The organism is Dactylosporangium sp. NPDC006015 (assembly GCF_040614215.1).
Taxonomy (GTDB): Bacteria; Actinomycetota; Actinomycetes; order Mycobacteriales; family Micromonosporaceae; genus Dactylosporangium; species Dactylosporangium maewongense.
In genome coordinates this window covers 59,971-116,331 of sequence record NZ_JBEXUD010000029.1, presented here as the reverse complement: position 1 = coordinate 116,331, position 56,361 = coordinate 59,971, and the positions used below count along the sequence as shown (strand labels likewise).

Below are 56,361 nucleotides of genomic sequence, written 5' to 3'. Positions count from 1 at the left end.
ATCGTCCCGCCGTAGCAGCCGGGCAGGAAGTCCCGGGACGCGGCGAGCACGGCGTCGATCTTCGCCGACAGCTGGGCCTTGCCGCCGTAGAGGTTGGCCATGCCGTTCGGGTCCTGCGGTGCCGCGGTCGCGTAGTGCCACGGCGCGCCCTCGGTGAACTCACAGCCCCACTCGTTGGGCTTGAAGTTCGCGTCGGTGGTGCGCCACGCGCCGTTGCTCTGCTTGCCGCGGAAGAACCCGACGGACTGCGAGAACAGGTTGGTGTAGTCGAGGGCCTGGTTGCGGAAGTAGGCGGCGTCCTCGGTGTAGCCGAGCGCCTGACCCATCTGCGCGATGCCGAAGTTGTTGGTCGCGTCCTCCAGGGTCCACGCCGCCGACTCACCGAGGACGTCGGTCGCCACGTACCCCTTGAACACCGACGTCTGGATCGCCTTGCGGCCCTTGTTGCCGGCGCCGGAGTAGGTGCTCGCGTTCTTCACCATCGACGCGTACGCCGCCTGGTAGTCGAAGTTGCGGACGCCCTTCATGTAGGCGTCGGCGAACGCCAGGTCCTGGTTGGTGCCGACCATGATGTCGATCGAGCCGGGCCCGGTCCACCGCGGCGTCCAGCCGAAGTTCTTGTACGCGTTGACGATGCCGTCGAGCATCTCGCCCGTCCGCGTCGGCGTGAGCAGCGTGTACAACGGCCAGACCGCGCGGGACGTGTCCCAGAAGCCGTTGTTCACGTACATCTGGCCGTCGTGGATCGTGTTGTCGTAGGGGCTGTGGTACTTGCGGACCCCGCCGACGATCTCCGAGCGGTTGTTCGGGTACATGAACGAGCGGTACATGTTCGAGTAGAACGTGACCTGGTTGTCGCTGGTCGCGCCCTCGATCCGGACCTTGCCGAGCGTGTTGTCCCAGACCGTCGCGGCCTCTTCGCGGACCGTGTCGAAGCTCTTGCTACCGACCTCCTGGTTGAGGTTGGCGGTGGCCTGCGCGACGCTCATGAACGAGGTGCCGATCTTCAGGGTCACCTGCTCGTTGGCGGCGGTGGCGAAGCGGACCCAGCTGGTCGCGCCCTGGCCGGTGATGGTGCCCGAGGCGGCGATCGCCTTGTCCGTGGTCGCCGAGATGTACAGCGTCTGGCCGCGGTGGTTGATCGAGCCCTGGATCGTCCGGTTGGCGTTGTTGGCGGTGAGCGAGCCGCTGGCGCTGTCGACGGTGTCGAACAGGATCACCGACTCCGCCGCCGACGGGAACGTGAAGCGCATGACGCCGGCGTGGTCGGTCGGCGCGATCTCCGCGGTGATCCCGTACGTGTCGAGCCGCGTCTTGTAGTAGTGCGCCTTCGCGACCTCGTTGGCGTGGGTGAAGGTCGACTTGCGCGAGTCCGGCGTCGACTTCACCGCGCCGGTCATCGGCATGACCTGCAGCTGCGCGTAGTCACCGATCCACGGGCTCGGCTCGTGGCTGATCGCGAAGCCCTGCACGGTCGTGGCCTTGTACTCGTACAGCCAGCTGTCGTTGTTGCCGTTGGTCACCGGGGTCCAGAAGTTGAAGCCGTTCGGGACCGTCGTGCCGGGGAACGTGTTGCCGCGCGAGTAGCTGAAGCTGGAGTTGGAGCCGCGCCGGGTGTCGACGTAGTCCGACAGCCGGGCCGCGGTGCCGCCGTCGGCGCTGATCTGGATGTCGTCGAACCAGCCGCGGAACAGCCCCGTGTTGAGCGGCTGGTCGTAGGCGACCATGATCCGGTCGATCGTCTTGCCGGCCCGGACCGCGCCGATGTTCGACGTGACGTAGTTCCAGGTGTCGAAGGACAGGACCGAGCCGTTGCCCTGGAACGTCGGGTGGACCCGCACACCGTGCTGGTCCACCGCGCCGGAGTCGCGCAGGTTGGTGCCGTCGGTGAACACCAGGTCGACCGCGACGTCGAGGTGCCCGCCGGACTGGGGGTACACCCAGTAGGACAGCGTGCTGGCGGCACCGACCGGGATGTCGACGTCGAAGACCCGGTTGTACGAGAAGGACGTCGTCGCGCTCAGGTCGTTGCCGGAGTACAGCAGCGCGGTCGTCCCGGTGTGGGCCGTTCCGGTGCCCGGGATGCTCTCCATGCCGGTCAGCGCGCAGCAGTAGCCGCCGACGCCGTTGCTGTTCTCGACGCTGTTGGTCCAGGTCGGCTGCGGTTCGCCGGCCTCGAAGCTGGTCGACCAGTCGCCGGCGGCGGCGGCCGCGGGCTCGGTGAACGCGGTGGCGCTGATCAGGCTCGCGGCGAGGGCGGCCGCCGCGAACCAGGCACGTCTGCGGGTGGTGCGGGTGCGGGGGAGTGTCATGCGGCAACCTGCCGTTTCGGTGAGGGTTGTCTCGCCGCTTCCGACATCGTTGTCAGCGCGCGTGCCAGCACCAGCCGTCGACGCTGGGATGGCGTGCGCACACCTGGCGGGGCGGCGCTTCTCAAGGGGGCGGGACGTTCACTACGGAGATTCGCGCCGATATCGAGTTTTGTCAACTCTTGACAAATCGCGATGGCGGGGGGCGGCGAATCGCCACCCCCCGCCATATCCACGGTCGTTACTGCTTCAGGAACACCTGCGCGGCGCTGCCGTTGCAGTCCCAGAGCTGGAGCCGGGCGCCGTTGCCGGTGGAGCCGTTCGGCGAGTCCAGGCAGCGGCCCGACTGCGGGTTGCGCAGCGAGCCGTTGGGCTGCGGCACCCACTGCTGGGCCCCGCCGCCGTTGCAGTCCCACAGCTGGATCAGGGTGCCGTTGGCGGTGCCGTTACCGGTCGCGTCCATGCACCGGTTGAGCGTGCGCAGCGCGGTGCCGTCCCACGCCCAGTGCTGGTCCACGGCGTAGGGCTGGCAGCCCCACAGCTGCACGGCGGCGCCGTTGCCACCCGTGTCGTCGGCGGCCACGTCGACGCACTGGCCGCCCGGGCCGTTGACGAACGCGGCGCCGGGGGAGCCGCCGCCCATGCGGAACACCTGTGCGCCGCTGCCGTTGCAGTCCCACAGTTGCAGCCGCGCGCCGTTGGCCGTGGAGCCGCTGGGGGAGTCCAGGCAGCGGCCGGACTGCGGGTTGCGCAGGGAGCCGTTGGTCTGGGGCACCCACTGCTGCGCGCCGCCGCCGTTGCAGTCCCACAGCTGGATCAGGGTGCCGTTGGCGGTGCCGTTGCCCGTGGCGTCCAGGCAGCGGCCCAGCGTCTGCAGCGCCGAGCCGCTCCAGGACCAGTGCTGGTCGACGGCGCTGAGCTGGCAGTCCCACAGCTGCGCCGCGGAGCCGTTGCCGCCGGTGTCGTCGGCCGCGATGTCGACGCACTTGCCGCCGGGGCCGGTGACCGGCGCCCCGGGCGGCGGGCCGGCGGTGTTGAGCCGCTTCGAGGCCGCGATCATCTGCTGGTTCGCGGCGCGGATGCGGGCCCCGTCGTACTTGAGCACCTGCCGGTCGTAGGTCCAGAAGCCGTTGAACTCGCCCTCGACGTCGAACGGCTGGGTGTAGACCATCCCGGCCAGCCCGCGCGAGTAGACCAGGTTGAGCGCCTGGGCCTGGACGGCGATGTACCGGTCTGTGGCCGACGTCCCGTTCGGGTGCGTCTCGTAGGCGAAGTACCCGCCGTTCGGGCTGTACTCGTGCCCCGGGGAGCGCACGCCGAGGCCGCCGTACTCGCCGAGGACCGCCGTGCGGGTGCTGGTCGGCGTCGGGGAGTTGGGCCCGACGTACCAGTGCCAGTCCTGGATGTCGCCGTTGCCGGGGTCGCCCTTCGAGTTGCAGCAGTTGTAGCCGCTGTGCGCGTTGACGAGCCGGGTCGGGTCCTGGTTCTTGACGTTGTTCACCACGCGGGTCGTGTCGGCGAGGTTCCACTCGCCCCAGCCCTCGTTGAACGGCACGTACACGATCACCGCCGGCGACGACCGGTGCTCGTCGACGATCTGCCCGACCTCGGTCTCCCACTGCGCGTGCTGCGCCGCGGTGCCGGGCGCCTCGCCCATGCTCGGCATGTCCTGCCACACCAGCAGCCCGAGCCGGTCCGCGTGGTAGAACCAGCGCTGCGGCTCCACCTTGATGTGCTTGCGGACCATGTTGAAGCCGAGGTCCTTGATCTTCTGCAGGTCGCCGGCGAGCGCCGCGTCGGTCGGGGCCGTGTAGAGCCCGTCGGGCCAGAAGCCCTGGTCGAGCACGCCGGTCTGGAGCACGAACTGCCCGTTCAGCGTGGGCACGAGCTTGCCGTTGACCACGGCCTTGCCGACCTCACGCATGCCGAAGTAGTGCATGGTCTGGTCCACGGTCGCGCCGGCGCCGTTGCGCAGCGAGATCCGGAGGTTGTACAGGAAGGGGTCGTCCGGCGACCACCGCCGCGCGTTCGGCACCGGGACGGTGAAGTCGGTGAAGCCGCCGGTCGCGGTGCCGACCACGGTCGTGCCGTCCATCGCCTCGGCGAACACCGAGTGCCCGCTGACGTCGCCCCTGGTGAAGACCCGGATCCGCAACGTGTTGTTGGAGATGTTGGGGTACAGGTCGGCGCTGAAGATCGATGCTGTCGGCGTCGGCTCCATCCACACCGTCTGCCAGATGCCCGACGACGGCGTGTACATGATGCCGCCCGGGTTGCGCACCTGCTTGCCGCGGGCGATGTTGAGCCCGGGCGTGTCCGACGGGTCGTAGACCCGCACGATCAGCTCGTTGGTGCCCCCGTTGAGCTGCGGCGTGATGTCGAACTCGAAGCGGTCGTAGCCGCCGGTGTGCCCGCCGACCTGCACGCCGTTGACCCACACCGTGGTCTGCCAGTCGACCGCGCCGAAGTGCAGCTGGACGCGCCGCCCGGCCCACCCGGCCGGCACCGTGAACGTGCGGCGGTAGAACAGGTACAGCCGGTTGTCGTTCGCGGGCCGCTTGATCCCGGAGAGCGCCGACTCCACGGGGAACGGGACGTTGACCCGCTCCGGCAGCGTCTGGCCGAAGACGGGGTTGTCGTTGGTGGTCGACTGGCGCAGCTGCCACTCACCGTTGAGGTTGAGCCAGTCCGGACGGGTCATCTGCGGCCGCGGGTACTCCGGCAGCGGCTGGCCGGCGAGCGCCTGGCTCGTCCACGGGGTGGTGAGGGGCGACGGCTGGGCCGGCGCGGCCCCCGCGGGCGGCGCGGCGGACACCGCCGTCCCGAGGCCGAGCACCGCGGCGAGGACTGTGGTGAGCAGCCTCCGCCGGTGACGTGATGCGGACATGAGCGTTCTCCTTGGCGGACGGAGTCCGACACCGCTGGCGGCAGGTATCGGTGGATGCTGATTTCGCATGTTAACGATGTCACACAGAAATCAACAGAACCGCTCAGGAAATAGACTCGATGCAACCCTTTGATCGGAGCCCGAACTAAGGTCCGCGAGGTCGCGGGTCTCGCGTAGCGTGGCGGGGGTGGACGACCTCGCGTTCGACGGTGTGCCGCTGCGCTTCCGTGCCTCCGGGCCCCGCACCGCGCCGGCGCCGGTGCCCGTGGCCGGTGGGCTGCGGGTCTCGGGCGGGCCCGGTGCCGACCTGTTCCTGGACCCGGCCGGCGGGTCGAGCCGGCCCGACGCCGAGCGGTTCACCGCCCGGGTCGACGGCGACTTCCAGCTCAGCGCGCACGTCGAGCCGGTCCTGCGGGACACGTTCGACTCCGCGGTGCTGCTCGCCTGGATCGACGACGAGAACTGGTGCAAGATCTGCGCCGAGCTCGACCCCGAGGGCATCCCGCGCGTCGTCACCGTCGTGACCCGCGCCGGTGCCTCCGACGACGCCAACGGCTGGCCGTATGAAGGGTTCGGCGTCCACCTGCGGATCAGCCGGATGGGTTCGGTCTTCGCGCTGCACGCCTCCGGCGACGGCATCACCTGGCAGCTGGCCCGCGTGTTCGCGATGCCACTCGCGCCCGGCGCGCCGGTCGAGGCCGGGCTGCTGGTGCAGTCGCCCCGCGGGCCCGGCACGACGGCCGACTTCTCCGCCGTCAGGTTCGCCCGGACCCGCCTCGCCGACCTGCGCGACGGGTCCTGACCTCCGCGGGCGGACCCGCCTACTTGACGGTCACGTCCAGCTCGGCCACGTCGGTCGGCTTCCGGGCGTCACCCGCGATGTCGACCACGCGCAGCTTGTACGTGCCGGGCACGTACTTGAACTGGAAGCCGAGGTTACGGGCGGGCGCCAGGTTCTCCGAGCCGGACGACATCGCCTCGTTCGGCGCGCTCTTCGGGGCGACCTCGGTGCCGTCGGGCAGGCCGAGCCGGAAGTGCTCCGCGCCCACGTACAGGCTGCTCTTGCCGTTGTAGCGGATGTCGAGCTTGCAGGTGAAGACCCGGTTGTCCTTCAGCGCCTGGCCGTTGTAGTCCAGGAAGCCGCCGCGCACGTCGCAGGTGGTGAACGTGACCTGCAGGTCGTGGATCGTGACCGACTTGTTCTGCAGCACGTTGACCGGCTCGTAGGCGACGACCTCGCCGCCGCCGAGCGGGATCTTGGCCTGGGCCTCCTTGCCGTCGCCGATGAGCAGCGTGCCGGTGCCGATGCTGGCCTTCAGCGGGTCGTACACGGCGAAGGACACGTGGAAGTTGCTCTTCTGGCCGCCGGAGACCTGCGACGTCTCCTTGAACCTGCCCGAGTACTCCTGGCCGTCGATCTGGAACGCCATCCGCACGCCGTAGGACTGCACGGTGTCGTCGCCGAGGTTCTCCATCTGGACCTCGGCGACCAGCGGGTCGTCGTCGGCGTCGGCCTCGTAGGTCATCTTGCCGAAGGTGAGCTTGACCTGGCCGTACCAGACGGCCTTGTTGATGTCGACGGTCTGCTGCTTCGCGCCCGGCTTGGCGTCCTTGGTGCTGGCCGGGCCGGCCTCGGTGGCGCCGCCGCCGGTGCCGCGGTTGCCGTTGCCGGTGCTGACGGTGGGGTTGTCGACGGGCTTGTCGTTGCTCACGGCCCGGTACGTGACGACGCCGCCGATGCCGAGCAGCAGCACGAGCGCGACCGCGATGCCGATGACGAGCCCTGGCCGGGCGCCGCTCGCCGGGCGCGGCGGGGGCGGGCCGAAGGGCGTCGCCCCGGGCGGGCCGCCGGGCGTCGCCGGGCTGCCACCGTGACCGAACTGGGCGGTCGCCGGGGCCTGGCTGCCGAACGCGGCTCCGGCCATGGCACCACCACCGGGCGCGACGAAGCCCTGCGGGCCGCCGGGCGCGACGAAGCCCTGCTGACCACCGGGAGACGCGAAGCCCGGGTGGCCGCCGGGGGCGTTCAGGGGCGGGGCGCTCGCGGGCGGGCCGCTGGACGGCGGGCCGCTCTGCGGGAAGGCGTTCGGCGGGGCTGAGACCGGGGCGCCGGACGCCGGCGGGAGGCCACCGATCCAGGTGGGCGGCGACGAGGGCGACGCGGCCGGCGACATCGGGCCCGTCACGGGCGTGGACACCGGCGCGGCGGGTCCGCCGCCCGCGGGCCCGGAGACGGGCACGGCACCCATCGGCGCACCCATGCCCGGCAGGCGCGGCCCGGTCTGTGGGCCCGAGACTGGCCCCGCGACCGGCCCGGGGCGGCTCGGCATCGCGGCGATCGCGCTGCCCAGGGCCACCACCAGCTCCGGCTGCTCGATGATCGTGGGGGCGACGCCGAGCCGCTGGTGCAGCAGCGTGCTGACCATCGGGATGCGGCTCGACCCGCCGACCAGGAACAGCCCGGCGATCTGGTCGGTGCGCACGCCGGCGCGCTGGAGCGTGTTGGCGGTCAGGTCGACGGTGCGCTGCAGGTAGGGCCGCGACACCTGCTCGAACTCGGCCCGCGTGACGTGCAGGTCGACCTCGAACAGCGGCACGTGCACGCCCGCCGACGAGGTGCGCGACAGCTGCTCCTTGGCGGTGCGCACATCCTCGCGGAGCAGGAAGCTGCGCCGCCGGGAGATGTCGTCGGTGGGGTCGGTGAGCTGCCGCCACTGCTCGGCGTTGCCCATCGCGAGGCTCTGCCCGACGTCGGCGAGCAGGGCCGCGTCGAGGTCGACGCCGCCGACGTCGGGCAGGCCGTCGCTGGCGAGGACGTCCCAGCCGCCGTCGGGCCGCCGGCGCAGGACGGAGGTGTCGAACGTGCCGCCGCCGAAGTCGTACACCACCAGGACGCCGCCGGGAGCGATCTGCCGCCCCATGACGGTGGTGAAGTAGGCGGCGGCCGCGATCGGCTCGGGCACGAGGATCGGGGCGGGCATGCCGGCGCGCGCGGCGGCGTCGGCCAGGACGGACCGGCGGTGGGTCGCCCAGTTGGCCGGATAGGTGAGCACGGTGCGCACAGGCATGATGCCGAGCACCCGCGACGCCTCGTCGGCGGTGCGCCGCAGGACGGCCGCGAGCAGGTCCGACACCGGATAGTCGCGGGGGCCGAGCAGCACCGTGCCGTCGTCGATGCGGCGCTTCGGGTTGGGCTCGAAGCGGCTCGGGTCCAGGCGGGCGCTGCGCTCGGCGTCCTTGCCGGTGAGCAGGTGCCCGTCGACCTCCGCGAACACCGACGACGGCAGCAGGAAGCTCGCGTCGAAGAGCAGGGGCTGGCTGCGACCGTCGGCAGAGGTCAGCGCCGCAACCGTGTGGGTGGTCCCCAGGTCGACGCCCAACTGCGAGTCGGATTGCCTCGTCACGCCGACACGGTATCTCCTTCCATCAACGCCTGGTCCTGGTGGCTTCCTCCGTCCGGACGAGCGGGGTGTCGACGAGGTGCTCGGCCAGGAACCACGCCTGCAGCTCGCCGGTGCGGATCACCTCGGAGACCAGCATGTCGTTGGTGCCGTCGTCGCCCATCGCGCCCGTCTTCGCCGCCGCGTCGTGCGCCTCGGTCAGGATCATCTCGTGCGCCTCGAGCAGGCGCGACAGCATCGCCGGCACCTCCTCGGCCCCGTCCGGCGGCCGCGGCACCCGGGTGAGCTCCGCGACGTGCCGCGGGTCGCCGACCGCGATGCCGCCCAGGGTCTGCACCCGCTCGGCGACCGCGTCGACGAGCTCCAGCTGCTCACCGGCGTGCTTGTCGAGCAGCAGGTGCAGCTGGTAGAAGGTCGGGCCGCGCATCAGCCAGTGGTGCTTCTTGTAGAGCGCGAACAGGATCTGGGTGTCGGCGAGGACCTGGTTGAGCCGCTCGCAGGAGTACATCCGGGTCTCCGCGGACAGCGCGACCGGGAACTGCCGTACGGTGCCGAACCGCTGGATCTCGGTGCTCTGCTGGTGCAGCCAGGGCTGGCTGCCTTTCTTCTTCGAAGCTGCCTGCGTGCTGGTTTTCGCCGTGGCTGGCGTGGTGGTTTTCGCTGGTGGCATGGTGGCGCTCTGCCCACCGCCGCCGGGGGCAACCTCACCCGAGGGCGGAACCGGAGGGTGGCCCGGTGCGTCAGAGCCGGTATGACACAGCTGCGCGTGCTCGCCGCCACCCTGGCGCTCCCCCTGTTCATGGCCGCCGCCGGCTGCGGCGCCGAACCGGCCGGCGACACCTCGGCGGGATCGTACGGCGCCGACGACCTCGTCCTGCGCGTCGACGTCTCCGGCGGCATGGTCCCGGTCGCGATGACCGTCACGGAGGTGCCGACGCTGAGCGTGTATGGCGACGGCCGGGTCGTCACCAACGGGCCCGTGATCGAGATCTATCCGGGCCCCGCCCTGCCGAATGTGCAGCTGCAGCGGATCAGCACCGCCGACGTGGCGAAGCTGGTCGACCGGGCGGTCGACGCGGGCGTGGGCAAGCAGGCCGACTTCGGCATGCCCAACGTCGCCGACGCGCCCACCACGCACATCATGGTCCGCACCGCCGCCGGCGAGCAGGTCAGCGACGTCCCGGCGCTCGGCATCGGCGAGGACGAGCTGTCCGGCTCGCAGCGCGCCGCCCGGGACCGGCTCAAGCGCCTCGTGGAGGCGCTCACCGACCTGCCGTCGACGCTGGGCAAGGGTGCGGTGTCGGAGTCGGCGGCGTATCCGGCGGCGGGCGTCGCGGCCGTCGCCGTCCAGTGGACCGAGGCGGGCGGCGACGAGGGCCTGCAGCCGCAGGCGCCGGTGGCGTGGCCGGGTCCGGCGCTGCCCGGCGAGCCGGTTGCGGACCGGCCGGGGGTGCACTGCGTGAGCGCCACCGACGGGCAGAGCGCCCAGATCCTGGCCGCCGCCGGGAAGGCCAACTCCCGGACCCCGTGGTCGTCGGCCGGCTCGAACTGGCAGGTGACGTTCCGCCCGCTGCTGCCGGGCGAGTCCAGCTGCGCCGACCTGACCCACCGCTGAGCCGGGCGCTAGGCCACCCGGGCGCGGACCTGGTCGGCGTCGGGGTGGCCGAGGTCCTCGAGGATGGTGAGGGCGGCGAGCCAGCAGGCGCGGGCCTCCGCGTCGGCGCCCGCAGCCCGGTGCAGGTCGCCCAGGTGGGTCTGGGTCTCCGACTCGCCGTAGCGGTCGCCGATCTCCCGCCACAGCTGCAGGGCCTGCCGGTAGCACTCGACGGCCGGCTCGTGCTCGCCGAGCTGGTGGTGGATGAAGCCGACGCTGTCCCAGCTGTAGGCCTCGCCGGTCCGGTCCCCGATCCGCTGCTGCAGCTCGAGGGCCTGATGGCAGTGGTCGAGGGCCTCCCGGTGCTCGCCTGACGCGGCGTACAACCAGCCGAGGTTCGCCAGCGCCGAGCCCTGCCCCGCCTGGTCGCCGGTGGCGCGCAGGAGGTCGAGGGAGCGCAGCAGGTGCCCGATCGCGTCGCGGGGGCGGGCCTGCCGGTCGGCGATGAAGCCGAGGTTGCCGTGGGCGCGGGCCCGGCCGGCGTCGTCGCCGACGTGCCCGTACCGGTCGAGGGCCAGCTCCAGGTGGGTGGTGGCGGCGTCGTAGTCGCCCATCCGGATGCAGGCCCGCCCGAGCTGGTGGGCGCTGACCGCCTCGCCCGCGGCGTCGCCGGCCCGCCGCGCGGACGCCAGGGCGACCCGCTGCGCGGCGAGCAGGTCCGGCCAGTGGCCGCGCCGGTCGAGGTGGTCCACGAGCGTCCACGCGAGCCGCCACGCGTGGCCGTCGTGGCCGGTGGCGGCGGCCTCCCGGACGGCGGCGAGGAGCGTGTGGTGCTCGACGGCGAACCAGGCGAGCGCCTGCGCCTCCGTGCCGGGTGTGGCGGCGGCGGGCAGGCCCGGCAGCGGCGTGCGGTGCGGGTCGAGCAGCAGCGCCGCGGTGTGCGCGGTGTGCAGGGAGTGCTCCAGGAGCCGCACCGTGGCGGCGTCCCGGTCGGCCGGGTCGTCGAGGGTGCCGGACAGCTCGGCGGCGTACGCGCGGAGCAGGTCGTGCGCGACGAACCGGCCGGGCGCGTGCTCGGTGAGCAGGCTCGCGTGGGTGAGTTCGGCGAGGGCCCGCCACGCGCCGGCCGGCTCCCCGTGGACCTCGCCGAGCAGCGCGGCCGCGGCGTCCCGGCCCACGTCGGGGCCGGGGGCGAGGGAGAGCCGCCGGAAGAGCGTGGCGGCGGGGGCGCTCAGCCGCTGGTAGGACCAGTCGAACACCGGCCGCACGCCGGCGTCGTGCAGCACCCGCTCGGTCCGCAGCTCGTGCGCGAGGACGCCGAGCGGCAGGTCCGGGTGCGCGGCGGCGCGGGCGGCCACGATCACCAGCGCGAGGGGCAGCCGGGCGCAGGTGGCGGCGATCGCGTCGACGGCGGCGGGCTCGGCCTCGACGCGGGCGGCGCCGATCCGGGTGGCGAACAGCCGCCGGGTCTCCCCGGCGGTGAGCAGGTCGAGGGTGACGGGCACGGCGCTGTCGGTGGCGACCAGCCCGGCGAGCTGGTTGCGGCTGGTGACCAGGGCGAGGCTGCCGGAGCCGCCGGGCAGCAGCGGCCGGACCTGCTCCGCGTGGGCGGCGTTGTCGAGCACGACGAGGACCCGGCGGCCGGTCAGGAGGCTGCGGAAGAGCCCGATCCTCGCGTCCAGCTCCGCCGGGACCTGGTCGGGCGCGATGCCGAGGGCGGTGAGGAACGCCCGGAGCGCCTCGTCCGCGGTCACCTCCGCGCCCGCGCCGAACCCCCGCAGGTTCACGTACAGCTGGCCGTCCGGGAACCGCTCGATGACCCGGTGCGCCCAGTGCACCGCGAGCGCGGTCTTGCCGACCCCCGCGGTGCCGATGACGACGACGGTGCCGCCCCCTGGGCCGGCACCAGGAGCCCCGTTGACGGCCGCGTCGAGCCGCGCGATCGCCGCGGCCCGGCCGGTGAAGGCGTCCGGCGCGGCCGGCAGCTGGTGCGGCACGGACGGGTCGGCGGCCTGCGCCGCCGGGCCCGGCTCGTCGGCGCGGGTGTGCTCCTCGACGCGGTCACGGGCGTCGGTGCGGGCGTGTTCCTCGACGCGGTCGCGGGCGTCGGCCCGGGCGTGCTCCTCGACACGGTCGCGGGCGTCGGCGAGCGCGCCGAGCTCCTCCGGTGCCACGTCGAGCAGCTGGACGAGCTCGTCGAAGCGGTCCGCCGGCGGGACGATCTTGCCGGTCAGGTAGCCGCCGATGCTGCCGTGGGACCAGCCGGTGCGGCCCGCGAGCTCGCGGTAGGTCAGCGGTGGCTCGCCCCGCCGCCGGGCCTGCCGCCGGCGCAGGTGCCGTAAGAGCTCGGCGAGCTCGTCGACGCTCTCGACCCTCGACGCGGTCGCCACGACCGCCGCGCTGTCGCTGTCCATGATGGAGCGGCAGGATACCAACCCGGCACCAGTCCTCCGGCCGGCGTCGATAGGGTCGCTGCATGCGTGTCGAGGAGCTGCTGGCGTTGGACCGGGCGCACGTCTGGCACCCGTACGGGCCGATGCCCGGGCGGAGCGCCCCGCTCGTCGCGGCCTCGGCGGAGGGGGTGCGGATCCGCCTGGCGGAGCCGTTCGAGGGCCACGACGAGCTGGTCGACGGGATGGCGTCGTGGTGGTCGGCGATCCACGGGTACCGGCACCCGGTCCTCGACGCGGCCGCGCTGGGGCAGCTCGGCCGGATGAGCCACGTGATGTTCGGCGGGTTCACGCACGAGCCGGCGGTCTCGCTCGCGGCGCGCCTCGTCGAGCTGACACCGGAGCCGCTGCGGCACGTGTTCTTCAGCGACTCGGGGTCGGTGTCGGTCGAGGTCGCGGTGAAGATGTGCCTGCAGTACCAGCGTTCGCTGGGCCGCCCCGCGAAGCGCCGGCTGCTGACCTGGCGCGGCGGCTACCACGGCGACACCTTCCACCCGATGTCGGTCTGCGACCCCGACGGCGGGATGCACAGCCTGTGGACGGGGGTGCTGCCGGCGCAGGTGTTCGCGCCGGAGCCGCCGGCGGCGTTCGACCCGGCCTACGCGGCGGCGCTGACCGCGCTCATCCACGAGCACGCGCACGAGCTCGCGGCGGTGATCGTCGAGCCGGTCGTGCAGGGCGCCGGTGGGATGCGCTTCCACGCGCCGGAGTACCTGCGGGTGCTGCGGGACGCGACCCGCGACGCGGACGTCCTGCTGATCTTCGACGAGATCGCGACCGGGTTCGGCCGCACCGGCGCGCTGTTCGCCGCCGACCATGCCGGGGTCTCGCCCGACGTGATGTGCCTGGGCAAGGCGCTCACCGGTGGGTACCTGTCGCTCGCCGCGACCCTGTGCACCGCCGAGGTCGCCGACGGCATCTCGCAGGGGAGCGTGCCGGTCCTGGCGCACGGCCCCACGTTCATGGCCAACCCGCTGGCCTGCGCGGTCGCCGGGGCGTCGGTGGACCTGCTCCTCGGCGGCGACTGGCAGGGCGACGTGAAGCGGATCTCCACGGTGCTCTCCTCCGGTCTGGAGGAGGCCCGCGAGGTGCCGGGTGTCGCCGATGTACGGGTCCTCGGCGGGATCGGCGTCGTCCAGCTCGACCACGAGGTGGACATGGTGGCGGCGACGCGGGCGGCCGCAGCGCACGGGGTGTGGCTGCGGCCGTTCCGCGATCTGATCTACACGATGCCGCCGTACGTGACGACCGCTGCCGATCTGTCGCTCATCGCGGCGGGCGTCGTGGCGGCGGCTGCCGCCGGTTAGCGGCCCTGCAGCGACTTCACGTTGTCGCCGAAGGACCAGCCCTTCGAGCCGTCCCAGTTGATCGACCAGGTCATCAGGCCCTTGAGCTGGGTGTTGTACGCCTGCGACACCAGCGACGGGCTCATGTAGCCGCCACCCGCACCGGTCTGGGCGGGCAGGCCGGGGACCTGCTTGTCGTAGGGCACCCGGATCGTGACGCCCTGGATGGTGAGGCCGCTGTTGAGGCAGTTCGTCTGCACCTGGAAGCCCTGCACGGTGCCGGCCGAGTAGGAGTCACCGGCGCAGCCGTACATGCTGCCGTTGTAGTACTGCATGTTCAGCCACCACAGCCGGCCGTTGTCGACGTACTTCTTGATGATCGGCAGGTACGAGCCCCAGATCGAGCCGTAGGTGACGCTGCCGCCGGTCACGTACGCCGTCTCCGGCGCCATCGTCAGGCCGAAGTTCGACGGCATCTGCGCGAGCACGCCGTCGATGATCCGGATCAGGTTCGCCTGCGACGTCGACAGCGTGTTGATGTTGCCGCTGCCGGTGAGCCCGGTCTCGATGTCGATGTCGATGCCGTCGAAGTTGTAGGTCTTGAGGATCGGCACGATCGTCGCGACGAACCGGTCGGCGACGGTGCTGGAGCTCAGGTCGATGCCGGCCGCCGCACCACCGATCGACATGAGGATCGTCGCGCCGGCGGCCTTCGCCGCGCACATTTCGGCGGGCGTGGACACCTTGACGCCGGCGTCCATGCCGTCCTCCCACAGCACGGTGCCGTCGGACCGGATCACGGGGAACGCGGCGTTGATGACGTTGTACCCGTGCTGCTTGATCCGCGCGTCGGTGATCGGGACCCAGCCCATGCCCGGGTGCACGCCGTTCGAGGCGCCGTCCCAGTTCTCCCAGTAGCCCTGCAGGACCTTCCCGGCGGGCCGCGACTTCACCGCGCAGGTGCTGCCGCCCGGCGACGTCGACGTGGACGGGCTGCTGCTCGGGCTCTTGCTCGCGCTCGGGCTGGTGCTGGGGCTCCGGCTGGCGCTCGGGCTGGTGCTCGGGCTCCTGCTCGCGCTCGGGCTGGTGCTGGGCGTGCCGCCGGTGCACGCGCCGAGGTCCTTCCACAGCGACGGGGTCGACGCCGGGTTCCAGCCCGCACCCACGTACGCGGTGTGCGTGACCAGCGCCTGGTACAGCTTCCCGCCGTAGGTGACCTGCGTGCCGGCCGTGTAGGTGTTGCCCTCCGCCCACGCGGGCGCCGAGCACGCGACGGCGGCGGCGGCGTTGCTGGCGGCCTCCGCCTGGGTGACGGTGGCCATGACCATGCCCGCCACTAGCGTCACCGCCGCGCCGGCAATCAGGGCAAATGTTCGACGTTGCGCTCTCATAGCGAGCCCTCCACATCGATGGGATCGATGGGCAGGGACTGTATCAGTTAAGTTTCTTTCACAAAAGAAGTACCTCTATGTGCGCAGGTCGTAGCGTTGCGCGCTTTAAGGTTCTGTTACGTTACGGGCCGGCTAGCGGGCGCCGCCGTTGACGTAGAGGGTCTGGCCGGAGACGTAGGAGGCCTCGTCGCTGGCGAGGAACGCGATCGCGGCGGCGACCTCCTCCGGCTGGCCGACCCGGCGCAGCGGGGTGCGGGCGGCGACCTCCTTCTGGTGGTCCTCCGGGGTGCTGCCGACGCGGGACGCGGTGGCGGCGGTCATCGGCGTGGCGATGTAGCCGGGCGCGACGGCGTTGACGGTGATGTTGTACGGGCCGAGCTCGATCGCCAGGGTCGCGGTGAGGCCCTGGACGCCGGCCTTGGCCGCGGCGTAGTTGGCCTGGCCGCGGTTGCCGAGCGCGGAGCGGCTGCTGAGGTTGACGATGCGGCCGGAGCGGGCCGGCACCATGTGCCGCTGCGCGGCGTGGCAGCACAGGAACATGCTGGTCAGGTTGGTGGTGAGGACCGCCTCCCACTCCTCGAACGGCATCTTGAAGAGCAGGTTGTCGCGGGTGATGCCGGCGTTGTTGACGAGGATGTCGAGCGAGCCGAGGTCCTCGACGACGCGGTCGAACGTGCGGTCGACCGCGCCCTGGTCGGTGACGTCGCAGGAGTACGCGGTGCCGACGCCGTCGGGGACGCGGGACGCGTCCAGGTCGAGCAGCGCGACGCGGGCGCCCTGGGCGGCGAGCAGGCGGGCCGTCGCCAGGCCGATGCCCTGCGCGGCCCCGGTCACCAGAGCAACTTTTCCGTTGAATCGCGACATGTCAGTTCTCCACGAGGACGGCGGAACCCTGCCCGACGCCGACGCACATGGTGGCGAGGCCGCGGGTGGCGCCGGTGCGGCGCATGCGGTGCAGCAGGGTGGTCAGGATGCGGGCGCCGGAGCAGCCCAGCGGGTGGCCGAGGGCGATCGCGCCGCCGGACGGGTTGACCAGGTCGGGATCGAGCCCCAGCTGGTCGGTGACGGCGAGCGCCTGCGCGGCGAAGGCCTCGTTGAGCTCGGCGGACTGCACGTCGCCGAGCTTCCAGCCGCTGCGGGCGAGGACCCGGGCGGTGGCGGGGACGGGGCCGATGCCCATCACGTCGGGGTGCACGCCGGCGGAGGCGCCGGCGACGTAGCGGCCGAGCGGCTCCAGGCCGAGCTCGCCCAGCGCCTCCTCGCTGACCAGGAGCAGGCCGGCGGCGCCGTCGTTGAGCGGGGAGGAGTTGCCGGCGGTGACCGTGCCGCCCGCCTTGAAGACCGGCTTCAGGTTGCCGAGCTTGGCGAGGCTGGTGTCGGCCCGGATGCCCTCGTCGGCGGCGACTCCCTCGACGGGGATGATCTCGTCGGCGAAGTGGCCGGCGTCCCGGGCGGCGGCGGCGAGCTGGTGGCTGCGCAGCGCGAACGCGTCCTGCCGGTCGCGGGACACGTCGTAGCGGGCGGCGACCTCCTCGGCCGTCTCGCCCATGCTCAGGACGCCGTGCAGGTCCTTCATGAGCGGGTTGGTGAGGCGCCAGCCGAGGCGGGTGTCGGCGAGGGTCATCGCGTGCGGCAGCGCGTCGTCGGGCCGGGGGAGCACGAACGGCGCCCTGCTCATCGACTCGGACCCGCCGGCGACGACCACGTCGGCCTCCCCGGCGGCGATGGTGCGGGCGGCGACGGTCACCGCCTCCATGCCGGACGCGCACAGCCGGTTGACGGTCGCGCCGGGCACCGACTCGGGCAGCCCGGCGAGCAGCACGGCCATGCGGGCGACGTTGCGGTTGTCCTCGCCGGCCTGGTTGGCGGCGCCCCAGTAGACCTCGTCGACGCGGGCGGGGTCGATGCCCTCGACCAGCGTCCGGATCACGGTGGCGGCGAGGTCGTCGGGGCGGACATGGCTGAGGCCGCCGCGCAGCTTCCCGATGGGGGTCCGCCGCGCGGCGGCGAAGTAGACGGCACGCATGCCCATTAAACTAACACTGTTAGTCTGCGTCAGGTAGGTTCGGCACCCTGTACAGCGCGCCACAGCCAGACCCCCGACGCACGCCGGGACAGCAGGCCCGTCACCCGGTAGGGGAACGGGGTGACCGACCCGTTCGGGTGGTGCTCGCTGCCGTCGGCCTCGGCGAGGACGAACGCGCCGCTGGGCACCGAGTGCACCGTCGCCGCGGTGGCCTGCCAGCTGTATGACTCCGGCCGGGCGAAGAGCGTCTCGAGGAGCTTCTCGACCGAGATGCGACCGGTCGCGGACTCGCCGGCCTCGCTGCCCACGTACGTGATGTCGTCGTCGGGGACGAAGCACGCCAGTACCGCGGCGACATCCTGCGAGAGGAACGCCATCCCCAGCCGGTCCACCATCTCGATCGGGTCGCTCATGACGGGCTCACCACCAGTTGTCTGGGCGAGCGCATGCCCGGCAGGAAGAGGAACGCGAAGGTGACGATCGCGCCGAGGACGCCCGCGCCCACGAGGGTGTTCTGCACGCCGATCGCCGAGGCCACGGGGGCGGCCATCGCGTAGGACAGCGGCACGAGGGCGATCGAGATGAACCAGTCGACGCTGGACACCCGGCCGAGCAGCTCCTCCGGCACGAGCTTCTGCTTCGCCGTCGCCCAGGCGATGGTGCCGGCCGCTTCCAGGCCGTTGACCAGGGCGCACGCGATGGCGAGGTGCCAGGAGGCGGTCGCCATGCCGTAGCCCGCGACGGCGAGGGTGGCGAGCGTCCAGGTGATGTAGATGAAGGGCATGTAGCTGCGCGGTACACCACGCTGGCCGACGATCAGGGCCGCCGCGATCGCCCCGATGCCGCCGCTGGCGAGCACCAGGCCGAGGTCGCCGGCGGTGCCGTGCAGCTCGTTCTTCACCACGAACGGCAGCAGGACCTCGGTCGGGCCGATGAAGAGCAGGTAGGCGAAGGTCGCGGCGAGGAAGGTGCCCCATAGCCACACGTTGCCGCGGACGTAGTTCATACCCTCCTTGAACTCCTCCCAGACCGAGCCCGCGGCTTCGTCACCCTGTTCGTTGCGCACCGGCCGCATCAGCCACAGGCAGGTCGCGGAGATCGCGAACGTGACCGCGTCCAACGCGAACGCCAACCCGCTACCCCCGATCGCGATCAGGATGCCGCCGATCGAGGGGCCGGCCATCTGCAGCGCCGCCGGCCGGACGAACTGGTCGAGGGCGTTCGCCTGGACCAGGTCGTCCTCCGGCACCAGCTGCGGCACGATCGAGTCGAAGGCCGGGCCGAAGAAGCCCGAGGCGGCCCCGTAGACCGCCACGAGCCCCACGATGTGCCACACCTGGACCACGCCGGTCAGGCTGAGCACGGTCAGGACGGTGAGCACCGCGCCCCGCACCAGGTCGGTGCACAGCATGATCTTCCGCCGGTCGAACCGGTCGCTGATCACCCCGCCGAACAGCAGCGTGGCGACCTGGGGCAGCGAGAGGGCGAACCCGACGACGGACATCGCCGCGGGCGCGCCGGACAGCGCGTACACCTGCCAGGCCAGGGCGACGAGCAGGATGCCGTCGCCGATCAGCGAGGTGCTCATCCCCGTCCACAGCAGGCGGAACTCCCGCTGCCGGAGGGGGACGAGCAGACCCGGGAGCTGTCGCGGGGCGCGGTGCTTCGCCATCAGGCCGCGTCGCGCAGCTGCTGGCGGTCGGCGAGCTCGGAGAGCACCACGTTGAGCTGGTCCAGCTCCTCGTACGTGTTCGCCGCCGTCACCTGCACGCGGAAGCCGACCTGGTCGCGGGGGACCAGCGGGTAGGCGGCCAGGGTGACGTAGATGCCCCGGTCCCAGAGGAACTGCCCGATCTCCTGGATGTCCTGGCCTTCCGCCAGGGGCAGCTCGATGATGGGCGTGGTGCCGGTGTTCGGCGTGTACAGGCCGAGGGCCCGGACGTGGTCGAGCACGTGCATCGTCTTGCGGTAGAGGTCGGCGCGGATCTCGTCGCCGCGCTTGTCGTTGACGTCGAGGCCGGCCATGACGGTGGCGAGCGACGCCGTCGGCGACGGGCCCGAGTACAGGTACGGCGGGGCGGCGACCTTGAGGTGGTTCTTCAGCCACGTCGGCAGCGCCAGGAACGCCATCAGCGACGAGTACGACTTGGAGAAGCCGCCGACCAGCACGATGTTGTCGTAGGTCTCGCCGGCGTACTTGACGATCGCGTTGCCGCGGGAGCCGTAGGGTGAGGTCTCGTCCGGGGTGCGCTCGCCGATGACGCCGAAGCCGTGTGCCTCGTCGACGTAGAGCAGCGCGTCGTTCTCGCGGCAGACCTGCGCGAAGCGGGCCAGGTCGGGGGCGAGACCGGTCATCGAGTTGACGCCGTCCATCGCGACCAGGCGGGTGACGCCGGCCGGCGCCGCCTTCAGCAGCTCCTCGAGGTGCTCCGGGTCGTTGGCGCGGAAGCGGGTGACGGTCGCGCCGAGGCCCTTGGCGTACATGCAGCCGTCGTAGATCGTCTTGTGCGACTGCGAGTCCAGGAAGATCATGCCCTGGCCGGCGAGGATCGGGATCACCGACATGTGGATGTGGGTGATCGTCGGCAGCAGCAGCGTGTCGGGGGCGCCGAGCAGCTCGGTGAGGCGCTCCTCGATCTCGATGTACGGCTTCGGGTTGCCCAGCAGCCGCGACCAGCTGGGGTGGGTGCCCCAGGTGCGGATGTACGGGTCGACCGCGTCCATGATCTCCGGCTCCAGGTCGAAGCCGAGGTAGTTGCAGGAGGCGAAGTCCGACAGCCAGTGCTGGCCGACCCGGATGCGGCGGCCGCTGATCTCCTCGATCGTGGCGTCGTACATCGGGCTGCTCGTGCGCAGGCGCTCGAGGTCGGCCCACCGCCCGTCACGGCGGATGTAGCTGGCCTTGGTGCTGTGCATCGGGCTGACGGTCATTCGTCCTGCCTTTCGGTTGAAGGGGTGTCGCAATCCATTGCAACGGGCAATTGGTGCGTCATCCGGTCCGGCGCGGTTGCTGTCCGGTTGGGTGACCTGTTGCACTGCGGCGGGGTCGCCGCGCTGGTGAAACGGTGTTTCAGGCCATCGCGGCGAAAGGTGCCGCTTTGGGGATCATGGCGAAGGCGTCCCGCTCGGAGAGCGGCTTCGCGAAGAGGTAGCCCTGGCCGTACGGGCACCCCATGTCGCGCAGGGCGAGCGCCTGCGCGGACTCCTCGACGCCCTCGGCCACGACCGCGAGGTCGAGCGTCTGGGCGAGGGTGACGATGGCGGTGACGACCGCCCGCTGCTGTTTGGACTCCAGCATGTCGTCGATGAACGACTTGTCGATCTTGAGCACGTCGATCGGCATGTGTTGCAGGTACGACAGCGACGAATAGCCGGTGCCGAAGTCGTCGATCGCGAGCCGGACGCCCATTGCCCGCAGCGCGTCGAAGTCGGCCTTGACCTGTTCGTCGTTGCGTAGCAGCAGGCTCTCGGTGATCTCCAGCAGCAGCGTGCCGGGCTCCACGCCCGAGGCCCGCAGCAGCTGCCGGACCTCCTCGACGAAGCCGGGGGTGCGGAACTGCCGGACGGAGACGTTGACGCTGATGTACCGCAATGCGCCCGGCGCCGAGGAGCGCTGCCACCGGCCGACGGTGTTGAGCGCCTGCTGGAGCACCATCCGCCCCATCGGCACGATCAGGCCGCTCTCCTCGGCCACCTCGATGAAGTGGCCGGGCGCGATCATGCCCCGGGTCGGGTGGTTCCACCGGACGAGTGCCTCGAAGCCCAGCGGCGAGCCGGTCTCCAGGTCCACGATCGGCTGGTACTGGAGCACGAACTGCTGCTCCTTGACCGCCTGGTCGAGCGCGGCGCGCAGCTCCAGCCGCTCGAGCACCGCGGTGTGCAGGTCCGACTGGTAGCGCCGCCACTGGCCCTTGCCGGCGCCCTTCGCCACGTACAGGGCGAGGTCGGCCTGGCGCATGAGCTCCTCGGCGGAGCTCGCGTCGACGGTGGTGGACAGCCCGACGCTGGAGATGCCGTTGACGTCCTGGCCGGCGATCTCGAACGGCTCGGCGAGCGCGAGCACGATCCGCTCGGCCGCGAGCTCCAGGTCGGCCATCGAGTCGGTCTCGATCAGCGCGGCGAACTCGTCGCCGCCGAGCCGGGCGACCGTGTCGGTGTCGCGCAGCGCCCCGGTGATCCGCTCGCCGACCGCGATCAGCAGCGCGTCGCCGACGGCGTGCCCCAGGGTGTCGTTGACGATCTTGAAGTCGTCCAGGTCGATGAACAGGACGCCGACCAGGCTCTCGTCGCGCTTGGACCGGGCCACGGACTGCTCCACCCGGTCCTGGAAGAGCACCCGGTTGGCCAGGCCCGTGAGCGAGTCGTGGAACGCCTGGCGGATCAGCTGCTCCTCCAGCTGCCGGCGCTCGGTCACGTCCCGCACCGTGAGCACCAGGCCGCCGACGGTCTGGTCGTCGCGCAGGTCGCGGCAGTCGACCTCGACCATGAGGCCGGCGCCGTCGACGCGCTCCGCGCGCAGGTCCATCTGGTTGTGCGCGTGCATCCCGCCACGGACCTGGGCGAGCAGCTCGGCGAGGCGGGCCCGCTCGTCGGCGGCGACGAACTCCCACAGCTCGTAGCCGGCGAGCCGCTCGTCGCCGAACACGGTGCCGGCGGACGGGCTGCAGTACTGGATCAGGTCGTGCTCGTCGACGATGAGGATCACGTCGGACGTGTTGTGGATCAGGGTCCGGAAGTACGCCTCGCTGCTGCGCCGGTTGACCTCGGCGGTCAGCGTCATGCGCTCCAGGGCCATCGCCGCCTGCGAGGCGAGCACCTCGAACGTGCTCTGCAGCGACTGCAGCGCCTCCGTCGGCGCGCCCACGTACAGCATGCCTTCGATGCCCATCGGGTGGCGCAGCGCCGAGCTGTAGCCGCGCAGCAGCTCCCGGACGTCCGGGTCCAGGCCCGACACGCGGACCAGCCCCGGCTCGTCGACCCGCTCGGCGCGTACCAGCGCGACCGCGTGGGCCACCCCTTCCGGCAGCAGCCGGTCCACGGTGTGCCGCACGGCGGCGAGGGTCTCCGCGGTGTCGGCGGCCGACACCAGCGTGGTCGTCGCCTCGCGGAGCTCCCGCTCGCGGGCCATCGACTGGCGGTGGTTGCCCATGACACCGGCGAGGCGGGTGAGCACCAGCACGAACATGAGGCCGGACATGACGGCGATGACGGCCGCGTCGCGGACCGTGCCGAGGCTCGCCTCGACCAGCAGCACCCCGGGCGCGATCAGCGACGCGGCGCCGAGCAGCGCGATCCGGCGCACGCCGACCTCGCCCGGCCGGGACCGGGCCGGCTCGGTGAGCTCCACCATCGACGGGTGCAGCGCGGCCGCGGCCCACGCCGAGTAGCAGAGCACCCAGCCGAGGTCCGTGGGGCCGCCGACGTGCCAGTCGCCGTTGAGCTGGATCAGGCCGTACACGACGTCGGCGACGAGCAGTCCGGCGGTGCCGGTGCCGAGGATGACGATCGACGGGCTGCGCCGCCCGCCGCCGGTGATCAGGCGGGCGAACACCGCGAGGGTGAGCACGTCGCCGAGGGGGTACGCGATGGAGACCAGCTTCTGCACCAGCGTCAGCTCGGTGCTGCGCACGTACGGGTCGATCAGGAAGATCCACGCCAGCAGGGCGATGCCGATGGTGAGCGTGGCCGCGTCGAGCAGGCTGTCGCGGTCGTTGCGGCCGGTCCTGGACCGGATGAAGCCGAGCAGGCCGCCCGCGACGAGGGGGTACATCGCCAGGTACAGCACGTCGTTGACCGAAGGGAACGGGTTGGTCATCCCGAACACGTCGGTGAGCAGGTTGTAGACGAAGTCGCCGGAGCCGAACGTGAAGAGCGCGGCGGCGAGCAGGTACCACGGCCAGCGGCGCCGGGGGCGGTGCACGGCCACGCCGACGACGACGCCGATGGTGCTGGACAGGCCGATCGCGCCCCACCAGAGCATGTGCTGGCCGGGCCACAGGTAGAACGCCACGGTGAGCAGCGCCATCCAGGCCGCGAACCAGGTGCTGAGCGTGCGTGTCAGCAAGTCCGCCTCCATTCCGCTCGCCGTCGTCAGGAAATTCCCCGCGATTGACCAGATCGGTCGCGCGGGGAAGGTCTGAACAATTACCGGGGTGCGGGTCGGGTCCTCTGAGTTGCCACCCGGGTCGCCCGAACGCCTGACGTCCGGTGCCCTCCGGCCCGCCCCGCCGTGTGCTTGGGGCGCCTGCCGGTCGTCCGGGCCAGCCGGCCGAGGGCGATCAGCGCCGCGAACGCGCCGAGCACCGGCAGCGTCCGCCCCTCGCGCAGCCACAGTGCCGGCAGGCCCACCTTCGGCACCCCGGAGCCGGGCGAGGCCGCGTACGCCGGCCGCCGGCACCGCCGCCGGGTCCTCCGTCGAGTTGGCGTCGCCCTTCGTGGTGAGGGTGCCGTCGGCGTTGCGCCGCACGACCCGGTGCACCAGCAGCGTGCCGGGCCGGGCCGGGTCCTCGACCACGACGACCTGCCCCGGCCGGACCCGCTCGGGGGCCACCGGCGCCGACACCACCAGGTCGCCGGGCGCGATCCCGGGCCGCATCGAGCCGGTCAGCACGACCTGGCTGTCCCACCCAAACGCCACCGGCACGAGCGTGGCGAGCAGCATCGCGCCGACGCAGGCCAGCGTTGCGGCGGCGACGCCCCGCACGACGATTCTGAGCAGCTCGAACACAACGTCGTGATGACCCGGCTGGTGCTGCTGCTCGCGCTGCTGGCGCTGGTCGTCCCGGCCGGCGCCGGCGCCGCGTTCACCGCGAGCACGGCCAACACCGGCAACTCCGCCACCGCCGCGGCGACCTTCCCGACCTACCCGGCGGCGGTGACGGGTGACACGCCGTGGGCGTACTGGCGCGGCGAGGATACGACGACCGTGGCCGCCGACGCGTCCGGCTCGGCGCACCCCGGCACCTACCAGGCGCCGGTCCAGGGTGCCTCGACCTGGTGGCCGGCGGACGAGGGCGCGGGCACCCGTGGTCGAGGACCTCTCCGGCGCCGCGAACCGGGCCGGCCTCGGCGCCGCCGCCGGCTGGGCGACCGGCCGGGACGGGGTCCACTCGGCGATGTCGTTCACCGGCAATGTGGCCACCAGCTATGCCGCCGGTAGCCTGCCGGCCGTGCGCACCGACCAGAGCTTCACGGTGATCACCGCCGGGCTGCCCGGCGCGCTGCAGGGCGCCCAGCAGGGGCAGTCGGCGAGCACCGCGACCGGCTACCGCGGCGTCACGAACCTGTCCTCGAACACGACCGTCAGCAACCCGGGCCCGTTCACGGTCGAGGCATGGATCCGCACCTGGACGGGCGGCGCGGTGATCGGCTTCGGCACCGCCGCGACCGGCTACAGCGGGACCCGGGACCGGCTGCTCTACGTCGACAGCGGCGGCCGGCTGACGTTCGGCGTCTACCCCGGCTCATACGTGACGCTGCGCTCGCCCGCGGGCACGACCTACGCCGACGGCGCCTGGCACCACGTGGCGGCCAGCGTCGGGGCCGCCGGGCTGCGGCTCTACGCCGACGGGAACCTGGTCGCCGCGAACGCCGCGCAGACCGCCGCGGAGAGCTCGACCGGCTACTGGCGGGTCGGCGGGATCAGCCTCGCCGGCTGGCCGAACCGTCCGGCGAACGGCTACTTCACCGGGGTCATCGACGAGCCGGCGGTGTTTGCGGCACAACTGAGCGACCAGCAGGTCGCCTGGCAGGTTCACGCGAACCACTGAGCACGAGGGTCTTCGCCTCGCGGGTGATCGGGTGGTGGTGCTGCGGCTCGGCGTAGAAGCTGAGCCCGATCACGCTGCCGAGGGTGAGCACGAAGCCGGCCGCCACCAGCCACTCCTTGCCCGGCCACACGCCGTCGCCGAGGAAGAACAGGCCGACCAGGGCGGCGGGCACCGCGCCGGCGGCGTCCATGGCGGCGACCGCGGCGGTGGTCGATCCGCGCTGCATCGCCAGGCCGAGCAGCAGCTGGCCGACGAGCGAGTGGGCGATCAGCAGGTAGGACAGCGGGTCGGTGAAGAACTGGCCCAGGTTGTCGGCGGAGGCGAGCGGGCGGGACGCGACGGCCGCGGCGCCGAACGCCACCCCGGACAGGGCGCCGAGCGCCACCGAGCCGGGCGCGCCGTGCAGCCGGCCGGCGAAGAAGCCGATGACCGCGATCACCCCGAGCGCGGCGACGAGCCCGGCCACGCCCGCCGTGCCGAGCTGCCGCGACGGGGCGGGCTTCGCGGCCAGTACCAGGGCGGCGAGACCGAACGCGAGCAGCACCAGCAGGGCGAGCTCGGTCCTCGGCAGCCGCCACTTGAGGATGAGGACGCCGAGCAGCGCGGTCACCCCGAGCCCGGCCGCCATCGCCGACTGCACCAGGAACAGCGGCAGGTCCCGGCGGGCGAAGAACGCGAGCGCGAAACCACCGAACTGGCACGCGACGCCGACGAGGTAGGACTTGTGCCGGCCCAGGCGCAGCAGCAGCATCGGGTGGAACCCGTGATGCAGGTCAGTGCGTGCGGCGGCTACGGATTGCAGCAGGTTGGCCACTCCGTAGGCAGCGATCATCGCGCCGAGGAAGAGCCAACTCCAAGATGCCACCCGGAGAGGATAGACCCGGTTCGGGGGAGTGGCATGCGGACTATTCGGTTTAGCCTGACAAACCAGACAATCTGGGGTTTCCCAAACGGGTGAGAACGTCCTCGTGAAGGTGACCGTTCGTAGCGATCGCGCTCCCGCCGCCCGGGCCCGGCTCGCCCTGCAGGTCGGTGAACGTGCCGCCGGCCTCGGTCACGATCGGCACCAGCGCCGCGAGGTCCCACAGCGACAGCTCCGGCTCGACCATGATGTCCACGGCGCCCTCGGCCAGCAGCATGTAGCCGTAGAAGTCGCCGTACGCCCGCTGGCGCCACGTCCGGCGGGTCAGGTCGAGGATGGCGTTGAGCCGCCCGGCCTCCTCCCAGCCGCCCAGCGACGAGTAGCAGAAGCTCGCGTCGGCGAGCCGGTCGACACCGCTCACCCGGATCGGCGTCGCCGCGGCCGTGTGGCGTCCGGCATACGCTCCGTGACCGAGCGCGCCCCACCAGCGCCGCCCGAGCGCCGGCGCGGACACCAGCCCGACCACCGGCTGGGCGCCCTCCATCAACGCGATCAGGGTCGCCCAGATCGGTACCCCGCGGACATAGTTCTTCGTGCCGTCGATCGGGTCGATCACCCACTGGCGCGTCCCCGGACCGGCGGCGGCCTCGGTCGCCCCGTACTCCTCGCCGAGGACCCCGTCGCGCGGCCGGGCCCGCTGCAGCGTCGCCCGCAGCGCCTTCTCGACCGCCGTGTCGGCCTCCGTCACGGGCGTCAGATCGGGCTTCGTCGACACGTGCAGATCCTGGGCCCGGAACCGGGGAACGGCGATCGCGTCCGCGGTGTCGGCAAGCAGGTGAGCGAGGGCCAGGTCGTCCGCGTAGCGCGCCATGCGCGGAAACTTAGCCGACGATCGCCACCTTCTGGCAGTACTGTCGCCGTTTGTGACCACCTCGCCGGCCGCCCTGTGTGGCCTCCTTGCCGAAGAGGACCGGCTCCGGGTCTATGCCGCCGTGGTGCTCGGAGCGCCGGGGCTCGCCGCGATCGGGGCGGCGACCGGCCTGCCGGCCCGCGCCGTCGCGGCCGCCGTCGGACGGCTGCAGCAGGGCGGGCTGCTGACCGGCGGCGATGGTGCCCTGCGCGCCGACGTCGAGGTCTTCAAGGAGTCCGTCCGCGCCCACGCCGCGACCCCGGCCGCGGCCGCGGCCATGGACCCCGACCGCCAGCGCGACCAGATCCTGCGCACGTTCGTCGTCGACGGCCGGCTGACCCAGATGCCCGCCGCTCACGGCAAGCGCCTGGTGGTGCTGGAGCACATCGCGTCGTCGTTCGAGCCGGGCGTGCGCTATCCGGAGCGGGAGGTCAACGCGGTGCTGCGGGCCTGGTTCGACGACCACGCGGCGCTGCGGCGCTACCTCGTCGACAACCAGCTGCTCTCCCGCGCCGACGGCGTCTACTGGCGTACGGGCGGGCCGGTGGCCGTCTAGGCCTCGTCCTTGCCTGGGCCTCGTCCTTGGCTAGGCCTCGTAGGCCTCGTCCGTCGGCTCGGTGGGTTCCGCGGTGCCTTCCTTGGATGCGAGGAGGCGGCGGAACGAGGCGAGCCGCCTCGGGTCGGCGCCGCCCTCGGCGACCAGCATGTCCAGGCCGCACTCGCCGCCGGCGCCGGTGTGGTCGCAGTTGGGCGCGCACCGGGTCGACGCCTCGACCAGGTCGGGGAACCCGTGCAGCAGACTGTCCGCCGACACGTGCGCCAGGCCGAACGACCGTACGCCCGGCGTGTCGATGATCCAGCCGCCGCTCCTCTTGCTTTCCGGCAGGCGCAGCTTGCTTTCTGGCAGGCGCAGCGCCACGGCGCTGGTGGACGTGTGCCGGCCCTTGCCGACGGCGCTGACCACGCCGACCGCCCGGTCGGTGCCCGGCACGAGCCGGTTGACCAGCGTCGACTTGCCGACGCCCGAGTGGCCGATCATCACCGACACCTTGCCGCTCAGCGCCGCGACGAGGTCGTCGATGGGCTCGCCCGGCCGGCACAGCACATACGGCAGGTCCAGCTCGGAGTAGTAGTCCAGCACCGCCTCCGGGCCCGCCAGGTCACCCTTGGTGAGGCACAGCAGCGGCTCGATCTCGGCGTCGTACGCGGCGACCAGGCACCGGTCGATGAAGCCCGTCCGCGGCGGCGGGTCGTGCAGCGAGTTGACGATCACGAGCTGCTCGGCGTTGGCGACCACGACGCGCTCGAAGCGCCCCTCGGTCGAGCCCTCCTCGTCGTCGGCGGTGCGCATCAGCACCGACCTGCGGTCGTCGATGCGCACGATCCTCGCGAGGGTGTCGGGCCGCCCGGTCACGTCCCCCACGATCTGGACGTTGTCGCCGACGACCACGCCACGGCGGCCCAGCTCGCGGGCGCGCATGGCGGTCACGACCGCGTCGGTCCCGGCGATGTGGCAGGTGTACCGCCCGCGGTCGACCGCCACGACGAACCCCTCGACCGCGTCGCTGTGCTTCGGCCGGGTGCGCGTGCGGGGTCGCGAGGACCGGCTCGGGCGGACCCGGACGTCATCCTCGTCGTACTCGCGCTTGCGCGTCAGTCTTGTCCTCCAACCGAGCCCGGACCGTGCACCATCGTTGACCATAGCCGGGGGAAGTCCGGCAGTGTCTTCGCGGTGCATGTCACGTCGTCCAGCCGCACCCCGCCGACGGCGAGCCCGACGACGGCGGCGGCCTGCGCGAGGCGGTGGTCGTCCCGCGTGGGGAACGTGCCGCCGCGCAGCGGGCGGGGCCGGATCCGCAGGCCGTCGTGGTCCTGGGCGATGTCCGCGCCGAGCCCCGTCAGGCCCTCGACGAGCGCGGCGAGCCGGTCGGTCTCGTGGGCGCCCAGGTGCGCCAGGCCGTGCAGGTGCGACGGGGAGTCCGCGACGGCGGCGAGCGCGGCGAGCACCGGGGCCAGCTCCGCGACGTCGGCCAGGTCGGCGGTGAGGCCGCGGACCGTGCCGGTGCCGCGCACGACCAGCCCCTGCCGGGTGACCGCGGGTGAGCCGCCCATCTGGCGCAGCAGGTCCAGCAGCCGGTGGCCGGCCTGGATGCCGGAGCGCGGCCAGCCGGCGACGGTCACGGTGCCGCCGGTGACCAGCGCCGCGGCGAGGAACGGCGCGGCGCCCAGCAGGTCCGGCTCGATGTCCCAGGCGCGGCCGTTGAGCCGGCCGGGCTCGACCACCCACATGTCCGGCCGGCTGTCGTCGATGCCGGCCCCGGCGGCGCGCAGCATCTGCACCGTCATGCGCAGGTGGGGCGCGCGGGGCAGCGGCGGGCCGGCGTGGCGCACGGTGAGACCGCGGTCGAACTCGGGCGCGGCCAGCAGCAGCCCCGACAGCATCTGGCTGGAGGCCGACGCGTCGATCGTCGCCGCGCCGCCGGTGACCCGGCCGATGCCGTGCACCGTCAGCGGCAGCCCGGCGCCGTAGTCGACCCGCGCGCCGAGCGTGCGCAGCGCGCCGATCAGGGGCGCCACCGGCCGCGTGCGGCTGCGCTCGTCGCCGTCGAAGGTGACGGCACCGTCGGCGAGCCCGGCGACCGGTGGGAGGAAACGCAGGACCGTGCCTGCGGTGCCGACGTCGATCCGGGCGGGGCCGCACAACGGGCGGGGGCGCAGCACCCACAGGTTCTCGTCGGAGGTGGACACGTGGCAGCCCATGGCGCGCAGGCCCGCCGCCATCAGCTCGGTGTCGCGGGCCCGCAGGGGACCACGCAGGGTGGTGGCGCCCAGGGACAGCGCGCCGAGGACCAGCGCCCGGGCCGTCATCGACTTCGAACCGGGGAGCCGGACCGTGGCGGTGACCGGCGCCGAGGCGGTCGGCGCGATCCACGGCAGGGACACGGGGGCGGTCAGGTGAGGCACGCGTACAGTGTGCGGCCCGTGCCGCTGGGTAGCGACTGCTGACAATGCCTCATTCGTCACGGGTACCGTAATGGGCATGTGTGGTCGGTATGCGACATCCCGCAGCAACGTTGACCTGAGCGCGCTGTTCGAGGCCACCGACGAGACGGACGGGCTCGAGCCGGACTACAACGTCGCCCCGACGGACCAGGTCCCGGTGGTGCGCGTCTCCCAGTCCGCCGGCGGCCGCGTCCTGAGCAGCGCCCGCTGGGGTCTGGTGCCCCCGTGGGCCGCCGACCTCAAGGTGGGCGCCCGGATGATCAACGCCCGGTCCGAGACGGTCGCGGAGTCGAAGGCGTTCGCGCAGTCGTTCGCGAAGCGGCGCTGCCTCGTGCCCGCCGACGGCTGGTTCGAATGGAAACGCGGGGACGGCAAGGACAAGCAGGCGTATTTCATGACGCTCGGTGACGACGAGCCGTGCGTGTTCGCCGGCATCTGGACGGTGTGGGGGAAAGGTGACGACCGGGTGCTCACCTGCAGCATCATCACCGCGCCCGCCGTGGACGATCTGGCGCTCATTCACGACCGCATGCCGCTGATGCTGCCGCCGTCGCGGTGGGACGAGTGGCTGGCGGCACCCGTCGATGAGCGGCTGCTGGCCCCGACGCCGTCCGAGCACGTCGCGCGGCTGGAGCTCCGCCCGGTCGGCGCGCGCGTGGGTGACGTACGTAACGACGGCCGTGATTTGCTCGACCGCGTGCCGGCGCCGGCCCTGCGATCGAGTGACGTCGAGCCGATCGATCTGACCCTCTTTTAGGCTGTACGTCCATTTCCTCCCCGGCAGGTTTTGCCTATCCGCGTGAAAACTCTTGTATTTGCAGGTGTTTGTGCGATAGAACACAGCGCCGGTAGGTCAATGTCGGATGGGGGCATCCCGACGTTTTCCTGCCTTGTGTTCGTTTGACCCACGGGGGAGGTGGGTGTATGACCCGGGCGAGGATGCCACGCCCGCATGAGGTCGCTGCCGCCAAGCGTGATCCGCGTCTGTTGCGCGCGGTGCGCGAGCAACAGGGCGATGATGCCTGGCGGACCCGCGGCGCATGCCAGACAGTTGATCCGGAGACGTTCTTTCCGGCCCCGAGCGAGCCCGCCGACGCTGCCGTCGCGTTGTGCCGCACCTGCGACGTCCAAGGCGCATGCCTGGCCTGGGCGCTGGAGGTCGGCGACTGCCACGGTGTGTGGGGAGCGACCACACCGCGTGAGCGGCGTGCGATGCTCGTCGCATGGCGCAGCGACGCTCCACAACCCGCGTTGACGGGCCAGCCACAGGCAGCCGAGCACCGGATGGGCCCGATGGCATGCCTGCCGTTGGTGCCGATCCAGCGCGTGGGCCGGACCGCGACCGACCGGCGCGATCCGGTCGGCGCCGCCAGCGGCTGACCGACGGGCCGGCCGGCGCCCTTCCAGGCTCCCCGGCCGGCCCTTCTGCTCGTACACCGGCGGGCACTTCTGCTGCACGGGCGGGCCGTTCTGGTGCGCGGGTGAGCTCCTCTGCTGCGCCGGCGGGCTCTTCCGGTGTGCCGGTTGGTCGGCGGAGCAGGTCGCGGGCCAAGCGGTCGCTCGTCGGGCAGGAGGTCGAGACCCCGCACGGGGTCGCGCGCTTCTCGCTCGACGTCCCGGCGGGGTACACGGGGACGCTGCTCGTCCTGGGCCACGGCGCCGGCGGTGACGTCGACGCCGTCGACCTCGTGGCGGTCCGTGCCGCCGTGCTCGACGCCGGGGCGGCCGTCGCCATGGTGACGCAGCCCTACCGGGTCGCCGGCGCCCGCCGCCCACCGGCACCCGCCAGGCAGCTCGACGCCGCCTGGCTCGCCGTCGTCGCTGAGCTGCGCCGCAGGGTGGCGATCGACACCCTCGTCGTCGGCGGCCGGTCCAGCGGCGCCAGGGTCGCCTGCCGCACCGCGGCCGAGGCCGGCGCCGACCGCATCCTGGCGCTCGCCTTCCCGCTGCACCCGCCCGGCAAGCCGGACGTCACCCGCGCGGACGAGCTGCGCACGGGCGTGCCGACCCTCGTGCTCAACGGCGACCGGGACTCCTTCGGCGTGCCTTCGCCGGGCCCGGCGGTCCACGTCGAGGTGCTGCCCGGCGAGACCCACGCGCTGTCGAAGGCACCCGACCGGCTCGCCGCCATCGCCGTGGCGTTCGTCACCACCGCCGACCCGGCTCGTTGAACAGTGTGTGACCGGTGCAAACCGGACACGCTCTCCACACCGCGGACCGATGTCGTTCCGCAAACTCCCAGGCCCTTCCTGTTCCCGGTGGCCGGCCGGTCCCAATCCAAAAGGCCGGCCGCCGGGGCAGGCGGGTAGGAATTGCGGGGGTGGCGCGGTTGTTACACGGAGCGTGCGACGCTGCCGAGGCGTTGCCTGTGGAGGGAAGTCAACTCGTGGCAACACTTGAGCGCGAGGATCAACGCATCCGCGAGCTGCTGTTCAGCCCGTCGTGGCCGGCGGCGACGGACGCGGAGCCCGATCCGTCCTGGCAACCGATCGCCCGCGAGCGGTTGACGGGCGCCACAAACTCTGAAGTCACTCAGCAACTCGGCGTATCCTCGGCAGGACGGTCGAGGGTTGGAGTCGCACGAGTGGTCAGCAGCGAGAGCGCGGTGCAGCAGCGCATCCGGTTCGAGCACGACGCGTTGCCCTTCATCGATCAGCTGTATGCGGCGGCCCTGCGCATGACGCGCAACCCGGCCGACGCGGAGGACCTCGTCCAGGAGACGTTCCTCAAGGCGTATGCGGCGTTTCACCAGTTCGAGACGGGCACCAACCTCAAGGCCTGGCTCTACCGCATCCTGACCAACACCTACATCAACTCCTACCGTCGCCGTCAGCGCCAGCCCGTCCAGGCGCCCACGGAGGAGATCACCGACTGGCAGCTCGCCGAAGCCGAGTCGCACACGTCCAGCGGGCTGCGCTCCGCCGAGACCGAGGCCCTCGACCGGCTGCCCGACTCCGACGTCAAGGAGGCGCTGCAGTCGCTGCCGGAGGAGTTCCGGCTCGCCGTCTACCTCGCCGACGTCGAGGGCTTCTCCTACAAGGAGATCGCCGACATCATGAACACGCCCATCGGCACCGTGATGTCCCGTCTGCACCGCGGCCGGCGCAACCTCCGCCGTTCGCTCGAGACTTATGCTGCCGACCGGGGTTTCACCCGCACCCCGTCCGCTGAGCCGAGCGAGGTCTGAGTCCGATGAGCTGTGGAGACCCGCACGAGACAGACTGCGGCGCCGTCCTCGCCGAGGTGTATCTCTACCTCGACCTCGAGTGCACCGACGACCGCCGTTCGCTCATCCGCGACCACCTCGACGAGTGCTCGCCCTGCCTGCGCGAGTTCGGCATCGAGCAGGAGGTGAAGGCGCTCGTGGCCCGCTGCTGCGGCTCCGAGCTGGCCCCCGCCGACCTCAAGGACCGCCTCCGCTCCAAGCTTTCCGAACTGGTCGTCAACGCCGAAGCCCGCGAGCTCCGCACCGACTGACCCTCGTCCTCCACAACCCCGTGCGGTTCTGGCAGCCCCGGCCCCCGGAACCGCACGGCTCCCGCCCGCGCCCTTGGTAACCCGCGGGTCAATCGCGGTCGTGGCCCTCGTGATCGAAGTCGCGTAGCGGCTGTCCGGGCAGCCAGGGTCGTAACTATTCAGGTACTCCGAACGGATGAGGTCCCCCAGGTCGGAGCGTTGCGCCGGGAGCAATGCATCCGTCCACAGTGGATGACGAAACGTGACTTATCCGGGCATAACTATCGGCTCGCGGTCGGTCCGCTGATCGGCCGCACTCGCGGAGTCGCAGGTCAGCGCGATTCGGGGGGCACCTGAATAGTTACCCAGGGTCGTCCTTCGATCATGGTGGCTGTGGTGCTCGGCCGAGGGGTTCGGCATCCGGGTTGGGCTGTCCTGGTTGCTGTTCGCATGCGGGTCCGCTGATCCGTCCGGCCGCAGGTCAGGCCAGCGCGGAGGGCGGGTTCTTTCTGTCCAACTGGAGGCCGAACGCCAGGTGGCATGGCTGCGGCCGTGCCGTGCTGCCCCACTCGGATCGCTGAACTCGCACAGGCGGGTCTTGGTAGCCCGCGGGGCGATCGTGGCCGTGGTCGTCGTGATCGATGTCGCGTGGTGGCTGTCCGGGCGGCCAGGGTCGTCCTTCGATCATGGTGGCTGGGTGCTTGGCCGAGGGGTTGGGGCAATTCGGGTCGGCGTCCTGGCTGCTCTCCGCGTGCGGGTTCGCCGATCCTTCTGGCTGACAGGTCAGGCCAGCGCGGAGGTGGGGTTCTTCCCGCCCGGTTGGGGGGCCGGGCGCCAGGTGCCGTCGTTGAGGTCCGTGCCGTCGTTGCGGTGATGTTTCCCGGCCGCCGTCCTCGCATGGTCCAGCACTGTCGAGGGCGTCATTCGGTGCTTCCATACCGTCGTTGGCTCTCACAACCCACCCACATCACACCGACCGCCGACGCTGCGCTCGCCGCCGTGGTTCACGACCAGTGCTGCCCCCACTCTGATTGCCGAACTCGCACAGGCGGGTCTTGGTAGCCCGCGGGGCGATCGTGGTCGTGGTCGTCGTGATCGATGTCGCATGGTGGCTGTCCGGGCGGCCTGGGTCGTCCTTCGACCATGCTGGCTTGGTGCGTGGCCGGGGGGTTTGGCATTCGGGTTGGCTGTCCTGGTTGCTGTCCGCGTGTGGGACTTGGCCTCCGCCGTCGCGGTCTTCTCCGCGGGGCGGTCGGGGTCGTGGTTGGCGTGATCGAAGGCGTGTGGTGGCTGTGCGGGCGGCCAGGGGTGTCCTTGGATCACGGCGGGTGCGGGTGGTCGTCGAGTCTGGGGGTCAGCGGAGGCGGAAGACGGGGCCTCGGGGGGTGAAGAGGAGGCGGGTGGTTTCTGGGATGAGGAAGGCGTGTTCGCGGCGTACGCGGATGGGGTCGCAGTAGCCGTCGGTGATGATCAGGATCGGGGCGTCGGCGGGGAAGTCCGGGGCGCGTTCCAGGAGGTTGATGGCGGGCTGCAGGATGGTGCCGCCGCGGCCCTTCACCTTGACCCGGCCGGCGATGTCGGCGACGGGGAGGTAGCCGGCGTCGTACGCGGCCGCGTCGCAGAACACGACGCGGGCGGCCGGCACGTCGCGGGCGGTGGCGTAGGAGGCGATCGCGCCGAGGGCCTTGCCGAGCAGGGTGCGGTCCATCGAGCCGGAGGTGTCGAGCACGACGCCGAACGTGGCGTGGAAGGACTCCTCCTCGGGCCAGAGCCAGCCGGGCCGGGGGATGTGCGGCGTGGAGCTCTGGCGGCGGGAGGCGCGGGCGTAGGAGCGGCGCGGGGTGGGGGAGCGGACGTGCTCGGCGAACCAGTTGGCGAGCTGCGCGTCCCACGGCAGCGGCGGGTGGTCCAGGGCGCGGATCTCCTCGACCAGGCCGGACGGCAGGAGGCCGCGGCCGTTGGACTCGTGGAAGGCCAGGCCGGTCGCGAGGGCGCGGCGGTAGTACTCGTCGAGCTCGGTGCCGCGGTGGGTACGGCGGGCGTCGCTGAGGATGTCGCCCATGCCGCGGCCCCGCAGCGTGCCGAGGCGGCGCAGGCGGCGCAGGTCGGTGGCGATGAGGTCGTACACCTCCTCGGCGCCGGCGTCCTTGAAGCGCGGGTCGTACAGGACGCCTTCGGGTAGGTCGCCGACGGCCATCTCGACGAGCCAGCCGTTGATGACGTAGTCGGTGGCGACGTTCCACAGGTACGGGTCGCGATGCGCGATCCGGTCGCCGTGGCGCAGGGCGGCGTGCAGCATCTCGTGCGCGATGACGAAGCGGCGCTCCTCCGTGGTGAGCGGCGCGAGGGGGTTGACGTAGATCTCGGCGGCGGACGGGTCGACGGCGGCGACGCTGATCGACAGGTCGCGGGCCACGGCGACGTCGCTGACGATCGTGAAGCCCGCGGCCAGGCCGGCCAGCAGCGGGTACGACGAAACGAACCAGCGCCGGGCGACCTCCCACGCCTCGTCGATCTTGCGACCGGGGACCGGCCGCAGCGCCCCGGCCTCGTCGACGGCCTCGGCCGCGGCCTGGCCGAGGCCCAGGGCGAAGCGGTCCGGCCACGAGAGCGTGACAGCCGGAAGAGACGCAGCGGAAAACGTCGGGAGCGATGCGGGCGGCACGAGGTCGGGGCCGGCGCCGCCCGCGGAACAGCCGGACAGGCCGGAAGGAATGCCGGAGATCCGCCAGCGCTCGGCGAGCTGCTCCTCGAAAGCGGTCGGCAGCGGCGGCAGCAGCACCGGAGGGCGGCCGAGCCGCAGCTCCGCCTGGAACCGGGCCACGACAACGCAGCGCGCGACGGCAAGCTCGGTGTCGGGCGGTGAAGCGGCATCCGCCGGCCCGAGGCAGAGGTGGCCGAAGCCGAGGTGCAGCGCGCAGTGCGCGAACACCCAGACCCACTCGTCGGGCTCCAGCGGCGAGTGCTTGTTGGCGATCACCGTGCCGTCGGCGTAGACCCGGGCGTGGCCGCGGTCGCGGATCAGCTGCGTGTCCTCCGCCCACTGCATCCGCAGCGCCCGCGGGTCGTTGCCGGTCGGGTCGCTGGCGAGGGCGCGGAACATGGGGTTGCCGGACACGGCGGACCAGGCGTGCTGGGCCGCCTCCAGCCGCCGGTCGACCTTCCTGGCGCCACGAGCGGCGGCACCACGAGCGGCGGCGCCGCGGGTGGCGCTCATGCCCGGGCGGCGACGAGGCGCGGCAGGTCGCGGGTCACCTCGACCAGGAACCACGCGGGCAGCGCGGGCATCCCGGACTCGTCGGCGGCGATGACGAGCTGCGCGCACTCCAGCGAGATCTCGGCCAGCTCGACCAGCAGGCCCTTGGCCCGCACCGAGAAGCGGCGCACGGACGGCGACGCGTGCTCGCGGCTGGCCGGCAGGTCCTTCACGAGCCGGGCCCGGAAGGCCTCGGCGAAGAAGTACAGCAGGTCGCGGTCGGTCGGGTCGCGGGGCCAGGACGCGTCGCCGCGGACGATGGCGTCCAGGCCGTAGCGGTGGCGGACGGTCTTGACGTACGCGCAGAACGCCGACGCGTGCGAGGGCGTCAGCGTGCCGGCGGTGAGCACCCGGAGAAGGTCCTCGTCGATGTCCTGGCCGAAGGAGAGCAGCGCGTCGGAGAGCATGTGCCAGGAGCGCGGGGTCGAGAACGGCTCCTCGGTCTTCGGCGGCTTGGACCAGAGGTGGTCGGGCCGCTGGGTGAGGTAGTCGGTCACCCACTCGTGCAGGCCGGCGCCGGCCGCCCACAGCAGCCAGTCGTCGGCGCTCGCCCGCAGGTGTACGTGGATGAGCCGGTTGAGCAGAGCGGACGCCATCGGCCGGGCGAGCGCGTTGTCGGAGGCCCGGTTGCCGGCGCCGATCACGATCGATCCGGCGGGCAGCTCGTACGAGCCGATCCGCCGGTCGAGGATGAGGGAGTAGAACGCCTTCTGCACCTCGGGCGAGGCGGAGTTGAGCTCGTCGAGGAAGAGGCAGTAGGGCTCGTCGCGGGCGATCGACTCCGGTGGCGCGAAGCGGCTGCGGCCGTCGCGCAGCTCGGGCACCCCGATGAGGTCCTCGGGCGCCAGCTGCGTGCCGATGAGGGTGACGCAGTCCAGCCCGAGGGCCGCCGCGAACTCCTTCACCAGCGAGCTCTTGCCGATGCCGGGCTGACCCCACACGAAGACGGGCCGCACCACCGCGACATGCAGCAGCACGCCGGGCAGTCCCGCCGGGGTCACCGTGATGGTCGATTCCACGGGGCCATGATGCGTTCGCCGTACAGTCGAGCGCGACCGGGTTTCGCGCGGATATGCTGCGGTTCGCAATCCGACGTCAAAGGAGACCGGGATGTCCGACGAGATCCGTGCCGAGATGGTGGCCAACGTCTGGAAGATCACCACTGAGGTCGGTGCCGAGGTCAGCGAGGGCGACACCCTCGTGATCCTGGAGTCGATGAAGATGGAGATCCCCGTCGTCGCCGAGTCGGAGGGCACGGTCAGCCAGATCGCCGTCAACGAGGGCGACGTGGTGCAGGAGGGCGATCTCATCGCCGTGATCGGGTGACGCGGCAGCCGCCGCTGGTCCGGCGGGCGGACCCGGAGGACCACGCCGGCGTCGCGCGGCTGACGGTGGCGGCGTATCGCGCCGACGGCCAGCTCGACGACGAGCACGGCTATGCCGACGTGCTGGCCGACGTGACGACCCGGGCGGCGCACTGCGAGATTCTGGTCGCCGCCGATGGTGATGTACTGCTGGGCGCGGTCGCGTTCGTGCTGCCCGGCACCCGGTATGCGGAGCTGTCGCGCCCGGGCGAGGCCGAGTTCAGGATGCTGGCCGTCGATCCGGCGGCGCAGCGGCGGGGGGTGGCGCGGGCGCTGGTCCGTGCCTGCATCGACCGCGCGACCGTCCTCGGCTGCGGGTCGATGGTGATCTGTACGCGGGACCGCAACAGCGCCGCGCTGGCGCTCTACGACACCTTCGGCTTCGTCCGCGAGCCGGCGCTGGACTGGACGCCGGTCGAGGGCGTCACACTGCTCGGCCTGCGCCTGAAGCTGCCGACCACCGCGACCTGAGCCCCGCGGCGCGGGCCGGCCGCCGCGCAATCACCGCGACCCGGGGCCGGCGGCGCGGGTCGGCGGCTGCCGACCACCGCGACCCGGACGTCACTCGCCGGCGGCCGCCAGGCGCATCAGGTCCTCGGCGACCACCAGGGTCGCCTCGCGGCGGTCCTGGGGGCTGAGGTCGTCGTGCCCGCGGAGCACGAAGTGGCCCGCGTGGATCGTGAAGATGGCCATGGCCCGGCGCAGCTGCTGGACCGTGGACTCCGCCGGGTCCATCAGGAAGCCGAAGACGCGCTCCATCTGACCCTTCATGAGCTTGCCCGCGGGCAGCGTGTTGATGAGCGTCTGGTTGCGCTCGAAGAAGCGGATCACGTGCTCGTGCTTGGCGACGTCGTGCAGCACGAAGTACCGCTGAAGGAACTCGATCCGCGTCGCCTCCGTGCGCGGCTGCGCCTCCGCCCACTCCATCAGCGCGTCGACGGCCGCGATGCGGTGCTCGATGAGGCTGTTGACGATGTCGTCCTTGGTCGGGAAGTGGTAGTAGAGCGCGGCCTTGGTGACGCCGAGCTTCTCCGCGATCTCCCGCAGCGAGGTCTTGTCGTAGCCGTCCTCGATGAACATCTCCAGGGCGACCCGCTGGATGTGCGCGCGCACGTCCTCGGTCTCGGCGTCGTCGGTCCGGATCCGGTTCCGCCCCCGCACGACCCGCGCTGCTGCCTGCTGGTTCTGCTCCATCGGGACCATCCTACGTGAACTGACTTGACGAGCGGCTAGTACGAACTTACCGTACGGCTAGTAAGTCAACTAGCCGGCCGACAAGTAAGGTGTGCCACGATGTCTGACAAGCGCCTCAGGGTCGTTCTGCCAGGACTGCTCATGGCGATGCTCCTGGCGATGCTCGACAACGTGATCGTCGGCACCGCGATGCCCCGCATCGTCGGTGACCTGGGCGGCGTCGACCACCTGTCGTGGGTCGTCACCGCGTATGTCCTCGGTTCGACGGTGTCCACGCCGATCTGGGGCAAGCTCGGCGACCTGTACGGGCGGAAGACGGTCTTCCTGACCTCGATCGTGCTGTTCCTGCTCGGCTCGGTGCTGTGCGGCTTCGCCCAGGACATGCCGCAGCTGATCGGCTTCCGCGCGTTCCAGGGCCTCGGCGCCGGTGGTCTCATGGTCGGCGCGATGGCCGTCCTCGGCGAGCTCGTGTCGCCGCGCGAGCGCGGCAAGTACCAGGGCCAGTTCGCCGCGGTCATGGCGGTCGCGATGGTCGGCGGCCCGCTCGTCGGCGGCTTCATCACCGACCACGCCGACTGGCGCTGGGCGTTCTTCGTCAACCTGCCGCTCGGCGGCGCGGCGCTGGCGCTGCTCGCGTTGAAGCTCGACATGCCGAAGAAGCGCACCGAGCACCGGATCGACTGGCTCGGCGCGGCCCTGCTCTCGGCCGGCGTCACCGCGCTGGTCCTGATCACCACGTGGGGCGGCAACCAGTACGCGTGGGGCTCCGCGCAGATCGCCGGCCTGGCCGCCCTGGCCGTGGTGTCGCTGGCCGCGTTCATGGTCGTCGAGCGGCGCCACCCGGAGCCGATCCTGCCGCTGGCCATCTTCCGCAACCGCAACTTCAGCCTGGTCGCGGGCATCGGCTTCCTGGTCGGGTTCGCCATGTTCGGCGCGATCACGTTCCTGCCGCTGTACCAGCAGATCGTGCAGGGCGCCTCGGCGACCAACTCCGGTCTGCTCCTGCTGCCGATGATGGGCGGCCTGCTGGTGACCTCGCTGGTGGCCGGCCAGATGATCACCAGGACCGGCAAGTACCGGATCTTCCCGGTGATCGGCGGGTTCGTCATGATCGTGGCGATGGTCCTGCTGTCGCGGCTGGACTCGGACACCTCGAAGACCGAGTCGGCGATCTACATGGCCGTCCTCGGCCTGGGTATGGGCTTCCTGATGCAGACCTCGATGCTCATCGCGCAGAACAGCGTGGAGCTCAAGGATCTGGGCGTGGCGAGCAGCACCTCGACGTTCGCCCGCTCGATCGGCGGCGCGTTCGGCGTGGCGGCGTTCGGCGCGATCTTCAACCACCGGCTGCACAACCTGCTCGCGGAGAAGGTCGGCGACCAGGCGGCGGACCAGCTCGCCGGCGGCGGTGGCGGCGGCGCCTCGATCGGCCCGGCGACGCTCGGCCAGCTGCCCGCCGGGGTGCGCACCGCGGTGATCGACGCGATCGCCGGCGCGACGTCCAGCGTGTTCCTCTGGGCGATCGCGGCGACGGTGCTGGTGCCGCTGCTCGCGATCTTCATCCGCGAGGTCGCGCTGCGCGGCGGCCCCGAGGCGCCCACCGAGCAGGCGGAGAGCACGCTGGTTGCGCAGGAGGGCTAGTTTCGCGCACGCTGTGCGCGAAGTTGCTCCGAAAACTGGCGTCTGGTGCGCGAAGCTGCCAAACTTTGAGCAGTAACGCGCATCAGACGCCAGCACATAGAGGAGTAGCCGTGACCGAGCAGCCCGGTGCCGGGATGCAGGCGGACATCGCCGAGCAGCCGGCCGTGTTCGCGAGGCTCGTCGACGAGCAGGCGGGCGCCATCGCCGCCGTCGCCGAGCGGATCGCGCAGTGGCAGCCCCGCAACGTGATCTTCACGGCGCGCGGCACGTCGGACCACGCCGCGCTGTACGCGGCGTACCTCACCGAGATCCGCCTCGGCATCCCCGTCGGCCTTGCCTCGCCGTCGGCGATGACGCTCTACGGCGCCCGCCCCGACCTGCGCGACACGCTCGTCGTCGGCGTCAGCCAGAGCGGCGGCTCGCCCGACCTGCGCGAGGTGCTGCGGGTCGCCGGCGAGCAGGGCGCGCACACCCTCGCCGTCACCAACAACGCCGAGTCGCCCCTGGCCCAGGTCGCCGAGCTGCACGTCGACGTCGTCGCCGGGCACGAGATCGCGGTCGCCGCGACCAAGACCTACACCGCGGAGCTGCTCGCGCTGCTCATGCTGGTCGAGAGCATCAAGGGCGGCGGCACGCTGCCCGCCGAGGAGTTCGCCGCGCTGCGGGAGCTGCCCGGCCACGCGGAGCGCGTCCTCGCCGACGACACCGCCGCCGACCTCGCCGCCCGCTACCGGTTCGCGGACCGGATCGTGACCACGGGCCGCGGCTACGCGTACCCGACGGCGCGCGAGACCGCGCTCAAGCTGATGGAGACGTCCTACGTGGCCGGTCTCGCGTTCTCCGGCGCCGACCTGCTGCACGGCCCCCTCGCGATGGCCGACCCCGACGTGCCGGTCCTCGCCGTCGTCGGCGGCGGCCCCGCCGGCGCGTCGATGCGCGACGTCGTCGGCCGGCTCGGCGAGCGCCGCGCCGACGTGGTCGTCTTCGGCCCGTCGAAGGTCGACGGCGCAGCCGGCTGGGTGCCGACCCCCGAGGTCGACGAGCGCTACGCACCGCTGCTGGACATCCTGCCGCTGCAGCGCCTCGCCCTGTCTCTCGCCCTGCACCGGGGCGAGAACCCTGACGCGCCGCGCGGCCTCAAGAAGGTGACGGCGACGCTGTAACGGCGACATCGACGACGGCGGGGCGGCCTTCGCGCAGCGCCCGCGTCTCGAACGCCACCGGGGGCCGGTCACCGACCAGGATCTGGTAGGTCGGCCGGCTCCCGGACAGGTTCAGCAGCTCGAACGAGAAATTGCAGCGGTACGCCCCGCCCGTCGCCGCCAGTACACCGGCCGCCAACGTCGTCACGGCGACCACCTTGCCCTCCTGATCAGCCACCTTCACCGTCGCCCCGGAGGCGACGTCCGGCACCGGGGCGAGGCACGGGGTGCCCGGGACGCCGGTCGCCGCGCCCGCCACGCTCACGTAGCCGTGCAGCTGGAACCCGTCAGGCTTGCTGGTCTCGTCGGCGCGGCCCACCCACCCGCAGCCGCCGAGGGTGAGCACGAGGACAAGGGCAGGCAACAGGCGACGCACGGGCCCACCATAGTCTGTAACGGTGTCGACCCTGCGTGACCTCGTCGAGGAGCACACCTCCCTCGCGCCCGAGGACATCGAGCACCTGCACCGCCTCGCCGGCGACTGGCAGATCGTGTCCGACCTGTCCTTCGCAGACCTGCTCATGTGGGTCCCGATCGCGGACCGCGGCGAGTTCCTGTGCGTCGCGCAGGTGCGGCCGACGACCGCCCCGACCGCCTATCAGGACGACCAGGTCGGCCGGGTCGCCGGCGGACCCGAGGTGGCGCACCTCGCGATCGTCCGGGCGCAGGGCAGGATCTGGCGGGAGGGGGATCCCGTCTGGTACGGCGACATGCCCGCCCGCCACGAGGCGATCCCGGTCCGCCGCCGGGGCGAGACGCAGGTCATCGCCGTCGTCGGCCGGGACACCAACCTCAGCACCGCCCGGACCCCGGCGCAGCTGGAGCTCAACTACCTGACCACCGCCGACGACCTGGCGCAGATGATCGCCGACGGCACGTTCCCGCCGCCGCGGCACCCGGGCGAGACCACCAGCGCCCCGCGCATCGGCGACGGCCTGGTCCGCCTCGACGCGTCCGGCAAGGTCACCTACGCCAGCCCCAACGCGCAGTCGGCGTACCGGCGGCTCGGGCTCGCCGCGCACCTCGTGGGCGAGAGCCTCGCCGAGATCACCGGGCGGCTCTGCGACGACCCCCTCGAGGGCAAGGACGCCACGGACCGGGTCCACTCGGCGCTGCGCGGCGACGCGCCCGCCCGCAAGGAACTGGAGGCGCGCGGCGCGACCGTGCTCATGCGGGCGCTGCCGCTGATGCCGGCGGGCGTGCCGATCGGGGCGCTCGTCCTGGTCCGCGACATCACCGAGGTCCGCCGCCGCGACCGGCAGCTCATGACGAAGGACGCGACGATCCGGGAGATCCACCACCGGGTCAAGAACAACCTGCAGACCGTCGCCGCGCTGCTGCGGCTGCAGGCCCGCCGGGTCGGGGTCCCGGCCGCCCGGCACGCGCTGGAGGAGTCGGTGCGGAGAGTCGCCTCCATCGCCCTGGTGCACGAGACCCTCTCGATGTCGGCGTCGGACACCGCGGACGAGGCGGTCGAGTTCGACGGGATCGTGGACCGGGTCGCGGCCGCGGCCGTCGAGGTGGCCGCCTCCGACTTCACCGTGGCGTTGCGCCGGGACGGCGACTTCGGCGTGCTGCCCGCGGAGATCGCCACGCCGCTCGTCATGGTCCTCAACGAGCTGCTGCAGAACGCCGTGGAGCACGCGTTCGAGCCGCGGGGTGAGCACGACCCGGAGGTCGTCGTCTCCGTGCACCGCTTCCGCAAGCAGCTGCACGTCACCGTCGCCGACAACGGCCGGGGCCTGCCCGACGGGTTCGACCTGGACAGCAGCGAGCGGCTCGGGCTGCAGATCGTGCGGACGCTCGCGACGGGGGAGCTGCGCGGCACGATCGAGCTGCGCACCCGGGCCGGCGGCGGCACGGAGGCTGTGATGGTCGTCCCGCTGGCGAAACGCTGAAACCTACCGCACTGTGGGACCGCCGGCCATTGCCGGTCGGCGGCCTGCCCATTCCGGTCTGTATTTCCTATCGGCTGAGTCTTCTTTGGGTTACGTCCCGGTGACGCGGGTTTGAGACAACCCTCACGCCGACGTGGCGTAAGGACCGGTCGACGTGGAAGACTGCACCCTATGCACGCTGCTTCTCTGCGGCTCGTCAGCCGCCGACACGTCGACTACGGTCGCGTGCGCAGCGCCATGTGTCCGGCTTGCTGAACGCCGCCCGTTAATTCTTTCTTCGGGCGCGCGACTCGCGCCGGATTCTTCATGACATTGACGTCATCCATCGCGCATCTTCCGCGATAGGCCGGCGCAGGCTCGCGTGCTCTCAACCCTGAGAGGACGCCGACATGACGGTGAACACCGTCCCGGCAGACAACGCCGCACCCGCTCCCCGTCCTGCCGCCCGCGGCGCTCGGGCCGGAGCCGGTGGGCGCCCTCGCGGCGAGGGGCAGTGGGCGCTCGGCCACCGGGAGCCGCTCAACCCCAACGAGCGCAGCAAGAAGGACGACAACCCGCTCAACGTCCGGGCCCGCATCGAGTCGATCTACGCGCACCGCGGCTTCGACTCGATCGACCCCGCTGACCTGCGCGGACGGTTCCGCTGGTTCGGGCTGTACACGCAGCGCAAGCCCGGCATCGACGGCGGCCGGACCGCGATCCTCGAGCCCGAGGAGCTCGACGACAAGTACTTCATGCTGCGCATCCGCAGCGACGGCGGCCAGCTGAGCCTCGCCCAGCTGCGCACGATCGCGTCGATCGCCACCCGCTTCGCCCGCGACACCGCCGACATCACCGACCGGCAGAACATCCAGCTGCACTGGATCCGCGTCGAGGACGTCCCGCAGATCTGGCGGGAGCTCGAGGCCGTCGGCCTGTCCACGACCGAGGCCTGCGGCGACACCCCGCGGGTCGTGCTCGGCAGCCCGATCGCCGGCGTCGCGGAGAGCGAGGTGCTCGACCCGACCGAGGCGATCAACGAGATCACCGAGAAGTACGTCGGCGACCCGACGCTGTCCAACCTGCCGCGCAAGTTCAAGACCTCGATCTCGTGGCTGCCGGACACCCCGTACGAGGCGAACGACGTCTCCTTCGTCGGCGTGATCCACCCGGAGCACGGCCCCGGCTTCGACCTCTGGGTCGGCGGCGGCCTGTCGACGAACCCGATGCTGGCGGTGCGCCTCGGCGTGTGGGTGCCGCTGCACGAGGTCGTCGACGCGTGGCACGGCGTCATCCAGATCTTCCGCGACTACGGGTACCGCCGCCTGCGCAGCCGCGCCCGGCTGAAGTTCCTCGTCGCCGACTGGGGCGCGGCGAAGTTCCGCGAGGTGCTGGAGACCGAGTACCTCAAGCGCCCGCTGATCGACGGCCCGTCGCCGGAGCTGCCGGAGAAGCCGATCGACCACATCGGCGTGCACAAGCAGTGGGACGGCAAGTACTTCGTCGGCGCCGCGCCCATCGCGGGCCGCAGCTCCGGCGCCCAGCTCGCCAAGGTCGCCGACCTCGCCGAGCGGTTCGGCAGCGACCGGGTGCGGCTCACCCCGTATCAGAAACTCATCGTCCTCGACATCGCCGAGGCCGACACCGAGGCGGTCGTGCTGGGCCTGCGCGAGGCCGGGCTGGAGGCCCGACCGTCCACCTGGCGGCGCAGCACGATGGCCTGCACGGGCATCGAGTTCTGCAAGCTGGCGATCGTGGAGACCAAGGCCCGCGCCGCGGAGCTCATCGAGCACCTCGAGGCCAAGGTCGCCGAGCTCGACGCCGACATCTCCATCCACCTCAACGGCTGCCCCAACGCCTGCGCCCGCACGCAGGTGGCCGACATCGGCCTCAAGGGCATGCTCGTGCGCGACGACGCCACCGGCGACATGGTCGAGGGCTTCCAGATCCACCTGGGCGGCGGCCTGGGCATGGCGGCGGGGCAGAACGCCGGCTTCGGGCGCAAGCTCCGCGGCCTGAAGACCACCGCCGCCGACCTGCCCTCGTACGTCGAGCGGGTCGCCAACCACTACCTCGCCGGCCGTTCACAGGGCGAGTCCTTCGCCCGCTGGGTGATGCGGGCTCCTGAAGAGGAGCTCCGATGAGCGAACGGATGGCTCCTCTGTACTGCCCGTACTGCGGGGACGAGGACCTACGACCGCACGAAGAGACCCACGGCGCTTGGGAGTGCCGCAGCTGCGCACGGGTCTTCTCACTGAAATTCCTGGGGCTCGCGGCACGAATGTTGGAGGCGAAGCGATGAGCACAGCCGTTGCACGTACCCGAGAAGAGTCCATCGCCCTGGCCAAGGAGGCGTCGGCCCAGCTGGAGGGCAAGACCGCCGACAAGATCGTGGAGTGGGCCGCCGCTGAGTTCGGCGACCGGTTCTGTGTGACCAGCTCGTTCGCCGACGCCGTGCTCGCCCACGTCGTGTCGAAGGTCGTGCCCGGCGTGCCGGTCATCTTCCTCGACACCGGCCTGCACTTCGCCGAGACGCTCCGCGTGCGCGAGGTCGTCCAGCGGACCCTCCCGGTGACGGTCCGCTCGATCCGCCCGCGGCAGACCGTCGCCGAGCAGGACGCCGAGTTCGGGCCGCGGCTCTACGCCCGCGACCCCGACGAGTGCTGCTTCCTGCGCAAGATCGAGCCGCTGGAGCGGGCCCTCGAGGACTACGACGCGTGGGCCGCCGGCCTGCGCCGCGACGAGTCGCCGAGCCGCGCCAACACGCCGATCGTGAGCTTCGAGCAGGCCCGCAGCAAGTTCAAGGTCTCGCCGCTGGCGCAGTGGACGCAGGCCGACGTCGACGCGTACATCTCCCGCTACAACGTCCCGGTGAACGCCCTCATGCGGCAGGGGTACGCCTCCGTCGGCTGCTGGCCGTGCACCCGGCGGACCCCTCCCGGCGGCGACCCGCGCGGCGGGCGCTGGCCGATGTTCGACAAGACCGAGTGCGGTCTCCACACCGGGTGAAGGTTCGTAGTGCGAAGCATGGGGGGTGTGGGGTGGCGCAGCCCCCCTCGGAACCGCCGGCGAAGCCGGGGGAGCTAGTAACAGCTGTCTTACTGGTGGCGCACGGGTCCTCCGACCCGCGGGCGGCGGCTTCGACGAGAGCCCTCGCCCGCGCGGTCGCGGCCCAGCGCCCGGGGCTGGACGTCCGGACGTCGTTCCTCGACCATGCCGGCCCCCGTCCGGACGCTGTACTGCTCGACATGCAGCGGCTCGGTCATCGTTCGGCGGTTGTCGTACCGCTGCTGCTGACCTCGGCGTTTCACGGCCGGATCGACCTGCCGGCGGTCATCGACCGGGCGGTCTCCAGCGGTCTGTCCATGCGGGTGTACGTCACGGACGTGCTCGGACCGGTCGGCGGCGTCGTGCCGCCGCTCCTCGTCGCCGCGCTGCGCCGGCAGCTTCCCGCGGTCGAGGCGGACGGGGTCGTCATGATCGCCGCCGGTACCCGCGACGACCTGGCCAGGCACACCGTCGACCTGGCCGCCGCCGAGCTCGGGCGGACGCTCGGGCTGCCGTGCCGTGCGGCGTTCGCCTCCGGGTCGCCGGTCACCGGCGCGGTCGCGGTGTCGGCGCTGCGGGCAGCCGGCTGCGCGCGGGTGGCGGTCTCCTCGTACTTCCTGGCCCCGGGCAAGCTGCACGAGGCCGCCGTCGCCTCCGCCGTGTCCGCGGGCGCCCTCGAACCGGCCGCGCCGCCCCTCGGTCGCGCGCTCGACCTGGCCCGGCTCGTCGTCGCCAGGATCGGCCGGGTGTCCCCGGAGACCGTGGATCTCGCTGCCTGAAGGTGGCCTTGGAACCCGGCGGCTACCGTGGACGTATGCAGATGACATGCCCGAAGTGCCGCGGCGAGATGCGGCAGTACGAGCGCAGCGGTGTCACCATCGACCAATGCCTGGAGTGCCGGGGGATCTTCCTCGACCGCGGTGAGCTGGAGAAGATCACCGACGCGGAGAACGCCTGGCGTGGGCGTCAGCAGCAGCCGGGCGCCCCCGGTGTCCCGCCCGGCACCCCCGGATTCCCGCCGCCCGGCTCGCCGCAGGCATACCCGCAGCAGCCCGCCTATGGCCAGCAGCCGTACGGCCAGCCGGTGCACGGTCAGCCGGTGTACGGCCAGCCTGGATACGGGCAGCCAGCCTATGGTCAGCCCGCATATGGCCAGCCGCACCACCCGCAGCAGCACGGCCACTATGGTCACTATGGGCATCACAAGAAGCGCAAGAAGCACCACCGCGAGAGCTTCTTCGAGGAGCTGTTCGACTAGCCACACCGTCCGGGTCGCCTGCGGAAACGGCTGATCTCGCGCTTGGTGGCCGAGGGCTACCTTGGGGGTATGCAGATGACATGCCCGAAGTGCCGCGGCACGATGCAGCAGTACGAGCGCAGCGGCGTCACCATCGAACAGTGCCTGGAGTGCCGGGGAACGTTCCTGGACCGCGGCGAGCTGGAGCGGCTGATCGACGTCGAGTCCGCCGCCATGCGCAACCAGGGATACCCGCCCGGCTACCCGCCGCCCGGATACGGCCAACCGCCCTACGGCGCCCCCGGCTACGGCGGTTACGGTCAGCCCGGCTACCCGCCGCCCGGATACGGGCAGCCCTACTACGACGGCCCGAACTTCCCGCCGCCCGGCCCCAACGACCCCCATTATCGTGGGTAGGCAGATTGGTCGTGGCCCGCACGTGAAACGCCCCGGCGCATCGGCCGGGGCGTTTTCGTCTTCGCTGCTGCTCGGGTGTTCGATGCGCTTTAGGCTTGGGTGCGCTTCGGTGCCGGGCTGCGTTTTTTATGGTGCTGTTATGGCTCAGGCTATGCGGAGTGAGCGCGGACCCGCAGGCCGCCGCGACGCTTCATCAAACGACGCTCGTCTTCGCTCATTCCGCCCCAGACGCCTGCGTCCTGACCGGAGTCGAGTGCCCACTGCAGGCAGTCGCTGGTCACGGAGCAGCGCTGGCAGACCGCCTTCGCCTGCTCGACCTGCAGCAACGCCGGGCCCGAAGTTCCGATGGGGAAGAACAGCTCCGGGTCCTCGTCGCGGCAGAGGGCATGGTGGCGCCAGTCCGACATGGCGGCAACACTCCTTGTTGTTTTCGCGGATCGTTGTTAGTGATTCCCTATGTGCATCTCGCGTAACGTCTCGGCTAGGCGGAGCCTGAAGATCCGTAACGCGTGTGCGGGCAACGCTCAGTGTTCGTATCGCTTGTGAATGCTTTCACGAACTACCGCGATGTCAAGGGGTCCAAACCAAGAAAATCCAAGTCGGTGAGCAAGCTCACGCACTGTTTGTCCGATTTTATTGCGTTTAGGGACCCTGAATCGCAACAGTCAGTTACCAATGTAGTACGGTTCGGTCAACGATCGGAGGGGTTTCGGAGATGCGGTCGCGGTGTCTCTGTCGCGACTCTCTGCAACTTTCTCCCCCTTCGGTGGACGACCGCCGGGAGTGACTCAACACACTACGCGTAACGCTCCCGGCACGGACGCGAAATCCAACTTGTCGCACTCTCCGAGGTACTCCCCGTCGACCTGGAAAGCGATCGGTTTGGCGGCGGTGAGCGTGAACCCGGCAAGATCGTGCATCCGCAGCACCTGCTTGCCCTTCAAGTCGGCGCCGCGAACCAGCTGCGCCATCGTCCGGGCCGTGCTCCCGGCCTGCATCTGCAGCAGGCCCAGCACGTCGAGCCCCGTGTCGAACGAGGCACGCGGATTCGGATCCACCGGCCGCTCGCCGATGTATGTCCATGGTGCAGTGTTCTGCACCAACATCCACGTTAGCCCGGACTTGGCAGGTTCGCCCGGGAGCTCGAGCGTGAGCAGCGGCACCCGGCGGTTCGTCGTCACGTATTGCTGCGCGATCGACCGGAAGTACAGCCACGGCGTCGACGTCGAACCGCGGTGCCGGGCCTGATCCACGCGCCGTACAACCTCCGCATCAAGGCCCATACCGGCGCAGAACGTGAAATACCGGTCGTCGGCGCGGCCGAGGCCGACGATCCGCTCCCGCCGGTCCCGCAGCGCCTCAAGAATCGCGCCGGTGCCCTCGGCCCAGTCGCTCGGCAGCCCGAGCGCCCGCGCGAACACGTTCGTGGAGCCACCCGGCACGACCGCGAGCGCCGGGCGCTCCTGCGCGCGCCCCTCGGCCGGGCCGGCGTCGAAGGTCATCAAACCGTTGACCGCCTCGTTGACCGTACCGTCGCCTCCGAGCGTCACGACGAGGTCGAAGCGCTCCCGGGCGGCGTCGCGCGCCAGCTCCACGCCGTGGCCTTTGCGCTGCGTGTATGCCACCTCCAGGTCGACCTGGCTGCGCAGCGCACGCACCAGGATGTCCCGTCCGCGCTCGGTGGTGGTCGTCGCGTTCGGGTTGACGACCAGGAGGGCTCGCATGGGCGGCACTGTACCCGCTCTCCCGCGCGCTAAGGTGAGGTGCACGGGAGAGGGCCGACTGAAGGGAATGCCAGGTGAGCGGCCAGCGGAGCGGCTCGGGTCGCGAGCCACGCAATGCAGGGTCGGCTCGGGCTGACGCCGGAGGCGGCGACGCGAGCGGCGCGGTGACGTCGGAGCGGGAGCCGGCGACCCTGCGGTGGGCGGTGCGGCTGCTGTTCGCGGAGGGCGTCGGGCTGGCCCTGCTCACGCTGGTGATCGTCTATCTGGATGTCACCAGCAAGTCGACGTTCCTCGCCACGGCGCTGTCCTTCACCGGCTACCTGGCGCTCATGACCCTGCTGTTCCTGGGGATCGCCGTCGCGCTGCACCGCCGTCAGCGATGGGCCCGCGGCCCGGGGATCGTCACGCAGATGCTGCAGATGCCGATCGGCTGGACGATGCTCACCCACGGCCAGCCTTACATCGGGGCGCCGCTCTTCGCGCTGGGGCTCGCCGGGGCGATCCTGCTGTTCGCCCCGTCGACGCGGATCGCGCTCGGCATCCGCTGAACGTACGACCTGTGGCGTTGCTGGTCCCGCCGATGGCAGGCGTGACTTACGCTCGGTGGTCGTGACGGTCGCACCCGCCTATCAGGTCCTCGCCGACCGGCTCCGCGTGGAGATCATGTCCGGTCAGCTCCTACCCGGTGCCCGGCTGCCGACGGAGCCGCAGCTCTGTGAGCAGTCCGGGCTGAGCCGGTCCACCGTCCGCGAGGCGCTCCGCCTGCTGAGCAGCCAGCACCTGATCGTCACCACCCGAGGTGTCAACGGCGGCAGCTTCGTCGCCGAGCCCGACGCCCGCACGCTCGGCGAGTCCCTCACCGACGGCATCGGGCTGCTACTGGCCAGCGGCGCCGTCAAGGGCGACGACTTCCTCGAGGTCCGCCGGATGCTCGAGGTCCCCGCCGCCGGCCTCGCCGCCGCCCGCCGCGAGCCGTGCCATCTGCGCGACCTCGAGGCCGCGATGTTCGACCCCGAGACCGCGACCCTCGACGAGCGCATCGCCGCGCACTCGGCGTTTCACCTGGCTGTCGCCGCCGCGTCGGGCAACACGCTGCTCTGCCTGATGGTGCGTCCGCTGTACACCGTGAGCGACCGCAAGGCCGCCGCACACAACGCCCCGTTGCCGATGTGGAGGATCATCGACCGGGATCACCGTGCGCTGCTGGCGGCCATCGGGGACCAGGACATCGAGCTCGCGATGGAGATCGCCCGCGGGCACATCGACCACGTCAGGCCGGCGGAGCTCCCGCCGGAGCACGCCCGCACCCCGGTCCCCGGAGTCGCCGCCCTGAAGGAGCGCCCTCTGTAGGCGCTGGTTCCGGTGGCCCGGTCCTACTTCAGGCGGCCCCTTTGGTCCGGGCCTACTTCGGGAGGCCCCTTTGGTCCGGGCCTACTTCGGGCGGCGCTTGGTCAGGCGGATCCGCGCCTGGAGGCCGTCGACCGACGCCGACACCTCGTCGGCGAGCGCGCTGAGCACCTGCCACGCGAAGGACTCGCCCCCGGGCAGCCGCTCCGTCGGCGACCCGAGCGGCACCGACGTCTCGACCGTCAGCGCGTCCGCGGTGACCGTGAACCGGCAGGCCAGCTCGACCGTGTCGCCGAGCTGCGGCGTCTCGCTCGCCACCGCGAGCAGCATCGCGCACGCCTCGTCGACGGCGATGCGCAGGTCTTCGATCTCGTCGAGCGTGAACTGCAGGCGTGCCGCGAGACCCGCGGTCGCGGTGCGCAGCACCCCCAGGTAGGCGGGCGACGCCGGCACGGCCAGCAGCACGACGTCGTCGGCGTCGGATCCGGACCTCTTCGAAACGACCTGAGTCACGCGATGAACCCCCTTGCCCGCGACTCTACGACGTCGCCGCACGCGCCGTGGCGGCGAGTGCGTCCCCGGTGAGCCGGTAGGGCAGCCAGTCCGACTTGTGCCGCGCGCCGAGCGCGTCGTAGAAGCCGCGGGCCGGGTTCCAGTCGAGCACCGCCCACTCCAGCCGCGGGTAGCCGGACTCCACACAGATCTGCGCCAGCTTCGCCACCAGGGCCTTCCCGGCTCCGGTGCCGCGGGCGGCCGGCCGCACGTACAGATCCTCCAGATAGATGCCGTGCACGCCCTCCCACGTGGAGTACGTCCGGAACCACAGCGCCATCCCCACCGTCTCGCCGCCGGTACAGGCGACGTGGCAGAACACCGCCGGCGCCGGGGCGAAGAGCACCGCCCGCAGCTGCTCCTCCGTCAGATGGCACTCCTCGAGGGCCTTCTCGAACTCCGCGAGCTCATACACCATCCCGACGATCGCCGGCACGTCCTCGTCCGTCGCCGCACGAACTTCCACGCTCATCTATGCACCTCGTCCATGAAAAAGCCCTCCACCCCGCCGTGACGGGGTGGAGGGCACCTCTGGCAGGTCAGGCCTGCTTCGTCTCCCAGAAGATCTTCGCGATCTCATCGATCTTCGCCAGCAGCTGCTCGGCGACGGCCGGGTCGGCCGAGCCCTTCGCGCCGGACGCGCCCGCGAGCTTCGTCGCCTCGTTGAAGAGGCCGTGCAGCTGCGGGTACTTCTCGAAGTGCGGCGGCTTGAAGTAGTCGGTCCACAGCACCCACAGGTGGTGCTTGACCAGCTCGGAACGCTGCTCCTTGATCACCAGCGCCCGAGTGCGAAACTCGGGGTCACTGTTGGCCTGGTACTTCTCGCTGATTGCTTTGACGGACTCGGCCTCAATACGGGCCTGCGCCGGGTCGTAGACACCACACGGCAGGTCGCAGTGGGCGCTCACCACGGTGCGCGGGGTGAATAGCCGCGACAGTCGCATCGAACCCTCCAGGGTGATTTGCGATGATCCTCAGTTGCTGACCCTACTCCTGTCCAAACTCGGGGATTTCATGCGGCTACCGTGGTTCACGGCACTGGTGCACGGCCCGTCGATGGCACCGACGTTGCGCCATGGTGATCGGATTTTCGTTCGCCGCGTCGGGACAGCGCGGCCCGGCGACGTCGTCGTCGGGTGTTTCCGCAGCCGGCCAGGCCTCTTGGTGGTGAAGCGCGTGGCCCGGGCGGAGGCCGGCGGATGGTGGCTGACCGGCGACAACCCCTTCGGATCCGATGGTTCCGAGGTGTACGGGCCGGCCGACGTCATCGGACGTGTGACATTTCGCTGGTGGCCACAACCGGTGCGGCTGCGGCGCGGCGCAGCGTAAGGTGATGCGGATACCGGGTCACCCCCGCTGAATCGCATCATGAGCGCTTTCACCACCCATGCGCTTGGCGGAAACACCAGCATTGTCAGACGTGGCAAAGGAGCCCCCGTGTCTGCACCCGTGACCAATCACGCCCTTGAAGGGCCAGTTTTCGACCTCCATCAGGGCGGCAAGATGTCCGTCCAGTCCAGCGTCCCGCTCGCGACCCGTGAAGATCTCGCCCTGGCGTACACGCCGGGCGTCGCCCAGGTCTGCGAGGCCATCGCCGCCGACGAGGCGCTCGTCCACGAGCTGACCTGGGTCGGCCGGGCCGTCGCCGTGGTCACCGACGGCTCTGCGGTGCTCGGACTGGGCAACATCGGCCCGCGCGCCGCGATGCCGGTCATGGAGGGCAAGGCCGTCCTCTTCAAGCAGTTCGGCGGGGTGGACGCGGTGCCGATCTGCCTGGACACCCAGGACCCCGACGAGATCGTCGCGATCGTCACCGCCCTCGCACCGTCGTTCGGCGGCATCAACCTCGAAGACATCTCCGCGCCGCGGTGCTTCGAGATCGAGCGCCGCCTGGAAGCGACCCTGCCGATCCCCGTCTTCCACGACGACCAGCACGGCACCGCGATCGTCGTGCTCGCCGCGCTGCGCAACGCCGCCCGCGTCCTCGGCCGCGAGCTGCACGACCTGCGCATCGTCGTCAGCGGCGCCGGCGCGGCGGGCGTCGCCGTCACCAAGATGCTCATCAGCGGCGGCGCCGACGCCGGCGAGATCGTCGTGCTCGACTCCCGGGGCTGCCTGCACACCGGCCGCACCGACCTGAACCCGGAGAAGTCAGCGCTCGCGGCCCGTACCAACGCCGGCGGCATCACCGGTGACATCGTCAACGCGCTCCGTGGTGCCGACGTCCTCATCGGCGTCTCCGGCGGCACCATCGGCGAGGCGGCGCTGGCCGGCATGTCACCCGGCGGGGCGATCTTCGCCCTCGCGAACCCGACGCCCGAGGTGCACCCGTCGATCGCCGCGCGCTACGCGTCGGTCGTCGCCACCGGCCGCAGCGACTTCCCCAACCAGATCAACAACGTGCTCGCGTTCCCCGGCATCTTCCGCGGCGCCCTGGAAGCCGGCGCGACCCGGATCACCGACGGCATGAAGGTCGCCGCCGCGTCGGCCATCGCCTCGGTGCTGGCCGCGGACGAGCTCTCGCTGGGCACGATCGTGCCCAGCGCCCTGGACCCGCGCGTCGCCCCGGCCGTGGCCGCCGCGGTCGCCGCCGCCGCCCGCGTCGACGGTGTGTTGAGATAACCGTCATGCGTGCAGCTTTCGCGTCCAGTTTCAACGACGCCGACCCCCTCGCCGGCCTCACGGTCGGCGAGGCCCCGGCGCCTGTCCCGGGTGACGGCTGGGCCGTGGTGGACGTGCGCGCCAGCGCGCTCAACCACCACGACCTGTGGTCGCTGCGCGGCGTCGGCCTCCGCCCCGAGCAGCTGCCGATGATCCTCGGCTGCGACGCCGCGGGCATCGGCCCCGACGGTGCCGAGGTCGTCGTGTATCCGGTGGTCTTCACCCCGTCGGGCGAGGTCTCGATCCTCTCGGAGTTCTACCAGGGCACCGTCGCCGAGCAGGTCACCGTCCCCGCGTACAACCTCGTGCCGAAGCCGGCGGAGCTCACCTTCGCGGAGGTGGCCTGCCTGCCCACGGCGTGGCTCACCGCCTACCGGATGCTCACCACCAAGGGCCGCGTGGAGCCAGACCAGGCCGTCCTGGTCCAGGGCGCCGGCGGCGGCGTCGCGACCGCCGCGATCCTGCTGGCCCAGGCCCTGGGCGCCCGCGTCTACGCCACCTCCCGCGACGCCTCGAAACGCGAGCGCGTCGCCGCCCTCGGCGCCACGGCCCTGGACTCCGGCGCCCGCCTCCCCGAACGCGTCGACGTCATCATCGAGACCGTCGGAGAGGCCACCTTCGACCACTCGATGAAGTGCGCCAAACACGGCGCCCGCATCGTCGTCTCCGGCGCCACCAGCGGCCACCTCCCGAAGGTCAACCTCCGCCGCATGTTCGCCCTGCAACTGGAGATCCTGGGCACCAGCATGGGCACCCCAGAAGAGCTGTCCGCCCTGATGACCCTCCTCGCCAACACCGGCGTCCGCCCCGTGATCGACTCGATCATCCCCTTCTCCGAAGCCCGCACCGCCTTCGAAAAACTCCACTCCGGCGACGTCTTCGGCAAGATCGTCCTAGACCACACCACCTGACCCTCCCACCCACGCCGCAACCGTGGGCGTGCCCGGCCCACCCCAGGCACGCCCACCAGCGCCCGCCCGGCCCCCACCCAGCCCACACCAACCTGGCTGGAGCCCACCCCTGACCAGCGCCAGACCTGCCCTGGCTGGCCTTTGACCCGGCCGGATCTTGCTGGTCCCTGCCCTGGCTGGTGTCAGACTTGACCAGCACTGGACTTGACCCGCTGGACTTGAACTCGCTGGCCTTGACCAGGCCGGATCTCGCGGGGTCTCGGCCCTGGCTGGCGTCAGACCTGACCGGCGCTGGACTTGACCCCGCTGGACTTGATCGGCGCTGGACTTGACCCCGCTGGACTTGATCGGCGCTGGACTTGACCCCGCTGGACTTGATCGGCGCTGGGCTTGACCTCGCTGGATTGACCCGGCCGGATCTCACTGGTCTCGGCCCTGACCGGTGCCAGACCTGACTCGCGTCAGACTTAACCCGCGCTGGTCCTGAATCCGCGCTGGTCCTGAATCCGCGCTGGTCCTGAATCCGCGCTGGTCCTGAATCCGCGCTGGTCCTGAATCCGCGCTGGTCCTGAATCCGCGCTGGTCC

The 56,361-nt window shown here is 71.6% G+C and carries 51 protein-coding genes and 1 pseudogene (1 of these 52 only partly in view); 26 read left to right on the top strand and 26 right to left on the bottom strand.

The features are described from left to right. Together ABZ321_RS38095 and ABZ321_RS38090 are read right to left on the bottom strand one after the other, a co-directional pair. On the bottom strand, positions 1-2,312 hold the 5' portion of the coding sequence (locus tag ABZ321_RS38095; protein ID WP_354900393.1) for a GH92 family glycosyl hydrolase. The gene continues 952 nt to the left of window position 1, outside the view; the window shows 2,312 of its 3,264 coding nt (coding positions 1-2,312); it begins with the start codon at positions 2,310-2,312; its stop codon lies beyond the left edge, outside the window. Between the two features lie 238 nt (positions 2,313-2,550). Continuing rightward, positions 2,551-5,196, bottom strand: a complete 2,646-nt coding sequence (locus ABZ321_RS38090) for a ricin-type beta-trefoil lectin domain protein (protein ID WP_354900391.1) — start codon at positions 5,194-5,196, stop codon at positions 2,551-2,553. 187 nt (positions 5,197-5,383) lie between these two features. Between ABZ321_RS38090 and ABZ321_RS38085 the strand changes: the two genes are divergently transcribed. Then, a complete protein-coding gene (locus tag ABZ321_RS38085; RefSeq protein WP_354900389.1) occupies positions 5,384-5,998 on the top strand; it encodes a DUF1349 domain-containing protein in 615 nt (204 codons plus the stop codon). A 19-nt stretch (positions 5,999-6,017) separates the two neighbouring features. Here ABZ321_RS38085 and ABZ321_RS38080 read toward each other — a convergent pair whose 3' ends face one another. Beyond that, the gene (locus tag ABZ321_RS38080) at positions 6,018-8,600 is read right to left on the bottom strand and encodes an Hsp70 family protein (protein ID WP_354900387.1); all 2,583 of its coding nucleotides are present in this window, start codon (positions 8,598-8,600) and stop codon (positions 6,018-6,020) included. Positions 8,601-8,622: 22 nt separating this feature from the next. Continuing rightward, entirely contained in the window at positions 8,623-9,267 is a 645-nt protein-coding gene (locus ABZ321_RS38075) for a DNA starvation/stationary phase protection protein (RefSeq protein WP_344503709.1), read from the bottom strand. Between the two features lie 81 nt (positions 9,268-9,348). Between ABZ321_RS38075 and ABZ321_RS38070 the strand changes: the two genes are divergently transcribed. Beyond that, on the top strand, positions 9,349-10,212 hold the full coding sequence (locus tag ABZ321_RS38070) for a hypothetical protein (protein WP_354900385.1): 864 nt from the start codon (positions 9,349-9,351) through the stop codon (positions 10,210-10,212). 8 nt (positions 10,213-10,220) lie between these two features. Here the strand turns inward: ABZ321_RS38070 and ABZ321_RS38065 are convergent, their stop codons facing one another. After that, positions 10,221-12,605 (bottom strand): tetratricopeptide repeat protein, encoded by a 2,385-nt coding sequence (locus ABZ321_RS38065; protein ID WP_354900383.1) that lies wholly within the window; start codon positions 12,603-12,605, stop codon positions 10,221-10,223. 62 nt (positions 12,606-12,667) lie between these two features. Between ABZ321_RS38065 and ABZ321_RS38060 the strand changes: the two genes are divergently transcribed. Beyond that, positions 12,668-13,948, top strand: a complete 1,281-nt coding sequence (locus tag ABZ321_RS38060; RefSeq protein WP_354900381.1) for an adenosylmethionine--8-amino-7-oxononanoate transaminase — start codon at positions 12,668-12,670, stop codon at positions 13,946-13,948. Here the strand turns inward: ABZ321_RS38060 and ABZ321_RS38055 are convergent. From ABZ321_RS38055 to ABZ321_RS38025, 7 genes are all read right to left on the bottom strand, one after another. Further along, positions 13,945-15,318, bottom strand: coding sequence for a glycosyl hydrolase family 18 protein (locus ABZ321_RS38055; RefSeq protein WP_344503704.1), 1,374 nt, complete (start codon positions 15,316-15,318; stop codon positions 13,945-13,947). The genes ABZ321_RS38060 and ABZ321_RS38055 overlap by 4 nt on opposite strands. A gap of 132 nt (positions 15,319-15,450) precedes the next feature. Then, positions 15,451-16,182, bottom strand: a complete 732-nt coding sequence (fabG, locus tag ABZ321_RS38050; protein ID WP_354900379.1) for a 3-oxoacyl-ACP reductase FabG — start codon at positions 16,180-16,182, stop codon at positions 15,451-15,453. Position 16,183: 1 nt separating this feature from the next. Continuing rightward, entirely contained in the window at positions 16,184-17,344 is a 1,161-nt protein-coding gene (locus tag ABZ321_RS38045) for a thiolase family protein (RefSeq protein WP_344503702.1), read from the bottom strand. Between the two features lie 29 nt (positions 17,345-17,373). Continuing rightward, a complete protein-coding gene (locus ABZ321_RS38040; RefSeq protein WP_354900377.1) occupies positions 17,374-17,757 on the bottom strand; it encodes a nuclear transport factor 2 family protein in 384 nt (127 codons plus the stop codon). Next, the gene (locus tag ABZ321_RS38035) at positions 17,754-19,016 is read right to left on the bottom strand and encodes an MFS transporter (RefSeq protein WP_344503700.1); all 1,263 of its coding nucleotides are present in this window, start codon (positions 19,014-19,016) and stop codon (positions 17,754-17,756) included. Before ABZ321_RS38035 ends, ABZ321_RS38040 begins: the two co-directional genes overlap by 4 nt. Beyond that, a complete protein-coding gene (locus tag ABZ321_RS38030) occupies positions 19,016-20,260 on the bottom strand; it encodes a pyridoxal phosphate-dependent aminotransferase family protein (protein WP_354900375.1) in 1,245 nt (414 codons plus the stop codon). The genes ABZ321_RS38035 and ABZ321_RS38030 overlap by 1 nt, the downstream gene beginning before the upstream one ends. 154 nt (positions 20,261-20,414) lie before the next feature. Then, a complete protein-coding gene (locus tag ABZ321_RS38025; RefSeq protein ID WP_354900373.1) occupies positions 20,415-24,071 on the bottom strand; it encodes a signal peptidase I in 3,657 nt (1,218 codons plus the stop codon). A 9-nt stretch (positions 24,072-24,080) separates the two neighbouring features. Between ABZ321_RS38025 and ABZ321_RS38020 the strand changes: the two genes are divergently transcribed. Both ABZ321_RS38020 and ABZ321_RS38015 read left to right on the top strand, forming a co-directional pair. Then, on the top strand, positions 24,081-24,503 hold the full coding sequence (locus tag ABZ321_RS38020) for a hypothetical protein (RefSeq protein WP_354900371.1): 423 nt from the start codon (positions 24,081-24,083) through the stop codon (positions 24,501-24,503). Continuing rightward, positions 24,460-25,113, top strand: coding sequence for a LamG domain-containing protein (locus tag ABZ321_RS38015; RefSeq protein WP_354900369.1), 654 nt, complete (start codon positions 24,460-24,462; stop codon positions 25,111-25,113). The genes ABZ321_RS38020 and ABZ321_RS38015 overlap by 44 nt, the downstream gene beginning before the upstream one ends. On the opposite strand, the gene ABZ321_RS38010 is transcribed toward ABZ321_RS38015, so the two are convergent. Further along, the gene (locus ABZ321_RS38010; protein ID WP_344504015.1) at positions 25,037-25,945 is read right to left on the bottom strand and encodes a hypothetical protein; all 909 of its coding nucleotides are present in this window, start codon (positions 25,943-25,945) and stop codon (positions 25,037-25,039) included. The genes ABZ321_RS38015 and ABZ321_RS38010 overlap by 77 nt on opposite strands. Before the next feature lie 82 nt (positions 25,946-26,027). Further along, complete coding sequence (gene hisN, locus ABZ321_RS38005) at positions 26,028-26,846, bottom strand: histidinol-phosphatase (RefSeq protein WP_344503695.1); 819 nt, start codon at positions 26,844-26,846, stop codon at positions 26,028-26,030. Positions 26,847-26,898: 52 nt separating this feature from the next. Between hisN and ABZ321_RS38000 the strand changes: the two genes are divergently transcribed. Continuing rightward, positions 26,899-27,441: a DUF2087 domain-containing protein gene (locus ABZ321_RS38000; RefSeq protein ID WP_354900367.1), complete on the top strand. Its 543-nt coding sequence runs from the start codon at positions 26,899-26,901 to the stop codon at positions 27,439-27,441. A 30-nt stretch (positions 27,442-27,471) separates the two neighbouring features. On the opposite strand, the gene rsgA is transcribed toward ABZ321_RS38000, so the two are convergent. Both rsgA and aroA read right to left on the bottom strand, forming a co-directional pair. Next, positions 27,472-28,587, bottom strand: a complete 1,116-nt coding sequence (rsgA, locus tag ABZ321_RS37995; protein ID WP_354900365.1) for a ribosome small subunit-dependent GTPase A — start codon at positions 28,585-28,587, stop codon at positions 27,472-27,474. After that, complete coding sequence (gene aroA, locus ABZ321_RS37990; RefSeq protein WP_354900363.1) at positions 28,539-29,849, bottom strand: 3-phosphoshikimate 1-carboxyvinyltransferase; 1,311 nt, start codon at positions 29,847-29,849, stop codon at positions 28,539-28,541. The genes rsgA and aroA overlap by 49 nt, the downstream gene beginning before the upstream one ends. A 76-nt stretch (positions 29,850-29,925) precedes the next feature. Between aroA and ABZ321_RS37985 the strand changes: the two genes are divergently transcribed. The 5 genes and pseudogenes from ABZ321_RS37985 to rsrA all read left to right on the top strand — a co-directional run bounded on the left by ABZ321_RS37985 (position 29,926) and on the right by rsrA (position 33,365). Beyond that, positions 29,926-30,645: an SOS response-associated peptidase gene (locus ABZ321_RS37985; RefSeq protein ID WP_354900361.1), complete on the top strand. Its 720-nt coding sequence runs from the start codon at positions 29,926-29,928 to the stop codon at positions 30,643-30,645. Positions 30,646-30,812: 167 nt separating this feature from the next. Then, positions 30,813-31,136, top strand: a pseudogene (locus ABZ321_RS37980) (WhiB family transcriptional regulator); the annotation flags it as partial. A gap of 269 nt (positions 31,137-31,405) precedes the next feature. Then, positions 31,406-32,059: an alpha/beta family hydrolase gene (locus tag ABZ321_RS37975; protein WP_354900359.1), complete on the top strand. Its 654-nt coding sequence runs from the start codon at positions 31,406-31,408 to the stop codon at positions 32,057-32,059. 191 nt (positions 32,060-32,250) lie between these two features. Next, positions 32,251-33,075 carry a sigma-70 family RNA polymerase sigma factor gene (locus tag ABZ321_RS37970; protein ID WP_344504013.1) on the top strand — a complete coding sequence of 275 codons (825 nt, stop codon included), beginning with the start codon at positions 32,251-32,253 and terminating at the stop codon, positions 33,073-33,075. Positions 33,076-33,080: 5 nt separating this feature from the next. Beyond that, positions 33,081-33,365 (top strand): mycothiol system anti-sigma-R factor, encoded by a 285-nt coding sequence (rsrA, locus tag ABZ321_RS37965; RefSeq protein WP_344503689.1) that lies wholly within the window; start codon positions 33,081-33,083, stop codon positions 33,363-33,365. A 762-nt stretch (positions 33,366-34,127) separates the two neighbouring features. On the opposite strand, the gene ABZ321_RS37960 is transcribed toward rsrA, so the two are convergent. From ABZ321_RS37960 to ABZ321_RS37950, 3 genes are all read right to left on the bottom strand, one after another. Further along, positions 34,128-34,268, bottom strand: coding sequence for a hypothetical protein (locus ABZ321_RS37960; RefSeq protein WP_354900357.1), 141 nt, complete (start codon positions 34,266-34,268; stop codon positions 34,128-34,130). Positions 34,269-34,698: 430 nt separating this feature from the next. Beyond that, positions 34,699-36,447: a hypothetical protein gene (locus ABZ321_RS37955; protein WP_354900420.1), complete on the bottom strand. Its 1,749-nt coding sequence runs from the start codon at positions 36,445-36,447 to the stop codon at positions 34,699-34,701. Between the two features lie 110 nt (positions 36,448-36,557). Further along, a complete protein-coding gene (locus ABZ321_RS37950; RefSeq protein ID WP_354900418.1) occupies positions 36,558-37,601 on the bottom strand; it encodes a MoxR family ATPase in 1,044 nt (347 codons plus the stop codon). 109 nt (positions 37,602-37,710) lie between these two features. Here ABZ321_RS37950 and ABZ321_RS37945 point away from each other — a divergent pair, with 109 nt between their 5' ends. Then, positions 37,711-37,926 carry a biotin/lipoyl-binding carrier protein gene (locus ABZ321_RS37945; protein ID WP_344503688.1) on the top strand — a complete coding sequence of 72 codons (216 nt, stop codon included), beginning with the start codon at positions 37,711-37,713 and terminating at the stop codon, positions 37,924-37,926. Beyond that, positions 37,923-38,435, top strand: coding sequence for a GNAT family N-acetyltransferase (locus ABZ321_RS37940; RefSeq protein WP_344503687.1), 513 nt, complete (start codon positions 37,923-37,925; stop codon positions 38,433-38,435). Before ABZ321_RS37945 ends, ABZ321_RS37940 begins: the two co-directional genes overlap by 4 nt. 90 nt (positions 38,436-38,525) lie before the next feature. On the opposite strand, the gene ABZ321_RS37935 is transcribed toward ABZ321_RS37940, so the two are convergent. Beyond that, on the bottom strand, positions 38,526-39,158 hold the full coding sequence (locus ABZ321_RS37935; protein ID WP_344503686.1) for a helix-turn-helix domain-containing protein: 633 nt from the start codon (positions 39,156-39,158) through the stop codon (positions 38,526-38,528). Between the two features lie 99 nt (positions 39,159-39,257). On the opposite strand from ABZ321_RS37935, the gene ABZ321_RS37930 reads away from it, so the two are divergent. Both ABZ321_RS37930 and ABZ321_RS37925 read left to right on the top strand, forming a co-directional pair. Continuing rightward, positions 39,258-40,799, top strand: coding sequence for an MDR family MFS transporter (locus ABZ321_RS37930; protein ID WP_354900354.1), 1,542 nt, complete (start codon positions 39,258-39,260; stop codon positions 40,797-40,799). 134 nt (positions 40,800-40,933) lie between these two features. Further along, positions 40,934-41,962: an SIS domain-containing protein gene (locus ABZ321_RS37925; RefSeq protein ID WP_354900416.1), complete on the top strand. Its 1,029-nt coding sequence runs from the start codon at positions 40,934-40,936 to the stop codon at positions 41,960-41,962. On the opposite strand, the gene ABZ321_RS37920 is transcribed toward ABZ321_RS37925, so the two are convergent. Beyond that, a complete protein-coding gene (locus ABZ321_RS37920; protein WP_354900352.1) occupies positions 41,937-42,377 on the bottom strand; it encodes a hypothetical protein in 441 nt (146 codons plus the stop codon). The genes ABZ321_RS37925 and ABZ321_RS37920 overlap by 26 nt on opposite strands. Positions 42,378-42,399: 22 nt before the next feature. Between ABZ321_RS37920 and ABZ321_RS37915 the strand changes: the two genes are divergently transcribed. From ABZ321_RS37915 to ABZ321_RS37890, 6 genes are all read left to right on the top strand, one after another. Further along, positions 42,400-43,899: a histidine kinase N-terminal domain-containing protein gene (locus tag ABZ321_RS37915; protein WP_344503683.1), complete on the top strand. Its 1,500-nt coding sequence runs from the start codon at positions 42,400-42,402 to the stop codon at positions 43,897-43,899. Between the two features lie 389 nt (positions 43,900-44,288). Beyond that, positions 44,289-46,022 (top strand): nitrite/sulfite reductase, encoded by a 1,734-nt coding sequence (locus tag ABZ321_RS37910; protein WP_354900351.1) that lies wholly within the window; start codon positions 44,289-44,291, stop codon positions 46,020-46,022. 154 nt (positions 46,023-46,176) lie between these two features. Beyond that, positions 46,177-46,887, top strand: a complete 711-nt coding sequence (locus ABZ321_RS37905) for a phosphoadenylyl-sulfate reductase (RefSeq protein WP_344503681.1) — start codon at positions 46,177-46,179, stop codon at positions 46,885-46,887. 95 nt (positions 46,888-46,982) lie between these two features. Continuing rightward, positions 46,983-47,705, top strand: coding sequence for a CbiX/SirB N-terminal domain-containing protein (locus tag ABZ321_RS37900; RefSeq protein WP_354900349.1), 723 nt, complete (start codon positions 46,983-46,985; stop codon positions 47,703-47,705). 35 nt (positions 47,706-47,740) lie between these two features. Beyond that, on the top strand, positions 47,741-48,184 hold the full coding sequence (locus ABZ321_RS37895; RefSeq protein ID WP_354900347.1) for a zf-TFIIB domain-containing protein: 444 nt from the start codon (positions 47,741-47,743) through the stop codon (positions 48,182-48,184). 69 nt (positions 48,185-48,253) lie between these two features. Further along, a complete protein-coding gene (locus ABZ321_RS37890) occupies positions 48,254-48,580 on the top strand; it encodes a zf-TFIIB domain-containing protein (RefSeq protein ID WP_344503678.1) in 327 nt (108 codons plus the stop codon). A 149-nt stretch (positions 48,581-48,729) separates the two neighbouring features. Here the strand turns inward: ABZ321_RS37890 and ABZ321_RS37885 are convergent, their stop codons facing one another. Both ABZ321_RS37885 and ABZ321_RS37880 read right to left on the bottom strand, forming a co-directional pair. Continuing rightward, complete coding sequence (locus ABZ321_RS37885) at positions 48,730-48,987, bottom strand: WhiB family transcriptional regulator (RefSeq protein WP_033358446.1); 258 nt, start codon at positions 48,985-48,987, stop codon at positions 48,730-48,732. A gap of 381 nt (positions 48,988-49,368) precedes the next feature. After that, the gene (locus tag ABZ321_RS37880) at positions 49,369-50,304 is read right to left on the bottom strand and encodes a diacylglycerol kinase family protein (protein WP_344503677.1); all 936 of its coding nucleotides are present in this window, start codon (positions 50,302-50,304) and stop codon (positions 49,369-49,371) included. Positions 50,305-50,468: 164 nt separating this feature from the next. On the opposite strand from ABZ321_RS37880, the gene ABZ321_RS37875 reads away from it, so the two are divergent. Together ABZ321_RS37875 and ABZ321_RS37870 are read left to right on the top strand one after the other, a co-directional pair. Further along, positions 50,469-50,852, top strand: a complete 384-nt coding sequence (locus ABZ321_RS37875; RefSeq protein WP_344503676.1) for a hypothetical protein — start codon at positions 50,469-50,471, stop codon at positions 50,850-50,852. Positions 50,853-50,913: 61 nt separating this feature from the next. Further along, positions 50,914-51,654, top strand: a complete 741-nt coding sequence (locus tag ABZ321_RS37870; RefSeq protein WP_344503675.1) for an FCD domain-containing protein — start codon at positions 50,914-50,916, stop codon at positions 51,652-51,654. Between the two features lie 81 nt (positions 51,655-51,735). On the opposite strand, the gene ABZ321_RS37865 is transcribed toward ABZ321_RS37870, so the two are convergent. The 3 genes from ABZ321_RS37865 to sodN all read right to left on the bottom strand — a co-directional run bounded on the left by ABZ321_RS37865 (position 51,736) and on the right by sodN (position 53,147). Next, positions 51,736-52,164 carry an ATP-binding protein gene (locus ABZ321_RS37865; protein WP_344503674.1) on the bottom strand — a complete coding sequence of 143 codons (429 nt, stop codon included), beginning with the start codon at positions 52,162-52,164 and terminating at the stop codon, positions 51,736-51,738. A 25-nt stretch (positions 52,165-52,189) separates the two neighbouring features. Then, entirely contained in the window at positions 52,190-52,675 is a 486-nt protein-coding gene (locus ABZ321_RS37860) for a GNAT family N-acetyltransferase (RefSeq protein ID WP_354900344.1), read from the bottom strand. A gap of 67 nt (positions 52,676-52,742) precedes the next feature. After that, positions 52,743-53,147, bottom strand: coding sequence for a superoxide dismutase, Ni (sodN, locus tag ABZ321_RS37855; RefSeq protein WP_344503672.1), 405 nt, complete (start codon positions 53,145-53,147; stop codon positions 52,743-52,745). A 70-nt stretch (positions 53,148-53,217) separates the two neighbouring features. Between sodN and ABZ321_RS37850 the strand changes: the two genes are divergently transcribed. The 3 genes from ABZ321_RS37850 to ABZ321_RS37840 all read left to right on the top strand — a co-directional run bounded on the left by ABZ321_RS37850 (position 53,218) and on the right by ABZ321_RS37840 (position 55,775). Beyond that, a complete protein-coding gene (locus ABZ321_RS37850) occupies positions 53,218-53,532 on the top strand; it encodes a S24/S26 family peptidase (protein ID WP_344504009.1) in 315 nt (104 codons plus the stop codon). 174 nt (positions 53,533-53,706) lie between these two features. After that, positions 53,707-54,825, top strand: a complete 1,119-nt coding sequence (locus tag ABZ321_RS37845) for an NADP-dependent malic enzyme (RefSeq protein WP_344504008.1) — start codon at positions 53,707-53,709, stop codon at positions 54,823-54,825. Then, positions 54,822-55,775, top strand: coding sequence for a zinc-binding dehydrogenase (locus ABZ321_RS37840; protein ID WP_344504007.1), 954 nt, complete (start codon positions 54,822-54,824; stop codon positions 55,773-55,775). The genes ABZ321_RS37845 and ABZ321_RS37840 overlap by 4 nt, the downstream gene beginning before the upstream one ends. Positions 55,776-56,361 lie beyond the last annotated feature (586 nt).

Coding starts and splice junctions, on each gene's coding strand:
- ABZ321_RS38035 (WP_344503700.1), bottom strand. CDS start 19,016: ATGGCGAAGCACCGCGCCCCGCGACAGCTCCCGGGTCTGCTCGTCCCC.
- ABZ321_RS38065 (WP_354900383.1), bottom strand. CDS start 12,605: ATGGACAGCGACAGCGCGGCGGTCGTGGCGACCGCGTCGAGGGTCGAG.
- ABZ321_RS37890 (WP_344503678.1), top strand. CDS start 48,254: ATGCAGATGACATGCCCGAAGTGCCGCGGCACGATGCAGCAGTACGAG.
- sodN (WP_344503672.1), bottom strand. CDS start 53,147: ATGCGACTGTCGCGGCTATTCACCCCGCGCACCGTGGTGAGCGCCCAC.
- rsgA (WP_354900365.1), bottom strand. CDS start 28,587: ATGGTCAACGATGGTGCACGGTCCGGGCTCGGTTGGAGGACAAGACTG.
- ABZ321_RS37960 (WP_354900357.1), bottom strand. CDS start 34,268: ATGACGCCCTCGACAGTGCTGGACCATGCGAGGACGGCGGCCGGGAAA.
- ABZ321_RS38015 (WP_354900369.1), top strand. CDS start 24,460: ATGTCGTTCACCGGCAATGTGGCCACCAGCTATGCCGCCGGTAGCCTG.
- ABZ321_RS37930 (WP_354900354.1), top strand. CDS start 39,258: ATGTCTGACAAGCGCCTCAGGGTCGTTCTGCCAGGACTGCTCATGGCG.
- ABZ321_RS37845 (WP_344504008.1), top strand. CDS start 53,707: ATGTCCGTCCAGTCCAGCGTCCCGCTCGCGACCCGTGAAGATCTCGCC.
- ABZ321_RS37910 (WP_354900351.1), top strand. CDS start 44,289: ATGACGGTGAACACCGTCCCGGCAGACAACGCCGCACCCGCTCCCCGT.
- ABZ321_RS37955 (WP_354900420.1), bottom strand. CDS start 36,447: ATGTTCCGCGCCCTCGCCAGCGACCCGACCGGCAACGACCCGCGGGCG.
- ABZ321_RS38070 (WP_354900385.1), top strand. CDS start 9,349: ATGACACAGCTGCGCGTGCTCGCCGCCACCCTGGCGCTCCCCCTGTTC.
- ABZ321_RS37895 (WP_354900347.1), top strand. CDS start 47,741: ATGCAGATGACATGCCCGAAGTGCCGCGGCGAGATGCGGCAGTACGAG.
- ABZ321_RS38060 (WP_354900381.1), top strand. CDS start 12,668: ATGCGTGTCGAGGAGCTGCTGGCGTTGGACCGGGCGCACGTCTGGCAC.
- ABZ321_RS37880 (WP_344503677.1), bottom strand. CDS start 50,304: ATGCGAGCCCTCCTGGTCGTCAACCCGAACGCGACGACCACCACCGAG.
- ABZ321_RS37985 (WP_354900361.1), top strand. CDS start 29,926: ATGTGTGGTCGGTATGCGACATCCCGCAGCAACGTTGACCTGAGCGCG.
- hisN (WP_344503695.1), bottom strand. CDS start 26,846: ATGGCGCGCTACGCGGACGACCTGGCCCTCGCTCACCTGCTTGCCGAC.
- ABZ321_RS38030 (WP_354900375.1), bottom strand. CDS start 20,260: ATGCACAGCACCAAGGCCAGCTACATCCGCCGTGACGGGCGGTGGGCC.
- ABZ321_RS37905 (WP_344503681.1), top strand. CDS start 46,177: ATGAGCACAGCCGTTGCACGTACCCGAGAAGAGTCCATCGCCCTGGCC.
- ABZ321_RS38010 (WP_344504015.1), bottom strand. CDS start 25,945: ATGATCGCTGCCTACGGAGTGGCCAACCTGCTGCAATCCGTAGCCGCC.
- ABZ321_RS38020 (WP_354900371.1), top strand. CDS start 24,081: ATGACCCGGCTGGTGCTGCTGCTCGCGCTGCTGGCGCTGGTCGTCCCG.
- ABZ321_RS38045 (WP_344503702.1), bottom strand. CDS start 17,344: ATGCGTGCCGTCTACTTCGCCGCCGCGCGGCGGACCCCCATCGGGAAG.
- ABZ321_RS38055 (WP_344503704.1), bottom strand. CDS start 15,318: ATGAGAGCGCAACGTCGAACATTTGCCCTGATTGCCGGCGCGGCGGTG.
- ABZ321_RS37850 (WP_344504009.1), top strand. CDS start 53,218: ATGCGGCTACCGTGGTTCACGGCACTGGTGCACGGCCCGTCGATGGCA.
- ABZ321_RS38075 (WP_344503709.1), bottom strand. CDS start 9,267: ATGCCACCAGCGAAAACCACCACGCCAGCCACGGCGAAAACCAGCACG.
- ABZ321_RS37935 (WP_344503686.1), bottom strand. CDS start 39,158: ATGGAGCAGAACCAGCAGGCAGCAGCGCGGGTCGTGCGGGGGCGGAAC.
- ABZ321_RS37925 (WP_354900416.1), top strand. CDS start 40,934: ATGCAGGCGGACATCGCCGAGCAGCCGGCCGTGTTCGCGAGGCTCGTC.
- ABZ321_RS37945 (WP_344503688.1), top strand. CDS start 37,711: ATGTCCGACGAGATCCGTGCCGAGATGGTGGCCAACGTCTGGAAGATC.
- ABZ321_RS38090 (WP_354900391.1), bottom strand. CDS start 5,196: ATGTCCGCATCACGTCACCGGCGGAGGCTGCTCACCACAGTCCTCGCC.
- ABZ321_RS37860 (WP_354900344.1), bottom strand. CDS start 52,675: ATGAGCGTGGAAGTTCGTGCGGCGACGGACGAGGACGTGCCGGCGATC.
- ABZ321_RS37885 (WP_033358446.1), bottom strand. CDS start 48,987: ATGTCGGACTGGCGCCACCATGCCCTCTGCCGCGACGAGGACCCGGAG.
- ABZ321_RS38040 (WP_354900377.1), bottom strand. CDS start 17,757: ATGAGCGACCCGATCGAGATGGTGGACCGGCTGGGGATGGCGTTCCTC.
- rsrA (WP_344503689.1), top strand. CDS start 33,081: ATGAGCTGTGGAGACCCGCACGAGACAGACTGCGGCGCCGTCCTCGCC.
- fabG (WP_354900379.1), bottom strand. CDS start 16,182: ATGTCGCGATTCAACGGAAAAGTTGCTCTGGTGACCGGGGCCGCGCAG.